Here is a 57671-nt window from a genome sequence, read left to right as displayed (position 1 = left end):
CGTCGCCCGCGTCAAGCCGGGCCAGCGGTTCGCCTTCGACGGTGCGCACGGCTCCGCCGACGCACTCGCCATCGCCCGCTATCTCGCCGACAACCGCGACGCGGTCCCGCTCCTTGCGGTGATCTGCGCGAACGCGGTCGACGCGCAGCGGCTGTCGCAGGAACTCCGCTACTTCTCGCCGGAGGCGCGCGTGCGCCTGCTACCGGACTGGGAAACGCTGCCGTACGACACGTTCTCGCCGCACCAGGATCTCGTCTCCGAGCGGCTCGCGACGCTGCACGACCTCGGCGAGGGCCGCTGCGACATCCTGCTGGTGCCCGCGACCACCGCGCTGTACCGGATGCCGCCCGCGTCGTTCATGGCCGCGTACACATTCGCGTTCGCGCAGGGCGAGCGGCTCGACGAGGCGAAGCTGAAGGCGCAGCTCACGCTGGCCGGCTACGAGCACGTGAGCCAGGTCGTGCGGCCCGGCGAATACTGCGTGCGCGGCTCGCTGATCGACCTGTACCCGATGGGCTCGCCGCTGCCGTACCGGATCGACCTGTTCGACGACCAGGTCGACTCGATCCGCGCGTTCGATCCCGATACGCAGCGCAGCCTCTATCCGGTGCGCGACGTGCGCCTCCTGCCCGGCCGCGAGTTTCCGTTCGACGAAGCGGCGCGCACGGCCTTCCGCAGCCGCTGGCGCGAGACCTTCGAAGGCGACCCGAGCCGCGCGCCGATCTACAAGGACATCGGCAACGGCGTGCCGTCGGCCGGCATCGAGTACTACCTGCCGCTGTTCTTCGACGAGACGGCCACGCTGTTTCACTACCTGCCGCAGGATGCGCACCTCGTGTTCGCCGGCGACCTCGAAGCGTCGATCCGCCGTTTCACGGCCGATACGAAGCAGCGTCACGCGTTCCTCGCGCACGACCGCGAGCGGCCGATCCTGGAGCCGCAGCGGCTGTTCCTGTCCGACGAGGATTTCTTCGCGTTCGCGAAGCCGTTCGCGCGCGTCGTGCTGCCCGCGCAGCCGGCCGGCGGCTGGGCGACGGCCTTGCCCGAGCTCACCGTCGACCGCCACGCGGACGATCCGCTCGCCGCGCTGCGCACCTTCGTCGAAGCGTCGGGCAAGCGCGTGCTGCTGACGGTCGAATCGGCCGGCCGCCGCGAGACGATCCTGCAACTGCTCGCCGAGCATCGCCTGCGTCCGGCGTCGAACGACCACTTCGCGGGCTGGCTCGAAAGCGACGCGCCCTTCGCGCTCGGCGTCGCGCCGCTCGCGAGCGGCTTCGCGGTGCCCGGCGAAGGCTACGCGATCGTCACCGAGACCGAGCTGTACGGCGCGCTCGGCCGCCGCGCCGGGCGCCGCCGCCAGGAACAGGCGAGCAACGTCGACGCGATGGTGCGCGACCTGTCGGAGCTGAAGGTCGGCGATCCGGTCGTGCATGCGCAGCACGGCATCGGCCGCTACATGGGCCTCGTGTCGATGGATCTCGGCGAAGGCGAGACCGAATTCCTGCATCTCGAATACGCGGGCGACAGCAAGCTCTACGTGCCGGTCGCGCAGCTGCACGTGATCTCGCGCTACAGCGGTGCCGATCCCGACAGCGCGCCGCTGCACGCGCTCGGCTCGGGCCAGTGGGAGCGCGCGAAGCGCAAGGCCGCGCAGCAGATCCGCGATACGGCGGCCGAGCTGCTGAACCTGTACGCGCGCCGCGCGGCCCGCGAAGGCCATGCGTTCGCGCTCGAGCCGCGCGACTACGTGAAGTTCGCGGAAAGCTTCGGGTTCGAGGAAACGCCCGACCAGGCCGCGGCGATCGCAGCCGTGATCGGCGACATGACGAGCGGCAAGCCGATGGACCGCCTCGTGTGCGGCGACGTCGGCTTCGGCAAGACCGAGGTCGCGCTGCGCGCCGCATTCATCGCGGCGATGGGCGGCAAGCAGGTCGCGCTGCTGTCGCCGACCACGCTGCTCGCCGAGCAGCACACGCAGACCTTCGCCGACCGCTTCGCCGACTGGCCGGTGCGCATCGTCGAGCTGTCGCGCTTCAAGACCGCGAAGGAAGTGAACGCGGCGATCGCGCAGATCAACGAAGGCAGCGTCGACATCGTGATCGGCACGCACAAGCTGCTGTCGTCGGACGTGCAGTTCAAGCGCCTCGGCCTCGTGATCATCGACGAGGAACACCGCTTCGGCGTGCGCCAGAAGGAAGCGCTGAAGGCGCTGCGCGCGGAAGTCGACGTGCTGACGCTGACCGCGACGCCGATCCCGCGCACGCTCGGGATGGCGCTCGAGGGCTTGCGCGACTTCTCGGTGATCGCGACCGCGCCGCAGAAGCGGCTCGCGATCAAGACCTTCGTGCGCCGCGAGGAGGAAAGCGTGATCCGCGAGGCGATGCTGCGCGAGCTGAAGCGCGGCGGCCAGGTGTATTTCCTGCACAACGAGGTCGAGACGATCGAGAACCGCAAGGCGATGCTCGAGGAGCTCGTGCCCGAAGCGCGCATCGTGATCGCGCACGGCCAGATGCACGAGCGCGAGCTCGAACGCGTGATGCGCGATTTCGTCGCGCAGCGCGCGAACGTGCTGCTGTGCACGACGATCATCGAGACCGGCATCGACGTGCCGAGCGCGAACACGATCATCATGCACCGCGCCGACAAGTTCGGCCTCGCGCAGCTGCACCAGCTGCGCGGCCGCGTCGGCCGTTCGCACCACCAGGCGTACGCATACCTGCTGGTCCACGACCCGCAGTCGCTGACCAAGCAGGCGCAGCGCCGCCTCGAGGCGATCCAGCAGATGGAGGAACTCGGTTCGGGCTTCTATCTCGCGATGCACGACCTCGAGATCCGCGGCACCGGCGAGGTGCTCGGCGACAAGCAGTCGGGCGAGATCCACGAGATCGGCTTCCAGCTGTATACCGACATGCTGAACGACGCCGTGAAGGCGCTGAAGAACGGCAAGGAGCCCGATCTCACCGCCCCGCTCGCCGCGACGACGGAAATCAACCTGCACGCGCCCGCGATCCTGCCGGCCGACTACTGCGTGGACGTGCAGGAGCGGCTGTCGCTGTACAAGCGGCTCGCGAACTGCGAGCACGGCGACGCGATCGACGGCATCCAGGAAGAGCTGATCGACCGCTTCGGCAAGCTGCCGCCGCAGGCGCACGCGCTCGTCGAGACGCACCGGCTGCGGCTCGCCGCGAAGCCGCTCGGCATCGTCAAGATCGACGCGAGCGAGGCCGCGATCGGGCTGCAGTTCGAGCCGAACCCGCCAATCGATCCGATGCGGATCATCGAGATGGTGCAGAAGCACCGGCACATCAAGCTCGCGGGCCAGGACAAGCTGCGCATCGAGACGCGCTCGCCCGATCTCGCGATCCGCGTGTCGACGATCAAGGAAACGCTGCGCGCGCTCGCCCCGCGCGCCGATGCGACGAGCGCGGCACGCTGACGGCACGGCCGCGATGCTGCACCGCATCGCGGCCGGCGAAGGCGGGCCGGCGCGTTTTTGAGTATGATTTTCCCATTCCTCAGACGGAGTTTTGCCATGTCCACTCTCGACGCGCCGGCGCCGTCCGCCGCAACCCAAGGCGACGCCTCGCTCGTCAGCCTGCCCTGGATCAAGCAGCTGGTGTCGATGGACACGACGAGCCGCGTGCCGAACCTCGGCCTGATCGAAACGGTGCGCGACGCGCTCGCCGCGAAGGGCATCCAGTCGACGCTCACGCACGATCCGCGCGAAGGCTGGGCCAACCTGTTCGCGACCGTGCCCGCGCACGACGGCTCGACCGACGGCGGCATCGTGCTGTCGGGGCACACCGACGTCGTGCCGGTCGACGGCCAGCAGTGGGACAGCAACCCGTTCGAGCCGGAGCTGCGCGACGGCCGCCTGTACGGCCGCGGCACGTGCGACATGAAGGGCTTCATCGGCGCGGCGCTCGCGCTGCTGCCGGAGATGCAGGCGACGAAGCTCGCGAAGCCGATCCATTTCGCGCTCTCCTACGACGAGGAAATCGGCTGCGCGGGCGCCCCGCTGCTGATCGCCGATCTGGTCAAGCGCGGCGTGAAGCCGTCCGGCTGCATCGTCGGCGAGCCGACCAGCATGCGGCCGATCATCGCGCACAAGGGCATCAACGCGTACCGCTGCTGCGTGCGCGGCCACGCGGCGCACTCGTCGCTGACGCCGAAGGGCCTGAACGCGATCGAATATGCGGCGCGCCTCATCTGCCACATCCGCGACATCGCCGAGCGCTTTCGCGCCGAAGGCCCGTTCGACGAACTGTACGACGTGCCTTTCACGACCGCGCAGACGAGTACCATCCAGGGCGGCAACGCGATCAACACGGTGCCGGCCGAATGCCGGTTCGACTTCGAGTTCCGCAACCTGCCGACGCTCGATCCCGAGCAGATCTTCGCGCGCATCGAAGCGTATGCGCGGGAAACGCTGCTGCCGCAGATGCTTCGCGAGCATCCGAACGCGGCGATCGAGTTCTCGAAGATCGCCGCGGCGCCCGGGCTCGACGCGACCGAACAGGCCGCGATCACGCAGCTGGTGCGCGCGCTGACGGCCGACCAGGACAAGCGCAAGGTCGCCTACGGCACGGAAGCCGGCCTGTTCGAACGCGCGGGCATCCCGAGCATCGTCTGCGGGCCCGGCAACATCGAACAGGCGCACAAGCCGAACGAGTATGTGGAGCTCGCGCAGCTCGCCGCCTGCGAGCAGTTCCTGCGCAAGTTCATCCGCAGCATGTCGGTCGACGCACACTGACTGCCCCCGCCACGCCGGCCTGCGTGTGCGGGCCGGCCCCCTCCTGCCACCCGCCACGTCATGTCGACTGACCAACAGCGTACTGCCCATACGACGATCGACGGCGAACCGATTCCGACGCTCGACGAAATCGCCGCGCAGCATTTCGCGTTGTCGCCGTGGGTCGCGCGCACGCCGGTGTTCGAGCGCGCCGACCTGCCGTCCCTCGAGGGCACGCACGTCAACTTCAAGTTCGAGCTGCTGCAGGTGAGCGGCAGCTTCAAGGCGCGCGGTGCGTTCACGAACCTGCTGGCCCTCGACGAAGCGCGCAAGAACGCCGGCGTCACGTGCGTGTCGGCCGGCAATCACGCGGCGGCCGTCGCGTATGCGGCGATGCGGCTCGGCAGCAGCGCGAAGGTCGTGATGTTCCATACCGCGAGCCCGGCGCGCATCGCGCAGTGCAAGCAGTACCGCGCGGAAGTCGTGCTCGCCGGCAGCGCATCGCAGGCATTCGACGTCGTGCGGCGGATCGAGGCCGAGGAAGGCCGCTTCTTCATCCATCCGTTCAATGGCTATCACACGATTCTCGGCACCGCGACGCTCGGCTACGAATGGGCGACGCAGACGCCCGATCTCGACGCGGTGATCGTGCCGATCGGCGGCGGCGGGCTCGCGGCCGGCATGGCGACCGCGCTGCGGCTCGCGAATCCGCGCGTGCACGTGTACGGCGTCGAGCCGGAAGGCGCCGACGCGATGAGCCGCAGCTTCGCGGCGAATCACACGATCCAGATGAGCGCGATGCAGACCATCGCCGACTCGCTGATGGCGCCGCACACCGAGGAGTACAGCTACCAGCTGTGCCGGCGCCACGTCGACCGCATCGTCACGGTGTCCGACGACGCGCTGCGCGCGGCGATGCTGTTCCTGTTCTCGCAACTGAAGCTGTCGGTCGAGCCGGCGTGCGCGGCGGCGCTCGCGGCGCTGCTCGGCCCGCTGCGCGAAACGCTGCAGGGCAAGCGGGTCGGCGTGCTGCTGTCGGGCACGAACACCGATCCCGCGACGCTCGGCATGCATCTCGCGCACGCAAAACTGCAGCACTGAACCCGCGCACGATACTCAGGGTTATCCCCAGTTTATGTTGACAGCCCTGTTGATAACCCGCCGGACAAGCACGCAAGTGGTTGAGCGCGCAGCGTTTTACGCGCGCGAAGCGCGCCGGACGCGAAATAGGCAGATAGCGCCACCGAACGCATGGCCCGCGGCGTGGCAACGTCGTACGCGGCAGGTGATCGGCGCTGCAGCGGTCGCGCTGCTTGCCGGTTGCGCGGCCCCGCCCTCGCCCGTCGTCGACGCTTCCGTTGGCTGCCTGCAGCCGGACATGCACCGGATGCTGCAGGCCGACCTGCTGTTCGGGCGCGATATCGCGGGACGCGGGCCCGTCACAGATGCGGAACGCGCGGCCTTCCTCGCCGACGTCGTCACGCCGCGCTTTCCGGACGGTTTCACGGTCTGGGACACCCGCGGCCAATGGCGCGACCGCGCCACCGGCCGGATCATCGGCGAAGCGAGTTTCGTGGTCCGTATCGTCGCCGACGATACCGCCGATACGCACGCGCGGCTCGCGGCGATCCGGCACGCGTACCGCGAGCGCTTCCGGCAGGACTCGGTCGGCATCACGCTCGTACCGGCCTGCGCGTCGTTCTGATTCGTCCTTCCCGACTGACACGCGAACGCGACGACACATAAGAAAACGGGCGCCCGAAGGCGCCCGCCGCATGCGACACATCCGCGTATCGCTTACTTGTTCTCGAACATGTCCATGATCTGCTGCTTCTCCTGCTGCGTGACGGGCGGCGGCGCGAGCCCCTCCGAGCCGGCCGAGCCGAGCGCGTCGTTCGCGCTGATCGCATTCGCGGCCGGGTTGATGTCCACGCTGCCGACGAAGCCGTTGCCCGGCGTGCGATCGGCGTAGTACAGCTCGCCGTCGATCGAGGTCAGGCCGTCCGGCATCGGCATCTGCTGCTCGGGCACGCCGTTCAGCGCGGTGCGCATGTAGTTCACCCAGATCGGCAACGCGAGCTGCGCGCCGAATTCGCGGCTACCGAGGCTCTTCGGCTGGTCGAAGCCCATCCACGCGACCGCGACGAGCGACTGCTGGTAGCCGGCGAACCAGCCGTCCTTCGCATCGTTCGTCGTGCCCGTCTTGCCCTGCAGGTCGCTGCGGCCGAGCGCGTTGGTGCCCGCGCCCGTGCCGGCCGTCGCGACCGTGTGCAGCAGGCTGTTCATCACGTATGCGTTGCGGCCTTCGATCGTGCGCGGCGCGGTGCCGCCGGCGATCACCGGCTGCGATTTCTGCAGCGGCTGGCCGCGCGCGTCGTCGACTTCGGCGATCAGGTACGGATCGACCTTGTAGCCGCCGTTCGCGAACACCGCATAGCCGGTCGCGAGCTGCAGCGGCGTCACGAGGCCGGCGCCGAGCGCCATCGGCAGGTACGGCGGCGTCTTCGCCGGATCGAAGCCGAAGCGCTGCGTCACGTACTCCTGCGCGTACTGCGTGCCGATCGACGCGAGGATCCGGATCGACACCAGGTTCTTCGAACGCTGCAGGCCGGTGCGCATCGACATCGGGCCGTCGGGCTGGTCGTCGTCCTTCGGTTCCCATGCGGTGCCGCCCGGCACGCTCGGCGGGAAGTACAGCGGCGCATCGTTGATGATCGTCGCCGGCCCGAGGCCCTTGTCGAGCGACGCCGAATAAATGAACGGCTTGAACGACGAACCCGGCTGGCGCCACGCCTGCGTCACGTGGTTGAACTTGCTCTTGTTGAAGTCGAAGCCGCCGACGAGCGAACGAATCGCACCGTCCTGCGGCGCGATCGCGACGAGCGCGCCTTCGACCTGCGGCAGCTGCACGATCTGCCAGCCCGTCTTGCCGTCCTTCAGCACGCGCACGATCGAGCCCGGCTTGATGTGCAGCGTCGCGTTCGCGCGCGGACTCAGCGCGGCCGACACGAAGCGCAGCCCGGCCGGGCCGATCGTCGTCGTGGCGCCGCCGACGAACTGCACCTCGACCGCGTTCGGCGACGCCGACAGCACCACCGCCGACTGCAGGTCGCCGTTGTCCGGGTGATCGGCGAGCGCGTCGTCGATCGCCTCGTCGCGATCGTCGCCGGCCGCCGGCAGGTTGATCGAGCCTTCCGGCCCGCGATAGCCGTGGCGGCGCTCGTAATCGAGAATGCCGCGGCGCACGGCCTGGTACGCGGCTTCCTGGTCGGCCGAGTTGATCGTCGTCGTGACGGTCAGCCCGCGCGTATAGGTTTCGTCCTTGTACTGCTGGTACATCATCTGCCGCACCATCTCGGCGACGTATTCGCCGTGCACCGCGTACTGGTTGCCCGGCGTGCGCACGCGGATCTCTTCCTTCACCGCCTGGTCGTACTGCGGCTGCGTGATGTAGCCGATCTCGAGCATGCGCTTCAGGATGTACTCCTGGCGCACCTTCGCGCGCTTCGGATTGACGACCGGGTTGTACGCGGACGGCGCCTTCGGCAGCCCCGCGAGCATCGCCGCCTCGGCGAGCGTGATGTCCTTCAGGTCCTTGCCGAAATACACGCGCGCGGCGGCCGCGAAACCGTACGAGCGCTGGCCCAGGTAGATCTGGTTCATGTACAGCTCGAGGATCTGGTCCTTCGTCAGCGCCTTCTCGATCTTGTACGCGAGCAGCATCTCGTAGATCTTGCGCGTATACGTCTTCTCGCTCGACAGGAAGAAGTTGCGCGCGACCTGCATCGTGATCGTGCTCGCGCCCTGGCGCGCGCCACCGTGCATCAGGTCGGCCACGCCGGCGCGCAGGATGCCGAGGAAGTCCACGCCGCCGTGTTCGTAGAAGCGGTAGTCCTCGATCGCGAGCACCGCCTTCTTCATCACGTCGGGAATGTCCTGGAAGCGCACGAGGCTGCGGCGCTCCTCGCCGAACTCGCCGATCAGCACGTGATCGGCGCTGAACACGCGCAGCGGCACCTTCGGCTGGTAGTTGGTCAGCGCATCGAGCGACGGCAGTTGCGGCGCCATCACGACGAGCGCGTAGCCGACGATCAGCGCACCGACGATCGCGAGCGTCGCGATCAGGCCGACGAACCACAGCGCGACGCGCGAGCCGAACGAGCGGCGCGCGCCGTCCCCGCCGCCGCGGCGCTGCGCGCGCCGGTCGTCGCCGCGCTCGTCGTCATCGGGGTAATAGGCCCCCGACGGCGAACGGCGCAACGTGTAGTGAGGTTCGTTCCGGTCGGAAGGAGAAGACGGTCGTTTGATGATTGGCATGTCGGAATGGCGGGCGGCGTGGCGCCCTCGGACGCATGCGGAAAATGCAAGCGGATGAATCAGAGTGGGTGCATCGTGGCAACTGTCACGTCGACAGACCCCGCCGCGCGGCGATCCGTTCCCGCGACGTGACAGCGCATTTTAATGAAATCGACCGATCGGCTTCGCGATTTTTTGTAAAAATTCCCGCACAAGCATGAATTGCGGAACGTATTGGCGCCATGCTCCGCCTATCATGGACTCGCGACCCGGTGCGTACCGCGGCGTTTCTTTCAGATGCGAAAGGTGGAAACCTGCACACGCACGGCGCTTGAACTCCGGCGCTTAAGCCGTATTTAAGGGGCCGGCGGTGTAATATCCGCCGGCTCACGCGGGTCGGAACCGATTCGCGACGGGCATTGCCGCCGACGTGCGGCACCTTTCAACCACGGAGGATTTCATGTCGCTTTTCGACTCTGTTTCGCGCACGATCAAAGGCCTGCTGAACGATGCGGCCGACTCGGTACAGGATCCGTCGCGCGACGCACGGCAGATCGTGCGGGAGCTCGACGACAGCATCGGCCGTGCCGAGAATTCGCTGATCGAGATCGAGGCACAAGTCGCGACCCAGCGCAGCAAGCGCGATGCGGCCGACGACAAGGTGAAGAAGTACGAGGACGGCGCGAAGCGCGCGCTGCAGGCGGGCGACGAAGCGCTCGCACGCGAGGCGCTCGCCGCGCAGTCGAACGCCGAAGCCGAGCGCGATGCGCTCGCGGCCGAGCTGACGACGCTCGAGCCGTCGGTCGAGAAGCTGAAGGGGCAGATCGCCGACATGCGTCAGCGCCGCAACGACCTGAACGCACGCTCGAACATCCTGCAGGCCAAGCAGGAAATCGCGCAGGCGAAGGATGTCGCGGCAAGCGCGCTGGGCGGCATCGGCGGCAAGAACCTGTCCGAGGACTTCCAGAAGCTCGAGGACAAGGTCGCGCTGCAGAATGCGCGTTCGGACGCCCGCCTGAATTCGGCCGACACGTCGAGCGGCAAGGCGCTCGACGACAAGCTCGCCGCGTTGAACAAGGGCCCGTCGGTCGAGGACCGCCTCGCCGCGCTGAAGAAGCAGCTCGACACGCCCGCGCAGTAACGGCAGGCAACCGCGCCGCGGCCCGCCGGGCGCGCGGCGCGCACCGATCGTCAGGAGACGGGCGCCCGCGCCCGGTTCGACCATGAAGAAATCTCTCGCCGCACTCGGCTTCTCGCTGATGCTGCTGTCGTCCGCCGCCTTTGCGGTTCCGTCGCTGCAGCAAGTCGAGCAGTCGATCGCGCAACGTGACTGGCAGCGCGCCGACACGCAGCTGTCGCAAGTCATCGACGCCCATCCGAACAATGCGCATGCGCGCTATCTGTACGCACAGGTGCTGGATCGCGAAGGCCGCGCGTCCGACGCGCTCGCGCAACTGCAGCGGGCGAAGTCGCTCGATCCGCAACTGCGCTTCACCGACGCGTCGCATTTCGCGCAGACCGAATCGCGCATTCGCGCCGACGCCGCGCGCGTGAGCGGCGCGAGCGGCAACGCACCGTCGGCCACGCAGGCCGGTTCGTTGCAGTCGTCGCTCGCACCTGCCGCGCCGGTTGCGAAACACGGTCCGTCGACCGGCATGTGGATCGGCCTCGGGCTGCTCGTCGCGGTCATCGCGCTGGTGCTGCGCTGGACGTTGCGGCGCGCACGCTCGGCCGACGACAGCCGTGCCGGCGACGAACGCCGCGCGCAGTTGAAACGCGCGACCGACGTGCTGAACGACATCCGTCCGCTGAAACTCGACGCGAAACTGTCGACGGCGCCCGGTGCCGCGGCGCTCACCAGCGAACTCGAAGGCATCGAGACCGATGCACGCGCGCTCGTCGAAGCGCTGTCGAACGGCAAGAACCCGGTGCCGCCGTATCGCATCGACGAACTCGAACAGCGGCATGCGAGCGTGAAGGCGCGCGTCGAAGGCCGCCCCGATCCGAGCGCGCCGCCCGCTGCGCCCGCGAACGGCAGCGGCTCCGTGTATGCGCAGGAAGCCGATCGCGTGACCGGCATGCAAGGGCAGCCGTATCAGCAGCAACCGTACCCGCAACAGCCGTATCCGCCGCAACCGTATCCGCAACAGCAGCCGCCCGTCGTGGTTCAGCAAGGCGGCGGTTTCGGCAGCGGAATGGGCGGGCTGCTGACCGGCGTGCTGCTCGGCGAAGCGATGTCCGGCGGCCGCGAACGCGTGGTCGAACGCGACGTGATCGTCGACGACCCGCGCCGGCGCCAGGAGAACAACGATCCGGGCTTCGACCTCGGCCGCGGCGACGATTCGAACTGGAGCGACGGCAATGGCGGCGGCGGCGTCGATCTCGGCAGCAACGACGACGGCTGGACCGACGACAACACCTGAGCATGGCCCACGCGGGCGTCGACGCATCGCGCCGCGCCCGCCCCCGCGCTTTCTTTCATTTCCACTCGCGCCGGCCCGGTGATTTGTTAATCATTTCAAGATGGGCTACCGGCAATGGGGCACGTTCGCTATCATGCGGCCATCGGCGTGCCCCCGATCCGACCCATCAGACGCTTCGCAGCCCTGCGCGTCGCGGCACGCCTCCTCTCGCCCAACCAGGAGAAAGCCGCTCATGAGCATAATCAAGGAATTCAAGGAGTTCGCCGTCAAAGGCAACGTGATGGATCTCGCCGTCGGCGTGATCATCGGCGGCGCGTTCTCGAAGATCGTCGACTCGGTCGTGAAAGACCTCATCATGCCGGTCATCGGCGTGCTGACGGGCGGTCTGGATTTCTCGAACAAGTTCGTTCTGCTCGGCACCATCCCCCCGACGTTCAAGGGTAATCCCGATTCGTTCAAGGACCTGCAGGCCGCGGGCGTCGCCGCATTCGGCTACGGCTCGTTCATCACCGTGGCGATCAACTTCGTGATCCTCGCGTTCATCATCTTCCTGATGGTGAAATTCATCAACAAGCTGCGCAAGCCGGAAGAAGCGGCGCCGGCCGCGACGCCGGAAGACATCGTGCTGCTGCGCGAGATCCGCGATTCGCTCAAGCAACGCTGAGCACCGCGCCACGCTGCGACTGCCGGGCCCGCCATGTGCGGGCCTTTTTCATGGGCACGCATTGTGCACCGTCGTGCGAGCGCCTATCTCACTTTTTTGTGACGCGCGAATGCACGCGCGGGAAAAGCAGGTCTATGATGGAGACTAAACGACAGTACGGGCGCCAAGACGCTGGCTGTGTCGATCATCGTGGCATGCGGGTCGACGGGAGACATTGATCGTCGTACCGCACGAGTGCGGAGTGCAGCATTTTCGTGTGCTATAAAGGATCGACATGCGGCGTACATAGCCGGGAGTGGGTCGCATGAAAGTGCCGCATTTCTTGCAATTGTTTTTCAGGCGAGTGTTTATGTCCTTCCCGAAAAAACGTCGACGTGCGCAACAGGATGGCCAGGAGTCCTTCCTCGCGGTATTGCGCCATTCGAAACCGTTCGCGCAGCTCGACACCAAGATTGCCCGCGCCCGTGCGCAGGACGAACCCGTCCTCTATGCGCACGTGCTACCCGGCCTCGACGTGCTTCTGTGCAGCGTGCGCGGCGCACAGCCGCCCTATCCGGCCATCGCCGAACTGCGCAAGCGCTGCCTCGAATCGATCGCCAACGCACTCGAACAGCCGCTCGACGGCCTCGAGAACGGCGGGTACTGGTACGAGGCGAACGGCTTCGGCTTCCTCGTGTTCGCGAGCCGCGCCCGCGCGCGTATCCTGCCCGAATTTGGTGCAGGCACGAAAGCGAGCCTGCGCGGCGGGCTCGGACGCCAGAACGCCGGCGACACGACACCGCGCTCCCTCGGCTGAACCGACACCGACACGATGGGCCGCCTCCGGGCGGCCCATCGGTCATTCAGCTTCCCGCTTCAGCGTCGCGGCGCGCTCGCTGCGCCGTCCCGCGCCCGTTGCCGGGCCGGACGATGTCGATGAACGCGGCGAAATCGGCGCCGGCAAGCCCCTGCGCGGCGCCCAGGCGCAGCACCTGCTGCACCGTGGCCGATACGGGCATCACCGCGCCCGTATCGCGCGCGGCATCGGCGATCGCATCGACATCCTTCTGGAACGTGCTGAGCGCGCCGATCGGCGCGTGACCGCCTGACGTCATGCGCGGCACGAAGGTCTGCAGCAGCACCGAATCGGCCCAGCCGCCCGCCAGCGCGTCGGCCAGACGCGCGGCGTCGATGCCGCTCGCCTGGGCCAGGCCGACAGCTTCCGCGATCGCGGTCACCGTCGCGGTGACGATCGCCTGGTTGCACAGCTTCGCGGTCTGGCCCGCGCCAGCGTCGCCCATGTGCGTGACGCGCGACGCGTAGGTGTCGATCAGCGGTCGCACCGCAGCGAGGTCGGCCGCGCCGCCGCCCGCCATCACCGCAAGCGTGCCGGCCTGCGCGCCGGGCACGCCGCCCGACACCGGCGCATCGATCCAGCCGACGCCGAGCGCGGCGGCACGCGCCGCGTAGTCGCGCGTCGCGGCAGGCGGAATGCTCGAGTGATCGACGATGCGCTTCAGGCGGCGTGCATGCGCATCGCCGGCAAACAGCCCGTGCTCGCCGAACGCGACGTCGCCGACCGCACGGCCGTCGAGCACGCACACGAACACCGTGTCGACGCGCTCGGCCAGTTCGCGCGGCGTGTCGACCACCTGCGCACCGTCCTTTTCAAGCGCCTCGGCCTTGCCGCGCGTGCGGTTCCATACGCTGACCCGGTGGCCCGCCGCCAGCAAATGCCGAATCATCGGCGCGCCCATCAATCCCGGTCCGCAAAATCCGACTTCCACGATCTTCCTCGTCTCCAATTGAGGTTGCACTTGCCGCCCATCATACCTATCACTCAAGAAGCCGGACACGCGCGGCGCCGCTTCGGGCCCGCCGCTTGCGCCGGCCGCACACACACCGACATCCCAGGGAGCGCATCATGAGCGACCACGTCTACAAGCTGATCGAACTGACCGGTTCGTCGCGGCAATCGTGCGACGACGCCATCCGCAACGCGATCTCGAAAGCCGGCAAGACGCTGCACAACCTGCACTGGTTCCAGGTGACCGAAACGCGCGGCCACATCGAAGGCGACCAGGTCATCCACTGGCAGGTCACGCTGAAAGTCGGCATGCGCATCGACGACTGACGCACGCGTGTCACGCGCGGTGCCCTGACCACCGGATGCGTGCAATGCGCATCCGCGCGGTACCGCGCACGCCCGCATTCCGCCCCCTTCACCCGTTCCCGCTTCGGCCCTTTTCAGCCCGCTTCAGCCCGCTTGGCGAGGCCCGGCGACGGGTGTCTGCGGGTATCCATCTCTTGACGCTGACTTTCGTTCATATTAAAAACCATATACCCACCTCCCCCATCGATCAGCCCAGCCATATAAACCGGAGAAATCATGAGTCAGCAACGCGAGGCGATCGACACGTACCTCTTGCGCGTCTTGCACACCTTGTTGATGGAGCGCAGCGTCACGCGCGCGGCCGTCAAACTGAACCAGTCGCAACCGGCGATCAGCGCCGCGCTGCGGCGCCTGCGCGACATCACCGGCGACCCGCTGCTGGTGCGCGGCAAGTCCGGCATGGTCCCGACCGAATACGGGCTGCGCCTGCTCGAGCCGGTGCAGAACGCACTGCGTGAAATCGAGCGCATCAAGTTCCAGCAGCACAATTTCGACCCGGCCACGTCGATCCGCTGCTACCGGATCGGCTGCCCCGACTACCTGAACGTGCTGTTCGTGCCGACCGTCGTCGAACGCTTCCGCCAGGCGGCGCCGAATGCGACGCTCGAGTTCCATTCGCTCGGCCCCGCGTTCGATTACGAGCTCGCGCTGGAAGACGGCAAGCTCGACATCGTCGTCGGCAACTGGCCCGAGCCGCCCGAGCAGTTGCATCTGTCGAACCTGTTCGTCGACGAAATCGTCTGCCTGATGAGCAACACGCACCCGTTCGCGAAGCGCGGCGGGCTCACGCTCGACCAGTACCTGAACGCACCGCATCTCGCGCCGACGCCGTACTCGGTCGGCCAGCGCGGCGCGATCGACGTGCATCTCGCGCGCGAACGGCTCAAGCGTCACGTGGTCGTCACGCTGCCGTACTTCAACCTCGCGCCGTACGTGCTGGTGAAGTCCGACCTGATCTTCACGACGACGCGCCTGTTCGCCGATCATTATGCGAAGTTCCTGCCGCTGTCGGTCGTGCCGGCACCGCTCGACTTCCCGCCGATGCAGTATTACCAGCTGTGGCACGAACGCTGCCACTACTCCGACGAAGTGCGCTGGCTGCGCAGCCTCGTCGCCGAAGCGACCCGCACGCTGATCGAGGCGTAAGCGCATGCGACGCGCGCGCCGGCCACGCCGTTGCGGGTTGGCCCGGGGTGACGCGCGGCGCGGCGCTTGGCGGCATCAGCCTCAGCCTCAGCCTCAGCCGTAGCCACGGCCGCGCGCCCGATCCGCGGCGTGCGGGCGCGGCCTTCACCTCACGTCGACGCGGTCAGCGCGACGCCTCCACGAGTGCCTGTGCCAGCGCGTTGTGGCGCTCGATGACCGGCGGCAGGTCGAGCGTCGCGAGCCGCCCTTCCCGCACCACCACCTTCCCGTTCACCACCGTGTACGCCGTCTGCGACGGCGCGCAGAACACGAGCGCCGCGACCGGATCGTGCAGCGCGCCCGCGAACAGCGGCTGGCGCAGGTCGAACGCGGCGAAGTCCGCCGCCATGCCGGGCTTCAGCGCGCCGATGTCGTCGCGGTTCAGCACCTTCGCGCCGCCCAGCGTCGCGATCTCGAGCGCTTCGCGCGCGGTCATCGCATCAGGCCCGAAACCGACCCGCTGCAGCAGCAGCGCCTGCCGCACTTCCGCGACCATCTGCGCGCCGTCGTTCGACGCGGAGCCGTCGACGCCGAGGCCGACCGGCACGCCCGCCAGACGCATCTTCCGCACCGGCGCGATGCCCGACGCGAGCCGCATGTTCGAGCACGGACAGTGCGCGACGCCGGTGCCGGTGCGCGCGAACAGGCCGATCCCCGCATCGTCGAGCTGCACGCAGTGCGCGTGCCACACGTCGTGGCCGACCCAGCCGAGATCTTCCGCGTATTCGGCAGGCGTCATCCCGAACTTCTCGCGGCTGTACGCAATGTCGTTGACGTTCTCGGCCAGGTGCGTGTGGAGCGACACGCCGTAGTCGCGCGCCAGCACGGCCGCGTCGCGCATCAGGCCGCGGCTCACCGAGAACGGCGAGCACGGCGCGACGACCACCCGCAGCATCGCGTAGCGGCCTTCGTCGTGATAGGTCTCGATCAGGCGCTGCGCATCGCGCAGGATGTCGGGCTCGCGCTCGACGACCGAATCGGGCGGCAGCCCGCCGTCGCGCTGGCCGACGCTCATCGCGCCGCGGCTCGCGTGAAAGCGCATGCCGATCCGCTGCGCGGCGCCGATGCTGTCGTCGAGCCGGCTGCCGTTCGGATAGATGTACAGATGGTCGCTCGACGTCGTGCAGCCCGACTGCAGCAGCTCGGCCATCGCGGTCAGCGTCGACACCTCGATCATCTCGGGCGTCAGGTGCGCCCAGATCCGGTACAGGTTCGTGAGCCAGCCGAACAGCTCGGCGTTCTGCGCGGCCGGCACCGCGCGCGTGAGGCTCTGGTACATGTGATGGTGCGTGTTCACGAGCCCCGGGATCACGAGGTGGCCGCGCAGGTCGAGCACTTCGTCCGCAGTATCGGGCAGCTCGGCGCTCGGGCCGACCGCGACGATCCGGTTGTCTTCGATATAGAGCCCCGCGTCGCGCAGTTCGCGGCGCGTGTCGTCCATGGTCACGAGCACGTCGGCGTGCTTGACCAGCAGGGTTTTTGGGCGGGATGAGGATGGGTGCGGCGCGCGTGCGTGCGCGCCGGAGTGCTGCTCGGGATTCATGCGTTCTCCGCGTCGGTCAGCCCTTTCGGGCGGTCGCAAAGCCGTTCGAACGCTGATTCGCGGCACGCCCCGGTGCCTGCGTCCGTTCGAACGCCCTGGCCCGGTTACCCGGCGTGCTCGCCGTCTTCGGGGTGCACACCGGCCTCGGGCCGACGCGCACGGCGGGAGGATCGCCGATGCGCGCGCGCCGCACAATGCGCGACGCCGAATACTGCGCTTCACGGTTTCGATATGGTACGCGCGCGGGCCGTGCAGCGGCCCGCCGGGCGCGGCGCGGCGGGTTTTTTCCCGCCGTCGACAGCGGTTCATGCGCGGCGCATTATCTTTGATATCGCGCCCGTATTTGCGCGGGGAACCTTTTTACAATGCCTGCACGGCGCTCGCTTCAATCTCGCCGACGGGTATGTAGCCACGTGACGTGGAGCCTCGATCCGCCGCACAGTCATGGATCGAGTCGCCGCCGAACCTCGCATTCACACAAGGACAATTGCGAATGGGAAAGCTCACTACCCACGTACTCGATACGGCGCACGGTCGTCCCGGCGCCGCCATCAAGGTGGACCTCTACGCGCTGGACGGCGAATCGCGCCGCGCGATCAAGACCGTGCTGACCAATAGCGACGGCCGCTGCGACGAACCCCTGCTCGAAGGTGCCGCGCTCGCCGCCGGCGAATACGAACTCGTGTTCCATGCCGGCGACTACTTCGCGTCGCTCGGCGTGAAGGTGCCCGAACCGCGCTTCGTCGACCGCGTCGTGCTGCGCTTCGGCATCGCCGACACCGCATCGCACTACCACGTGCCGCTGCTCGTGTCGCCGTGGTCGTACAGCACCTATCGCGGCAGCTGACACACGCATCGGCGCCCGCATCAAAGACAACGATCTGAGTCTGGAGGAGTTTCATGGAAGGCTTCATCACCGACTGGCTGAACCTCGCGCTGCGATGGCTGCACGTCATCGTCGCCATTGCGTGGATCGGCGAGTCCTTCTATTTCGTCGCGCTCGACAACAGCCTGAAACCGCCGACCGACGCGAACCAGCGCAAGCGCGGCGTGTTCGGCGAACTGTGGCACGTCCACGGCGGCGGTTTCTACAACATGCAGAAGTACACGGTCGCCCCGCCGGAAATGCCGGATGACCTGCACTGGTCGAAGTGGCCGTCGTACACGACCTGGCTGTCGGGCTTCTCGCTGTTCTTCGTGCTGTACCTGCTCGCGCCGAACACCTACCTGATCGACAAGAGCGTGCTCGACATGGGCCCGGTGGTCGCCGTCGCGTCCGCGCTCGGCTTCCTCGCGGCCGGCTGGATCGTCTACGACTCGCTGTGCCGCATCCTCGGCACCAACGATCGCGTGCTGGGCATCTGCGTCGGCCTCTACGTCGTCGTCGCCGCGTACCTCGCGTGCCACATCTTCTCGGGCCGTGCGGCGTACCTGATCGTCGGCGCGATGCTCGCGACGATCATGTCGGCGAACGTGTTCTTCGTGATCATCCCCGGCCAGCGCAAAATGGTCGACAAGATGCTCAAGGGCGAGGAGCCGAACCCGATCTACGGCAAGCGCGGCAAGCAGCGCTCGGTGCACAACACGTACTTCACGCTGCCGGTCGTGTTCGCGATGCTGTCGAACCACTATGCGATGACGTACACGAACAAGTTCAACTGGGTCGTGCTCGTGCTCATCATGCTGGCCGGCGCGCTGATCCGTCAGTTCTTCGTGATGCGTCACCGCGGCAAGCAGCTGTGGTACCTGCCGATCGGCGGCGTCGCACTGCTGTCGGGCGCGCTGGTGTGGACGATGCCGAAGCCGGTCGCACCGGAAGCGCAAGCGGCGAACGCACCGAAGATCGTGATCAACGACATCATGCCGATCCTGCAGCAGCGCTGCGTCGAGTGCCACTCGGCCAAGCCAACGCTGATGGGCAGCGCACCCGCCGGCGTGATGTTCGACACGCCGGACGAAGTGTCGAAGAACGCGCAGCGCATCTACGAACAAGCCGTGCGCCTGAAGGCGATGCCGATCGGCAACGTCACGCACATGACCGACGACGAGCGCGTGAAGCTCGCCGCCTGGTTCGAGGGTGGCGCGGCCAAGTAAGCCGCGGTGTGCCGGCTATCAATTGCCGGCGCGATCCTCTCCGTTCGCGGGCCCGGAAACGGGCCCGTTTTTTTGCGGGTGCGAAATGCGCGTCGTACGCTAGCCGCGCATCGCGTCGCGCTGCAGCGCGACGAGCGCATCGACCGCGCGCGGGCCGTCGTCGAACGGCACGAAGATGTGATCGTGATACGCGGCGGCCATCACGTTGCAGCTGATGCCGGCCGCGCCGAGCGCCCGCGCGAATGCAGCCGTGAGGCCGACGGCCGCGAGGTCGGAGTGCACGGTCAGCGTGATCCATGCCGAGCGGAACAGCACTGGCCAGCCGCGACGTGCCGCTGTTTCTTCGTCGACGACGACCGTCAGCCCTTCCGCTTCGCGGAACGTCGCAATGACTTCGGACAACGATACATCTGCATCGGCCGGCAGCGACACAAAGGCGAACGCGCCCGGATGCAGTTCGGGTTGCATCGTGCGCAGCAGGACCATGAGGTCGTTTTCAGGTTGGCTCATCGGAGGGGCGCGCCCGGAACCGGACGTCGTGCGGTGGCGATGCGGGCACGATAGCATGCGTGCCGCCACCGCTACGCATGCGCGATCGCCACTTCGTCCGCGAGCCAGTCACGCAATGCAACGATACGTGAATCGTCCTGCGTGTGCGCCGGATACACGACGTGATACGCGAGCCCCGGCGCCACCTCGACGTTCACGTCGAACAACCGCACGAGGCGCCCGTCCGCCAGATCACGCGCGATCATGTGCGGCTCCGCCAGCCCGACCGTCGTACCGTCCATCACGGCCTGCACGACATGGCTCGAATCCGGAAACGCGACACACCGGCTGTCGTCGAAACCGTCGATGCCGGCCGCCGCCATCCAGGCCGACCAGCGCGGCCAGACCACGCCGTCGACTTCACAGTCGGCGTGGCACAGCGTGTGGCGCAGCAGGTCGCGCGGCTTGCGTAACGGCGGGCCGACCGACAACAGCGCGGGGCTGCCGATCGCGACGACCGACGTGCCGAACAGGCGCTGCGTATACGCGTCGCGATAACGCCCGGTGCCGAAGCGGATCGCGACATCCACATCGTCGCCGTCGAAATCGCGCAAGCGATCGGTGATGTCGAACGTCAGTTCGAGCGCCGGATGCGCGGCCTTGAATCGCGGCAGGCGCGGCAGCAGCCAGTGCGTCGCGAAGCGCGCGCCGACCGACACGCGCAGTTCCGTCTGTTCGCGCGCGAGGCGCCGCGCCCGTGCGGTCGCGTGCCGGAGGCCCGCCAGCGCATCCGCAGCGGCCGCGGCCAGCAACGCGCCGGCCTGCGTCAGCCGGATGCTGCGGCTCGTGCGGACGAACAGTTCCATGCCGAGTTGCGCCTCGATCTCCCTGATCTGGTGACTGACGGCTGCCGGCGTCAGTCCGACCTCGTCGGCCGCCCGCGAAAAATTCAGGTGCCGCGCCGCCGCATCGAACGTCCTCAGCGCGCGCGTACCGGGCCACATGCGTTCCATCGATCTTCAAAAAGAATTTGATGACGGTTCCAAAACTACTCGTTTTTCATGACGCCATCAATCGGCAAACAATAGGCTTTCTTGAAGATGCCGCGCGCCACCCCGTGCCCGCGGCCAACCTGGAGATTCGCCGATGTCCGCTGCACCGTTCCCGTCCGTAGTCCAGATCAACGGCGTAGCCGCTACACCCGATGCGCTCGCCGCGCTGGCATTCGCGGGTCACGCGCATTTCACCGCGATGCAGATCCGCGAAGGCCGCGTACGCGGGCTCGACCTGCACCTCACGCGCTTGCGCGACGCGTCCAACGCGTTGTTCAGTCATGCACTGCCCGACGAGCGGATACTCACGTTCCTGCGCGCCGCGCTCGATCGCGCACCGTCGGCACTGTCGCTGACCGCGACGATCCATGCGACGACGGGCGAATTCGTCGCGCCGCGCGACGACGAAGTGCTCGACGTGCTGGTACGCACCGCCCCGCCGTCGTCGGGGCCGGTCGGCCCGCTCGATTTCGCGCTGTTCGAACACGAGCGCGTGCTGCCTGGCATCAAGCACGTCGGCGAAGTCGCGAAGACACACTTCCTGCGCCGTGCGGTCGCGCAGGGTTTCGACGATGCGGCGTTCATCGATCGTCAGGGGCGCATCAGCGAAGGCTCGATCTGGAATCTGGTGTTCTGGACCGGCGATTCGGTCGTGTGGCCGGCGGCCGACATGCTCGGCGGCGTCACGATGGGCATCCTGCGCCGGCAACTGGCCCACCTCGGCATCGCACAGCACGACCGCGAAGTGACACCGGCCGACCTGCCGTCGATGGCCGGCGCCGTCGTGATGAATTCGTGGACGCCGGGTATCGCCGTGCGCAGGCTCGGCACGGCGACGCTGCCCGATTCGTCATCGCTCGCCGCGCTGCTGCATCGCGCCTATGAACAGGAGCCGCCCCTCGCGCCGTGACGCGCACGCCCGGCTTACCCGTCGACCGTCTCCGGCAGCCGCGCGATCACCTTGATCTCGAACTGGAAGCCGTACAGCCAGGTCACGCCGACGGCGGTCAGCGTCGGATGCGGCGCATCGCCCCAGTATTCGGGGACGATCTCCCAGATCCGCTCGAACGTCGCCTCCGGATCGACGAGGAACACCGTGACGTCGACGACATCGTCGAACGTGCAACCGGCCGCACGCAGCACCGCATTCAGGTTGTCGAACGCGCGGCGGACCTGCGCGGCCAGTTCCGGCTCGGGCGAACCGTCGTCGCGGCCGCCGACCTGCCCGGACACGAACAGGAAACCGTTCGAACGCACGGCCGGCGAATAGCGGTTGCGGTCGTACAGCGCCTGGCGACCCGGCGGAAAAACTACGCTACGCTTTGTCACTCAACACCTCCATCGGTCTGCGGGGCGAAACCGCCCCTGTATCAACGATGAAAGCACTTTAAGGACCGTTGCCGGGGGGATAAACCGGCAACCTTGTCCAACACTGTTTGCGCCCTCCAAACAATGTCCGAGCAACGCGGAGCCCTGACCCGATGGATCGATTCGACGCAATGAAGGCGTTCGCCCGCGTGGTGGAAGCCGGCAGCTTCACGAAAGCGGCCGACACGCTGCACATGAGCCGCACCACCGTCACGCAACTGGTGCAGCAGCTCGAAGCGCGACTGCGCGTGAAGCTGTTCAACCGCACGACGCGCAAGGTCGTCGTCACGGCCGACGGCGCCGCGTATTACGACCGCGTCGTGCGCCTGCTGGCCGACATGGACGATGCCGAAACGAGCCTGTCCGCCGCGTCGGCATCGCCACGGGGGCGGCTGCGCGTGGACGTGCCGAGCCCGTTCGCGCGCCTGATACTGATCCCCGCGCTGCCCGTGTTCCATGCGCGTTATCCGGACATCCAGCTCGACCTGAGTGTGAGCGACCGCGTGGTCGACGTGATCGGCGAGAACGTCGACTGCGTCGTGCGCGGTGGCGAGCCGACCGACCGCTCGCTGGTCGCGCGTCGCGTCGGCGACCTTCGGCTCGGCGTGTACGCGTCGCCGGCCTATCTCGCGCGCGCCGGCACACCGCTGCATCCGGGCGAACTCGAAGACACGCATCACCGCATCGTCGGCTTTCTGTGGGCACGCACCGGCAAGGCGTTGCCGTTTGCGATGGAGCGTGACGGCGAGCAGATCACCGTACGCGGACGCTACGTGCTCGCGGTCGACGACGGCAATGCGTATCTCGAAGCCGGTCTGGCGGGGCTCGGCATCCTGTGGCTGCCTGACTACATGGCCGCCGCGTATCGCGAACGAGGCGAACTGGTGCCGCTGTTCGAGCCATGGCAACTCGAACCGATGCCGATGTACGTCGCGTTCCCGCCGAACCGCCACGTCAGCGCGAAGCTGCGTGTCTTCGTCGACTGGGTCGACAGCCTGATGGCGCAGCATGCGCCGGTCTCGAACCGGCGTCGCGGCGGCGGTTCGCGCGACACGCGCAAAGCCGTCGCAACCTGAGTCGGGAGAAAGCGACCGCACGTAAAAAAACCCGCGCACGTTGCGCGGGTTTCGGCAGGTAGGCAAACCGCCTGTCAGTCGCGAGTACGCCGGCGACTCAGGCCGTCAGCGCGTGCAGCGCGTCCTCGGTGAGCCACAGCGATTCCAGCAGGTCCTGCTCGTTCAGGTTCAGCCCGTCGCCGCCGCGGTCGACGACGATGAAGTCGCTGACACCGCCCAGCGCGATCAGCGGGTGATGCCACACACCCTTCGCATAATTGACGCCCTGCCAGCCGCTCGTCACGAACGCGCGGATCTTCGACGGATCGAGATCGCCGGCCGGCGCGACGACGACGAGATACGGCTGGTCGTTCAGCGGCACGAACGCCTGGCTGCCGAGCGGATGGCGCTCGAGCATCTTCACCTCGAACGGCAGCGTGCGCGGCTGGCCGCGGAACAGGTTGACGAGCGTGCGGCCTTCTTCGTCGCTCACGTCGACCTTCGCAAGATCGTGAAAGCGGATCGTCGTGCCGAGATTGATCGGAATCTGCTTCGCGCCTTCGGTTTCGATCACGTCGCCGAACGCCGCGAAGGCTTCCTTGGTCAGCGGTTCGATTGCGAGCGTCTTCATTTGTCGAGCGTCCCCCACAGACGCAGGCGCGATACGCCGCCGTCCGGAATGATGTTCAGGCGCACGTGGGTCACCGGGCCCAGCGATGCGATCTCGTGTTCAAAATAGTGCTGCTTGTCCATCTGCAGCTTCTGTTCGCCGAGCAGCACCGGCCAGAACATCGACTGCGTGATCAGCGAGCTGTCGGTGCCGCCCGACACGTACGCGGCCTGGATCGAGCAGCGATCCGGATAGTTGCCCTTGAAGAACGCGGTGTCGACTTCGATCTTGCGGATCACGCCCGGCTGCGCGAGCGCGATGATCGCCCAGTCGTTGCCCGGCTCGCGGCGACGGCGGGTTTCCCAACCGTCGCCCATGTTCACGCCGCGGCCCGGCAGCAGCAGGTTCGACGCAACGCCGAAGTGCTGGTTGTTCGCTGCCACCACGTAACCGCCGTTCTCCATCGCCGCGAGGTCGAACTGCTCGGTCGCGCTGGCGCCGGCCCAATCGAGCTGCGGCTGGCCGTACACGCGCAGGCGCGCGATGCCGCCGTCCGGATAGATGTTCACGCGCAGGTGCGTGAACGCGCGCGCGTCGCTCGCCGCGACGTAGTGGTGGCTGTTGCCTTGCAGCGTCGTCGACGGCACGATTTCGACCCATTCGGTCGCGTGCGTCGGCGCGCCGTCGGCCACGTACGCGGCCTCGATCGACGCGGCCGGCGGGAAGTTGCCGGTGAAGTGGCTCGTGTCGATGTCGAAGCCCTTGATCACGCCCGGACGCGCGAGCTTGACGATGCACCAGTCGTAGCCCGTCGTGCGCTTGCGACGCGTCTCCCAGCCGTCCATCCACTTGCCGTGGTCGTCGTACTTGCCGGGGATGAACACCGCCGGCTCGGGGTTCAGCATCCGCTCCTTCGGCGCGAAGAAGTCGTCGCTGGCCTCGAGCGCCTGCGCACCGAGACGCGGGTCGGCGAGGTTCACGTAGCGCCGCGTGAAGTCGGGTGCGTCGGGATCGAGAAGCGGAACAGCCATGATGTTTCCTTGTTTCAGTGATGCGATCAGGCCGCTGCGACGCAGCAGGCCGTCGTGATGTGTCAGGCGTCGATCAGGTCGTCGAGGCGAAAGCGCGCGATCCGGTAGATCTGGTCGAGGCTCGCACGCAGCTCCTCGGTGCGCGAATGATTCACGCGCGACTCGAAGTTCGCGATGATGCCGTGCCGATCATAGCCGCGCACCGCGAGGATGAACGGGAAACCGAACTTCTCGCGATACGTGCGGTTCAGCGTCAGCAGCTTGTCGAACTCTTCCTGCGTGCACTGGTCGAGACCCGCGCCGCTCTGCTCGCGCGTCGACTCGGCCGTCAGCTCGCCGCGCACGGCAGCCTTGCCGGCCAGCTCCGGGTGGGCATTGATCAGTGCGAGCTGGCGGACTTCGCCGCCCGTCTCCACCGCGTTCGACATCGTCTCGTGCAGCGCGTCGATGCTCGCGAACGGCCGCTTGCCCGCGGCGACCTCGGCCACCCACGGCGAATGTTCGAAGATCCCCGACAGCGCCGCGACGAATGCGCTCGGCGCCATCGTGTTCAGTTGCTCCAACGTGTAACGCATCGCCTTCATGCTTTCCCTTCGTTTCGATGACTGGGCTGGTACGGATGATGTTCGCGCCAATGACGCGCGATATCGACACGCCGCGTCACCCATACGCGATCGTGCTTCTCGATGTGATCGAGGAAACGCTGCAGCCCGCGGAAACGCCCCGGCCGGCCGAGCAGCCGGCAGTGCATGCCGATCGACAGCATCTTCGGCGCGTCGTCGCCCTCCGCGTACAGCACGTCGAACGCGTCGCGCAGGTACTCGAAGAAGTGGTCGCCGGTGTTGAAGCCCTGCGGCGTCGCGAAGCGCATGTCGTTCGTATCGAGCGTGTACGGAACGATCAGCTGCGGCGACGTGCTGCCGCCCGACACCTCGACATCCATCCAGAACGGCAGGTCGTCGCCGTAGTTGTCGGAGTCGTACAGGAAGCCGCCGTATTCCGCGACGAGGCGGTGCGTGTTCGGGCTGTCGCGGCCGGTGTACCAGCCGAGCGGACGCTCGCCCGTCACGCGCTCGATCGCTTCCATCCCGAGGCGCATGTGCTCGGCCTCGAGCTCGGGCGTCATGCTCTGGTAGTGGATCCAGCGCCAGCCGTGGCACGCGATCTCATGGCCGAGCTCGACGAAGGCACGCGCGAGTTCCGGATGACGCTCGATCGCCATGCCGACACCGAACACCGTCAGCGGCAGCCCGCGCTTCTCGAATTCGCGCAGGATGCGCCACACGCCCGCACGCGAACCGTACTCGTAGATCGACTCCATGCTCATGTGGCGGTCCGGATAGGCGGCCGCGCCGACGATTTCGGACAGGAACTGCTCGGAGCCCGGATCGCCGTGCAGCACGCAATTCTCGCCGCCCTCCTCGTAGTTCAGGACGAATTGCACGGCGACGCGGGCGCGCCCGGGCCAGTTCGCCTGCACGGGATGGCGGCCGTAGCCGATCAGGTCGCGAGGATAGTTGGGATCGAGTGACATGGGTTCGAAGTGCCGCGAAAGCGTGCTGAAATAATGGGTTCGCATCGACCCGCGCGGGTGCCGGAGGCCGGCCGCACGGGCCGATGCGATGACGGCCCAGTGTAGCGAAAAGGTTCATACGCGCCCATACAGCGGCGCAGATAGTGCAGGTCAGACGGCGTGTATGTGCGGTTGCGGCAAAGCCGGGACCGGTTCCGGTGCGGCGCTCCCGCTGCGCGCCGTGGCGGCGGCCGGCGTGGCCGACGACGCATCCCCCGGCGGGCTGAAATGCGCGAATTCGCCGTCGTAGCGCTTCGGCAGCGGCCGCGCATAGTCGCCGCGCTTCGCAGTCGCGAGGCGCAGCGCGACGAGCGCCTCGGCCCACTTGACGGCTGCCGTGACACCTTCCACGACCGGCGCGCCGATCTGCTGCTCGATCTCGTGCGCGAATTCGGCCATCCCGGCACAGCCGAGGACGATCGCGTCGGCACCGTCCTCGTCGAGCGCGCGCCGGCATTCGTCGACGATGATCCGCCGCGCGGCCGAACCGGGCCGGTCGAGCTCGAGCACCGCGACGTCGGTCGCCCGCACGTTGCGGCAGAACCGCTTCATCCCGTAGCGCTCGGCGAGATGCCATGCCATCCCGCAAGTGCGCGCGAGCGTCGTGACGACCGAGAAGCCCGGCGCGAGCACGCTCGCCGCGTGCATCGCCGCCTCGGCGATCCCGATCACGGGCCCGCGCGCGAGTTCGCGCGCCGCATACAGGCCCGGGTCGCCGAAACACGCGATCACGTACGCATCGCAGCCGTCACGCTCGCCCTGCGCGATCTCGGCGAGCAGCCCGGGCGTCGCGAGCGCTTCGTCGTAATAGCCTTCGATCGACGGCGGCCCCATCGGCGGGCTCACCGCGACGATCTCGGTGCCTGCCGCCGCGACTTCGCGCGCGCAGCGGCCCATCGCATCGGTCATCCGCTGCGTCGTGTTCGGATTGATCAGCTTGATCTTCATCGCGCGCTCCTCAGGCCTTCGTGCTCGCGAGCAGCCGGTAGAACACGAAGCCGAGCCCCGCGCCGATGAACCACGAGAAGTTCGCGGCGGCCTGCCAGCCCGGCACCATCACGCAGACGACGGCGATCACCGCGGCCGGCAGCAGCGCGGCGAGCGCGCGGCGGTTCACGCCGCCGGTGTACCAGTAGGTGCCGCGCTCCGACATGGTGTACAGGTCGTCGCGCACGAGCCGGCCGCGCTTGACGAGGTAGAAGTCGGCGATCAGCACGCCGTACAGCGGGCCGATGAACGCGCCGAGCACGTCGAGCGTGTAGTGGATCACGGCCGGGTTGTTGAACAGGTTCCACGGCGTGATGAAGATCGACGCGACGGCCGCGAGCATCCCGCCCGCGCGCCAGCTGATCAGCCGCGGCGCGACGTTCGAGAAGTCGAACGCGGGCGACACGAAGTTCGCGACGATGTTGATGCCGATCGTCGCGATCGTGAAGGTCAGCGCGCCGAGGATCACCGCGGTCGGATGGTCGATGCGGCCGACCGTCTCGACGGGATCGGTGATCAGTTCACCGAACACCGGCAGCGTCGCGGCGGTGGTGATCACCGTGACGAGCGAGAACGCGAGGAAGTTGACCGGCAGCCCCCAGAAGTTGCCGCGCTTCACGTCACCGAACGAGCGGCAATAGCGCGAGAAGTCGCCGAAATTGAGCATCGGCCCGGAGAAGTACGACACGACGAGCGACACGGCCGTGATCATCACCGGAATCACTTCCGCGCCGTGATACTTGACGCCGCCGAGGTTGAGGCCGATGTTGCGCCAGCCCGCGCGCCACACCATGTAGCCGGCCAGGATGAACATCACGACGTAGACGGCCGGGCCCGCGAAGTCGATGAACTTCTTGATCGTCTCCATCCCGTTCCAGAACACGAGCGCCTGCAGCACCCACAGCAGCATGAAGCCGGCCCAGCCGACCGCCGACAGCCCGAGGAAGCCGTAGCGATGGACGTCCGCGTACGGCAGCCATTGCGGAAAGAACTTCAGCACGACGATCACGAGTGCGCTGGACGCGAGATAGGTCTGGATGCCGTACCACGCGATCGCGATCAGCCCGCGGATCACGGCCGGCACGTTCGCGCCGAGCACGCCGAAGGTCGCGCGGCACGCGACCGGATACGGCACGCCGATCTGCTGGCTCGGCCGCGCGATCAGGTTGCACAGCCGGTTCACGATCGTGATGCCGACGATCAGCGCGATCAGCACCTGCCAGCTCGTCAGCCCGAGCGCGAACAGGCTGCCCGCGAACACGTAGCCGCCGACGCTGTGCACGTCCGACATCCAGAACGCGAAGATGTTGTACGAGCCCCACGTCTGATTCTTTAGTGGTGCCAAATCTTCGTTGTACAAACGTTCGCTGTAGCCGTCCGGCAACACGGGGCCGCCGCCCTCGCCGCCTTCTTCCGCCGGATACGCACTGTCGTGCGCCACACTGAACTGAGCCATGACTTCTCCTTGACGCGGCCTGGCAGCCGCTCCACCGTCATCGATATCGCTCCGGATCGTCGTCCGGAGTCGGACTGGCGGCCGGCGGCGCGAACCGCCGGCCTGCATTGCTCTCGTCGTGTGGCGCGCGGCCGGGTTCGCGTCGCCGCTCAGGCGCCGCCGAACACTTCGCGCAAATCGACCTGCCCTTGCGCGGGCCGGTCCAGCATCTTCAGTTCGACATGCTGCAGGTGGCGCGCCATCAGCGTCACCGCCCGCTTCGAATCGCCCGCTTCCAGCGCGGTCAGGATCTCGTCATGGTCGTCGCACGAGCACGGGCTGCGCCCGTGCGATTCGTACAGCGCCGACATCAGCGTCGAGCGTGCGACGAGCCCGTCGAGGCACTCGCAGAGCGTCGCGTTGCCCGTCAGCGCCGCGAGCGCCGTATGGAATTCGCCCGACAGGCGGATCCACGCCGCGAAGTCGTGCCGCTCGAACGCCTTGCGTTCCCTGTCGATCAGCGCGGCGACGCCCTTCAACCGCTTCGCGCCCGGCCCCGTCGCGAGCCGCTCGACGACGGCCAGCTCGATGATCCGGCGCATCTCGAACACCTCGTGCACGTCCTGCAGCGTCGGGCTCGCGACGAACGCACCGCGGTTCGGCTCGAGATCGACCAGCTTGTCGGCCGCGAGCTGCGAAAGCGCCTGGCGGATCGTCCCGCGCTTCACGCCGAACACGTCGCAGAGCTGCGCCTCCGTCAGCTTCGCGCCGGGCGCGAGCCGATGCTCGAGGATCGCGGTGCGGATCCGCTCGGCGATCGCTTCGGGACCGGCGGCGCCGGACGGATGGGTAGCGGAGTCGTTCATGTTCTGCATCGTGTGATGGTCCTCATCCTAGGACGGACATAAAGATTGTCAACAATTCTTTTCGGATAATGCGCACAATCGGTGTGCATCGGCCTGTGCCAGAGCGGTGCGCTGCGCCCGATATCCAGGCACGACAAGGCTCTCGTGCTTATCCACGGCGGCTCACGGTGTATACCCTCCCAGCCATTTTGTTGACAAAAATGGTGCGTGCCACGACACCAACCGGATCGGCGGCGATTAAAATTTCCGACCGTTAGTTGCGCATTTACTTAAAGAAAAAGGCGGGAAGCCCCGCCTTTCGATGGTCCGCGCCCGCCTCAGCCGAGATGCGGATAGTCCGACAGCGTGAGGCGGAAACCGTGCGCATTCGCGACGAGCTGCGCCTGCGCGCCGAACGGCAGCGTCAGCAGGTCGGGCACGTGACCGAACTGCAGCCCCGTGACGACCGGAATGCCGACCACCGAGCGCACCTGGTCGATCATCGCCTGCATGTCGTAGCCGTTGTCGTACTCGAACGGCCGCGCGCCCGTGAACTGGCCGAGCACGAGCGCCTGCTGGCGCGCGAGCAGCCCCGACAGATGCAGCTGGTAGATCATCCGTTCGATCCGGAACGGCTGCTCGTTCACGTCCTCGATGAACAGGATGCCGCCCTCGATGTCGGGCATGTACGGCGTGCCGACGAGCGACGTGAGGATCGCGAGGTTGCCGCCCCACAGCGTGCCCGTCACATTCACGGTCTGCACTTGCGGCGCCTCGGTGACGATCGTCGTGGTCGGCTGCGACAGCGTCCGCCAGAAGTGCTGCATCGTGAAATCGCTCGGCGTTTCCGCGCCGAAGTCGGCCGATAGCATCGGGCCGCCGAAGGTCTTGATGCGCGCCTTCGCGTACAGTGCGAGCTGGATCGCGGTGAAGTCGCTGTGGCCCACGAGCGCGATCGGCTGGTCGCGCAGCCGACGCTCGAGCCCGCGATAGTCGAGCCCGTGCAGGATGCGCGCGGCGCCGTAGCCGCCGCGCACCGCGAGCGCGATATCCGGCAGCGCGCGCTCCGGATCCGCGAGACGGTTCAGGTCGCCGGCCCGCTCGCCGTCGGTGCCGCCGAAGCGCTGAAAGCGACGCTGCGTCGCCTCGATGTTCTCGATGCGCTGCTGTGCGCCGCTCAGGCGCTCGAGCGCGCGGTTGATCGCATCGGGGTCGTGCGGATAACCGGACGGCGCCAGCAGGCGGATGGTGTAGGACGCGGCGGGCTGGAAGGACATGGCGAAAGATTTCGGGATCGTCAAACCTGCTTAGAGGGTCCGAACCGTCTCCGGTTCACGGAACCGCGCGGCCCGCCCCGCTCCGGGCGACAGGCACGGCGGGCGCGCTACGACGCGCCGGATGCGGCGTCGCGGGCGAGCCGTGCTTCCCGCAGCGCGCGACGGCGCTCCGCGAAGAACGATTTCAGCGCGGCGCCGCACTCGTCGGCGAGCACGCCGCCGGTCACGTCGGTATGGTGATTGAGCTGCGGATTCGCGAACGCGTCGATCACGCTGCCGCACGCGCCCGTCTTCGGGTCGGCGGCGCCGTAGACGACCCGCGCGATGCGCGCGTGCATGATCGCGCCCGCGCACATCAGGCACGGCTCGAGCGTCACGTACAGCTCGCAGCCGGGCATCCGGTAATTCTGCAGATGCTGCGCGGCCATGCGCAGCGCGGCCATTTCCGCGTGGGCCGACGGATCGTGCCCGCCGATCGGATGGTTGAAGCCGCGTGCGATCACTTCGTCGCCGCGCACGAGCACCGCGCCGACCGGCACTTCGCCGGCCGCGCGCGCCTCTTCGGCGGCAGCCTGCGCGAGCCGCATGAAATGCAGGTCGCGCGCCGACACCGGCGCGGCTTCGGGAACAGGAGCATCGGGAACGACAGCCGGTCCGGCTGCCGCGTCGGGCAACGCGTCGGCGCTCACATCGGCCCCGCTTCGGCGGGCGCGTCGTCGAGCCCGCGCTCGCACAGACGTTCCGCGATGCGCCGGCAATAGTCGCGCGGCATCACCATCGGGCCGCCGCGCAGCGATTCGAGCGCCATGTCGAGGGCGAGGATCTTCGCCTGCAGCCGGCAGCGCGCGGCGCGGTCGCTGACCGCCTGCAGTTCGTCCTGCAGGTTGCGCAGCGCGCGCAATTGCTCGACGGCCGGCGGCACGAAGCCCGCATTCTTCAGGATACGGTTGGCCACCCGCACCTCCTCGGGTACGAGCAGGTCGTCATCCAGCGCCTGCGGCGCGCCGGTACCCGGCAAATCGTCGAACTCGCCCCGCGCGGCGGCGGCGGCAATGCGTTGTTCGACCAGTGCGTCAAGCAATCTCATCAGTCAATCGGAACAAATGCGGCAGCCGAATTCTAGCAGGGTGACGTGCGTATGACAGGCCCTTCGAACGCATGCTCGATATTGTGTTTTTAGGGGCCGAATCGGCGCGCATGCGTGCCGATCGCCGCGACTTGCCGCTGTGCTGCGCCGCAGCAGGCTCCGCGCGGATTCGACGCCGTCTGCGCGGGTCATGCCGGGCCCCGTTTTTTTATTTTCGCGCGGGTCGCCGCCGCCCCGCTTTTCCGGAATCGGAAAGTCGAAATCAGAAATAGTTGGTTGGGGCGCGCGAGCGCGCTCACTACACTCGAGCCATCTTGTCATAACAAGTTGACCGATGACGCCACCCAACGTCGTGCCGCTGTCGGCGGCGCCGCTCTACGTGCAGATCAAGGACACGCTGCGCACGCGCATCCTCGACGGCACCTATGCACCACACAGCCGGATGCCGTCCGAGCACGAACTCTGCGCGATGTTCGACGTGAGCCGCATCACGGTGCGCCAGGCACTCGGCGACCTGCAGAAGGAAGGCCTGCTGTTCAAGCTGCACGGCAAGGGCACGTTCGTGTCGAAGCCGAAGGCGTTCCAGAACGTGACGTCGCTGCAGGGCTTCGCCGAGGCGATGTCGTCGATGGGCTACGAGATCGTCAACCAGCTGCGCAGCTTTCGCACCGTGAAGGCCGATCGGCACCTCGCGACGAAGCTGAACGTGCCGGAAGGCGCGCCGCTCATCGAGATCCACCGCGTGCGGCTGCTGAACCGCGAGCCGGTGTCGCTCGAGCAGACGTGGGTGCCCGAGGCGCTCGGCAAGCGGCTCGCCGGCGCCGATCTCGCGACCCGCGACATCTTCCTGATCCTCGAGAACGACTGCGGCGTACCGCTCGGCCACGCCGACGTATCGATCGACGCGATCCTCGCCGACGATGAAATCGTCGACGCGCTGCGCGTCGAGGAAAGCAGCCCCGTGCTGCGGATCGAGCGCCTGACGCACGACGCGTCGGGCACGCCGATCGACTACGAACACCTGTACTTCCGCGGCGACGCCTTCCAGTACCGGCTGCGCATCGACCGGCAGAAGACCCGCCAACCTGCAAGGAATCCTCAATGAATACCCATGTACTCGAATACGACATCGTCGTGGTCGGCGGCGGCACGGCCGGCCCGATGGCGGCGATCAAGGCGAAGGAGCGCGACCCGTCGCTGCGCGTGCTGCTGCTGGAGAAGGCCAACGTGAAGCGCAGCGGCGCGATCTCGATGGGGATGGACGGGCTCAACAACGCGGTGATCCCGGGCCACGCGACACCCGAGCAGTACACGCGCGAGATCACGATCGCCAACGACGGGATCGTCGATCAGGAAGCCGTGTACGCGTATGCGACGCACAGCTTTGCGACGATCGAGCAGCTCGACCGCTGGGGCGTGAAGTTCGAGAAGGACGGCACCGGTGACTACGCGGTGAAGAAGGTCCACCACATGGGTTCGTACGTGCTGCCGATGCCGGAAGGCCACGACATCAAGAAGGTGCTGTACCGGCAGCTGAAGCGCGCGCGCATCGCGATCACGAACCGGATCGTCGCGACGCGCGTGCTGACCGATGCGCAGGGCCGCGCGAGCGGCGTGCTCGGCTTCGACTGCCGCACGGCCGAGTTCCACGTGATCCGCGCGAAGGCCGTGATCCTGTGCTGCGGCGCGGCCGGCCGGCTCGGGCTGCCGGCGTCCGGTTACCTGATGGGCACGTACGAGAACCCGACCAATGCGGGCGACGGCTACGCGATGGCGTACCACGCGGGCGCGGCGCTCGCGAACCTCGAGTGCTTTCAGATCAATCCGCTGATCAAGGACTACAACGGCCCGGCCTGCGCATACGTGACGGGCCCGCTCGGCGGCTTCACCGCGAACGGCAAGGGCGAGCGATTCATCGAGTGCGACTACTGGAGCGGCCAGATGATGTGGGAGTTCTACCAGGAACTGCAAAGCGGCAACGGCCCGGTGTTCCTGAAGCTCGACCATCTCGCGGAGGAAACGATCCAGACCATCGAGCAGATCCTGCACACCAACGAGCGGCCGAGCCGCGGCCGCTTTCACGCGGGGCGCGGCACCGACTACCGGCGCCAGATGGTCGAGATGCACATCTCCGAGATCGGCTTCTGCAGCGGCCACAGCGCATCCGGCGTATACGTGAACGCCCGCGCGGAAACGACCGTGCCGGGGCTCTACGCGGCCGGCGACATGGCGGCGGTCCCGCACAACTACATGCTCGGCGCATTCACCTACGGCTGGTTCGCCGGACAGAACGCGGCCGACTACGTGGCCGGCCGCGCTCACGCGCCGGTGGACGACGAACAGGTCGCCGCCGAACGCGCCCGCGTGCTTGCGCCGCTCACGCGCGAGCGCGGCCTCGCGCCGGCGCAGGTCGAATACAAGCTGCGCCGCATGGTGAACGATTACCTGCAACCGCCGAAGGTGACGCGCAAGATGGAAATCGGGCTGCAACGTTTTGACGGCATTATTGAGGATATCGAAGAAATCAAGGCGGGCCACCCGCATGAACTGATGCGCGCGGCCGAAGTGCGCGCGATCCGCGACTGCGCCGAAATGGCCGCGCGCGCGTCGCTGTTCCGCACCGAGAGCCGCTGGGGGCTGTACCACCATCGCGTCGACTTTCCGCATCGCAACGATGCCGAGTGGTTCTGCCACACGTGGCTGCGCAAGGGTGCCGACGGCACGATGCGCAGCGAGAAACGACCGGTCGAACCCTACGTCGTGCCGCTCGCCGACGACGAACGCAGCGCCTACGCGCACCTGCGCATCCGCGAACCGGCCGCACACGCGGCCGCCCTCTGACTCCGAGGAGCCTTACCGTGCCCCATACCCCGCACGACATCTTCCTGCGCAGCAGCGCGCCCGTGACGATCGACGAGGACCGCTGCATCGCCGACAAGGGCTGCACCGTCTGCGTCGACGTGTGCCCGCTCGACCTGCTCGCGATCGACGTGACCAAGGGCAAGGCCTACATGCAGTTCGACGAATGCTGGTACTGCATGCCGTGCGAACGCGACTGCCCGACCGGCGCGGTCAAGGTCGACATCCCGTACCTGTTGCGCTGACCCGGCGCGCCGCTTCCCCACTACCGGACTCACGACACATGAAACCTGCTTCCGACCATGCCGCGCTCGTCGCGCGCGTTGCCGCACCCGATGCATCGGTGCGCCGGATCGCGCTGCTCGAACTCGCCGATCTCGAGGATCCCGATCTCGTGCCGATCTTCGTTGCGGCGCTGCGCGACGATCCGTCCGCCGACGTGCGCGGCGAAGCCGCGCGTGTGCTCGCCGCCTCGGAGCAGCCCGACGTCGTCGACGCGCTGTGCCGCGCGCTGCTCGATCCGGACGACGACGTGCGCGCGACCGCCGCACACAGCCTGTCCGAACTGAAGGACGTCGCATCCGGCGCCGCGCTGTGCCGCTGGGTCGAGCACGCCGAACCGTTCGTGCGCGGCGCCGTGCTGCGCGCGCTGCGTGAACTGCGCGACCCCGACGCGTTCGCGCCGGCGCTGCGCGCACTCGACGCGCCGGCGTCGGCCGTGCGCGCCGAGGCCGTCGCCGTGCTCGGCTGGCTCAAGGACGCCCGCGCGCTGGCGCCGCTCGCACGCATCGCCACGACCGACACTCATGCGGACGTACGGCGTATCGCGGTCGGCGCGGTCGGATTCGCGGCGTCCGCCGACACGGCCGTCGTCACCGCCTTGCTCGCGGCGCTGCGCGACGCCGAATGGCAGGTCCGCGAGGAAGCGGCCGCGACGCTCGGCAAACTGCGTGTCGCGGCCGCTCGCCCACCGCTCGTCGCCGCGCTCGACGACGATTACTGGCAGGTGCGCTTGCGTGCGGTGCGCGCACTCGGGCAATTGCGCGACGCCGCCGCGGCGCAGGCCGTCGCCGCGCTGCTGTCGCACGCGATCAGCAACCTGCGCAAGGAGGCCGCGCTCGCGCTCGGCGAACTGCGCGATCCTGCGACGCTGCCCGCGCTGCACGACGCGCTCGACGATCGCGATCCCGAAGTACGCAAGGCCGTGCGGATCGCGATCGCGCAGATCGGGGAAGATGCACGATGACGCCGCCGACCGAGATCATGCTCGATCATGCGGCCCGCGCATTGACGCTGTGCTGGCCGGACGGCGACACGCAGCGCATCGGCTATGCGCGCTTGCGCAGCGCTTGCCCGTGCGCCGCATGCCGGAAGATCCGACTCGATGGCGGGCAGGTCGACGCGCCACCCGACCTGACGCTGGACGGCGTGGAAGCGGCCGGCTACGGCATCCGCCTGCTGTTCGGCGACGGTCACGCGCGCGGCATCTATCCGTGGGCGTTTCTGGCGGAACTCGGCGCAGACGAGACGGATGCGGGCGCCGCAGCGCCCGACGTGCCCGCATCCGGCCATCCCGCGAACTGACCGTCGGCGAAGCTCGATCTGGCCGTCGACGAGCACGATCGTCCGGTCGGCTTCATGCTGCTCGACGGCAGTCACATGGAAGCACTGTTCGTCGATCCCGCTCACCATGGCGCGGGCGTCGGGCGGCGGCTGGTCGAAGCGGCCCTCGGACGCCATCCCGACCTGTCGACCGACGTCAACGAGCAGAACGAAGCGGCGGCGGGATTCTACGAACGGCTCGGATTCGAGCGCTGCGGGCGATCGGCGCTCGATGGACAAGGGCGGCCTTATCCGCTGATTCATCTTCGTTATCGTAGTGGCGGACAAGACTGAGCAGGATCGGGACAGCGCGTGACGTCGCCTTGCGCTGCATCGAAAGCCGCGCTTTCCACCGACGCTACAACGGAGCACCCGCCCGCCTTCTGCTCTGCGATACGCGAGCCATCCGTGCAGCACGGGCATCGCGGGCATCGCACCGCTACGCGCGTCGGCGTGGCAGCATGCGCTCGGCGAACGCGAACGCACGCTGCATGAAGTGGTTGAACCGCTCGGCATCGCGCCGCAATCCGGCCTGCTGGCCGCCGATCAGACACAGGTGCGCGATCTGCCCGACGATCTCGGCTTCGCCCGGCATGGGGACCCACCGACGGGACGTCTCGAGCGCGAATGCGAGACGCGTGGCATCGACGCGCTGCTGGAATTCCGCGACCAGCGCGTCCTGCATTGCCCAGGCGCGGATCGCCACTTCGCGCCCCGGTCGCTTCTCCGCCGCGATGCGCAGGTAGCGCGTCAGCGTGTCGCCCGCGCCGCGGCCGTCCGCCGCGTAGGCGAGCATGCGTGCGGTGTAATCGTCCTCCCACGCGGTCAGCAACGTCCTGACGAAGTCCTCCCGATTCCGGAAGTGGTGATGGAACGAGCCGCGGGTCACGTTCAGCCGTCGTGCGAGACGCTCGGCCGAAATCCCCGCATACCCTTCCCCGTCGAGGGCGTCGAAGCCCGCGGCGATCCAGTCGTTTCGAGTCAATGTGCGCATCGGTATCGCCATACAGGCTGTGTATGGCGCGGCATGGGCAGATAGGCTGCGAACTCTATCACGGCCGCCACCGCTTCCGGCAAGGCGCCACGACTCACGGAGTTCACGTTGAAAGACATCGCTCTCGTCGCATTCGACCAGTTCACCGACATCGACCTGTTCCTGATGTGGGACATCCTCGGCCGCAACACCGCGGACTGGCGTGTCCGGATTCTCGGCGCGCAGCCGCTGCTGCGTTCCGCGCATGGTCTGGCCATCCCCGTGCACGGCCCGCTCGAGGAAGCCAATCGCGCCGACGCCGTGCTGTTCTCGAGCGGCAGGCTGGGCATCCCGGCCGCGCTCGCGAGCCCGGATTTCCTGCCGTCGTTCGATCTCGATCCGGCGCGCCAATACATCGGATCGATCTGCGCGGGCGCTTTCGTCCTGGAGCGGCTCGGGCTTTTGCCGGACCGTCGCGCAACGACGCACCCCGACGCGCGACACGGGCTGACGGATCGCGGGCTGCATGTGCCGGACCAGCCGCTCGTGTGCCACGGCAATGTTGCGACGGCGGGCGGCTGCGTGGCGGCGCTCTATCTGACGGGATGGCTCGTGGAATCGATGTTCGATGCGGACAAGCGGCGCGAGACGTTGCTGCCGGTCCTGCCCGCCGGACAACAGGAACTCTACGAGGACATCATCGAATTCAGCATTCGACAAGGAGAGGGGCAGACTTCGGGCTCGATCAGGATGATCGATGCCGGCGGTCGTCGGCTGCCCTAGCGCGCGACATGCAGGCGCGTCGCTTGTAGCGGCCGGGCCTGTCCTGCACCTCCGCGCCCGGACCCGGCATGCAGGCAAGGAAAACGCTGCGCACCGGCGACCATCGAATCACGGCCGCCAACCGCACAAACGACAACGCCCGGCAGGTTCCCCTGCCGGGCGTTGCGCATCATCCGATGCCGCTATCGGTCATCGAGGCACGCCTCGACGCCGACGCTCACTCCCACTCGATCGTCAACAGATCTCGCAAACCCGCATGGTTAAAGGGTTTCGCTGTGATCGACATGACCCTTTACCGTCGCTTTTACCGTCATACGCGCACATCTTTTGCTGGCGCGGGAGATGGAGCGATTTGCGGGGCGACGACTCTGGCAACACAATCATCAATCACCTCACAAGGATACAGGAGGCAGTGAGCCTTGTCCCCTCCCTCGATCCTCGATCGGTTCGCCTACGCTGGCCTTAACAGCTTCTCGACGGCTGCGAACGATTTAAGCGACTCGCAACTTCCAGGTGTGGCCGCCCTGCTGTCCGACACGGTCGCCCGAAATCGGACCCAATGCAGCCGTTCGGCTTCGTTGAAAAATGTTTGCTTTCAGCGATCGCGGTTCATTCGTAATAACGGACGTCATCCCGATGGATGCAACCAAGCAGTCGTACGACTGGGTGATTTGACTGCGCGTGACTGGGGGCGTTCGAAGTACAACTATCGTGGATCGCGCGCGGATTGGCAGTTCGTGGTGCCGGCGACAGCTTTCATACGTCTCAAATTGTCAAACCGGCAGCGCAAACTTCAGGCTTCTCCAAGTGACGGTAAGGACTGAGGCGCGCGGGTCAGCAGGACGTTACCGTACACGCGCATTGCAAGGGAATACTGAGGGACGTCTCCAAAGTGTCGGGCAACAGCATCGTTCGCTTTTCTCGTAGCGTCAAGAACGGTGTCGCCCTCCTCCCAAGCTCTCAAGAACGGATCGAGCCAGTTGTAAGTAACCAGCACGTTGAGCGGCCAAGGTGACGCGATTACCGCCTGGCTGCCCCCGTTCAAAAGTTGCTTCGGCAGGCTTGTGGTTGAGTTATCCCACGGATTCTTGTCAATGCGCCCACCACTGCACACAAAGAGAATGACCAGTTCGACTCCCGCTAGCGCGCCAGCCAGTGCAGAAGGTGTCTCCACAAGCCCTTCGTCGTCACGGATGCTATGCAGGTAACGTCCGTCACTGCCGAGCCCCCCGTGCGCAGTCACCACGGCGAGCCCGGCATCTTTCATGTCACGTGGAAGCCGTTGGCCGGTGTCTACGGCGAAACCGAACGCATCAAAGCTTCCGCTGAGACGGCGTAGTGCCACGTCGAGCGTCTTTGCAGAGGCAGGCTCGTGTGCCTCGACGCCGTTACGGCCGTCCGGTTCAAGGGCATCTTCAAGCTCAGAGTCCAGCCGGGCTGAAATCCAAGCCTTGTATCCGGTCTTCCGGGAACGCTGCGCCGCTCGAGCCGTGGCAAGCCAGGTCAGCGAAGGCACGGCACCGATGGAACTCTGCGTTCCTGCGAGGAAGCTGAAGCCACCATCGTCAGGCTGCATGACGACTAGATTGGCCGTCAATTTTTGGAGCATCGGTTCCGCGACAACGACTAACCTTCGAGTTCGCGGAAGACGAATGTCCAGTCTTTCCATCGTGAGGTAGAAGATGTTGTTGCCGTCGCGGCGGTCGATCGTTCCGTACTGCCTCGGAAACTCAGCCGACCACGCATCAAAGCGCCGCCGGAAGGCTAGGTCGTGGCGCGGCTGGTCTATGACGCGAACTGTGCGGTCGGCGACGTAGATGACCACGAGTTCGCCTTCGTCGTCCAAGGCCATGAACACAACGTCGCAGCCGACGTCATTTAGTTCACAGGCGTACTGCGTCGCCCAGTCCACCGTTATCACAGGGGCGTCGGATGGGCGCTTTACTGTTTGGTCTGCAAGCAACTCGATCGCGAACACCAACGCGGAAGCGGCAGCAACGCCTTGAGCACCGGCGCCCAAGAGGCGTCTCGCAGCCAGCCCGATGTACGCATAGTCGCGAGCAACATCCGCGGCAAAGGCCGCGCGTTGCACTTCGTTGAACATAGCCAGAACATCGTCGGCGGAGGGCTGCTCTGCAGACATGGTCTTGATTGTGCTGGCGGCCTTGCCCCCAACTTCTAGAAGCGCAGTATCAAGAGTCGCCCGTGTAGCCGACGGCACCACACCGCCCGCAGCTTCGACCTTGGCGGCAGCTTGGCCAAGTAACACTGCAAGGGGAATGAGGCGATTCCTATCGCCGAGCGCATTCTCAGTTGCCGCGGCGACTTTCGCGAGAAGCTCTTGCAGTCCTTCCAAGGAGGCCTTGTGAGCCTGCATGAGCTGCAAGCCAAGGTCGGCGGCAACAACACGGGAATCGGTGACCGGGTCAAACCCGAGGTCTCCGAGAAGTTTCTTCATCGCGGGAAGAAAGTGCCGAGAGAGCTCGACGAGACCAAGATCACGCAGGATGCGGTGGATGGTGTACACCTCTTGCCACAGGTCCGCCTTCGGGACGGCGACGTCAGTCGCGAGGGCGCAGGCCATGCCAACAAGCGCAGTGATGTGATTGCGGCAACGATGGTAGACATCGGCAAAAGCAGCCCACGCCAGCCGTTGGCGAAGCAATGAGGTCTGCCCCATCAGCAAAATTTGTTCTGCGAAATCCCGTGCACGCTGGAATTGACCTGCCATCGCAAACTGCGACGCAAGCAATCGCATCAAGCGAATATCGTCGTCGCGCTCCCGCGTCGTGTGAGGACACATCGCGCATGCGATAAAGACAAGCTTCTCCATAAACTCTAGGTCAGCGTCCTCTCCCTGCTGTCCACTCGCTCGTTGTGCCAACTGCCCGAGTGCCTGCACAACGTCGTCCGGGGATGCGATGATCAGCTCTCGAGGAATGACGGTGACCCCGGGCTCACCACCACCGATCTCGCCCATCCAGCGGATTGCATTGGCTATTGAAGCTTTCACCTCCTCGTTGGGCAAGTCGGCTTTGGACTCAGCTGGCATTGCCTCCGCGTGTTGCAGCGCGACCCTGCGTTCTGCTAAGTCAAGCATGGTCAACGCAATGAGAGGTACGCCTTGATCTCCACAGGACTCAACGGACAAGAGAGACGTAAGGTTCGACCTGATGCCATCGTCGGCCGGATGGCGACCCAAGAACTCGAATGCGGACTGAAACAGCCCCCGGTAATAGTCGAACTCTTCCTTTGGCACCAACTCCCTGAGCATCATCGACCGAATACAGTAAAGCAGCACCTGGGTGGCTTGTCTTCCATAGACCTCTGACGAAGTTATGGCGCCGGCTGCGTAGGCCGCCTCCCGGAACCGGCCGGCGCTTCTGGCGTGTACTGCACAGCAAACGACCGCGAGCTCCGGCCATTTTTGCCCCCAAGCATGTGCTACCTCGATGGCCGCGTCGTAGTCGGGCTGGATTTCCGACAGTCGTTTCTGCAACTCTAGGTGGTTTGCAGTGAAGCCCGCAGTGGTGAAGCGCTGGTCGTCCTCAGACTTGGCTTCTTGGCAGTTCATTAGAAGACGACGATCACGGTTCTCCTGGAGTCGCTCGGACCCCGGCACAAGGGCTTCCAAACGAGCATCGAACCTCGCGATGCGGCCGTTGTCTTCGAGCTGAGTGGCAACCTCCAGCGCCTCCTCGAGCCACATGTGGTCGCCAATACCATCAGGGCCGCCAGGCAAGATTTCCTGCGCCAAGTCCTCGTCGCCGGCATGCACCGCGAATTGGGCGACTTGGATAGCGACTTCGGCCGGAAGTGACGGCAGGTGCGGCTGGAGTCGACGGACAATCTCAAGCGTGTCACCTTTTCGACCCGTTCGGTTCACGAGCTGGACGAGCATGTGCAGCTTGGTCCCCTCGGAAAGGTCTAATCCATCCAGTTCCGCGACTACCTCTTCAAGCCGACCTTGAACTGCCATGGATGTCCAGACCTCGCTGCGGATGGCGAGGACCGCCTCCATGTCGCCTTCATAAGTCAACTCAAGGACGTAGCATTCGTCCACCGAGAGAAGCAGTTGCCTATTTGCTGACTTTCGCGCGGGGATTTCCCGCACGTGCACGAGGGCATAACTGTCCATACGTTGGACAGCGGAGACCAGTTGACTGCACAGCGAGGTCACGTGTGGCGTCCACCGGTCCTCAGGAAGCCGCGTGGCAGTTGCTCCGAACGCAACCGGCAAGCTAACCGTGGAGTCTCGAAAGCGGCTTGCCTCGGTCACTGCGATGAGCCTGCGCTCGCCCTGTTCCTCTACCATGCGAACCAAGTCTGCGATAACGAGCGAGGGAGCGTGCTGCACCCGGACAATGCGCCCCAGTACCTCCTTCTCTTCGTCGTCGACAGGAAAGCCGCGCAGTTCCTCAGTTGCTCTCAGTAAAGCAGAGAACACTGCTTCCTCAGTGACCGTCGTCGCTTCCGCAGGCGGCAGCAGGATGGTGGCGCCTCTGAATATCTGACGCCCCTCTTTGTCGGCTGCGCCCATGAGTAGGGTGGCAATGATGCGGCCAACGACCTCTCGCAAGGAGCCACCTATTACCAGGTCAGCGCAGCCCAGATGGAACCCTTTGCCGAATAGCTCCGCTGGGTCAAAGCCTTGCAACGCACGCTCTCGGGCTTTTTTTTCAATCACCTGGGTTTCCTTATCCTTTTGTTTATGTCTGGATTGTTGTGGGCTCCCCTCAGGCGCGGCGTCTTGGCGAGCCCTTTGCACTATTGGGAGCAATAAACCGGCTCTAGACACTGGCCGTAGCGCTTTCAACAATCCGTTGCATCGACCGGTTGAATCCGGCACCGACTGCCGACCGATGCCGCAGACCGAGATCCGTCCCGAGCAGTTATTCGGTCTGGAGATGAGCGAGCGTCCGGTTGGCAAAACCAACCAACTGCTAACATTTCCAAGCTTGATGTACAAGGTTTTAACCAGCCAGATCGTTTCCCCAGCCCGGTCTGCCTGAACTGGTGGCCATCACGTCACCTAAGGCCGTACTAGTTCCCCCATTGCTTGGAAGTCGAACGCGCTATTGGACGATAGAGAAGCGAGTTGGGTGCGCCCGACGGAGGCAAGGTGTCGCTTTGGGGTCAATCTTTGCGGTAACCCATTCCTGCGAGGATATACATAACGAGCGCTGCCAATATGCACACGTGGACGACCGCCTCTCCATACCGCTCAGGATGCCCCACAACCAACAGGACAGCAGTCGCTGCGGAGCAATGCCCCAAACAGGAAGACACCTCATTCCCCATCTTTCTGGAGAAACGTGCCAGTGTCCTCTCCAACTTCGCGGGACGGTCTTTGCCTCGACGGAAGCAGATCTTGATGCAACCGGCCAAGAGAATAGCTACGACGGTTGTCCAAAGAAGGGCTCCAATACCGACCAAAAAGAATGGCGTCAGGTCCACCGGTTGACCAGCACCAACACTCGTCAAAGTAAAGAGCGGCGAATCGAAATGGCGCCTAAACCAATCGAAGAATTCGATGAACGCCGGGATCTCCAGCAGCACAGCGATGCTCATCCAAATTATGAAAATCTGCGGCGCACATGCTTTTGTAAACTGCCATATACCGGAAGGAGAAAACGTCATTCGAGCAACGTTACGCCAATTCACGATCTTCTTGCCTTCTTGCTCCAATCCAGCCTGCTCCATAGTAAGCAGCCCCTTCTCGTCATTATTGTAAAGTGGCGGAAAAAACGGTGAACTCAAGAAGGTCACTTCATGTAGAACTCGAACTCCGGCTCGTGAGTGAGGATGCTCACGTCAATCCTCCCGCCATCTAGTTGAACCCGCAAATTTTCCTTGGTAACCGGTAGCCGTGTCCACTTGCTGCGACAGCGAATAGGCGCCCCCCTCGTTTCGATGAAGACCCAATCGGCCGCAACCCCACTCACGACCGCGTGATTATCGCGCAAATCCAGGAAACACTAACCTCGCACCGGCGCTCAAACGGCAGCGGCTCGGCAGTTCAGGACAGCGCGCCCTTCCGTTCGCATTGGGTTGGTCGCTTCGAGTCGGGCGCATTCCGCTAAAATGAGCCAGCCCATAACGCAGGCACCGCCTCGCCGAGAAGAGGGAACGTGCATGGAACGACAAAGCCCGAAGCGCTATTTGATTGTCGAGGCGACGCCCGACGGGGGCGTGCAAGTGCACGAAATGAAGAAGTGGTGCCGGCTGCACCCCGAGCAAACGCCGCCCGGGATGTCTGCGGCGGCCAGCGGCGGTGACAATTCGCAGCGGCTACGCCGGGGTTTCGAGAAACTGGGGTGGAGCGTAGTCGAAACGCCGACGGAGGTGCGCATCCAGCGCCCGGGCGAAGCGGGCCAGGCTGAAGAGCTCCTGGGCGACATGACCGGCGACGCCGAGGCGCTGCCCGAATCCAGTGACGACTCCGAGTCACTCGCCGACACCGTCTTTCACGTGGAACGGCAGTTGCAAGAGTTCATCGCCGATAACCTCGAATCGATCCCTGTAAACGGCAAGCGCCTGCACCTCTATTCAGACGGCGTGTCGGGTGGCCGCGAATACCCCACGAGCAGTGGCCGGCGGATCGACATCCTCGCCGTCGACGACGACGGCAATTTCGTCGTCTTCGTCGTCTTCGAGTTGAAGCGCGGCCAGGTGCCGCGCGTCAAACAAGATGAGAGTCTCTCATCCGGATTGTCGCGCCACAGCCAGGCCCCGGACAAAGCCATTGGCCAGATCGCGAGCTATATGGGCTGGGTGTCGCTGAACCTCGCGCGCGGTAAGGCGGTGAGCGGCGTCATCGTCGCGCGCTCGATCAACGAGAGCTTGCGCGAAGCGATCGCCGTCGTGCCGAATGTCTCGCTCTTCGAATATCGACTCCGATTCGACCTCAACGTGATTGGTGCGGCCGAGGCTACCCTGCCCAAGGAATCCGCCGCTCCGGCCGCGCACTGAACGGTGCCCCCGTCGCCTGGCCATTTATTGGCCGAATTGCTCGTGGTCCAATCGGGTTACTCTCGTGCTTCCCGCCCGGTGCCGTCCGTGATCGGGGTTCGCATGGCAATGGTGGGGCCTACTGTGTCCACTTTGGCGTCATCGGTCTAGACGGCGCTCGAGCAACGCTTACACACAAGCGCAAGGGAGGGTGGGAACAGTTGCAGAGGGTTGACCGGTACCGGCAGCACCTAGAGCGAGTACGCGTCCCGACAGATGCTATTCGGGTGTCGCTCGCCGACGCAACCGATGGAGACTGATTGGCGGACGTTGTAAGTTGATTGGTTTTCGATGAAAAATCGCATCCCGCAAGCAACTTTTCGACCGGCGCCTAGATAGGAAAGTAATCTCTGGCCTATAGCAGAAATAGCTAATGCCGTCAGTATATCATCTGCAAAGTCGACCACGAGTCCAGCAATTCCGGCGTTATCTGCGCCTATCCTATAGCGGGGTAGCGAGTAGGTTCGATATGAGACTAGTGGTCAGCACTACATTTTTATATCGTAAAAGTGCAGAGTCGTTATTTATCACAATTTCATCATGATACGTCCCAACGACAAATAGGCGTGATACGCCATCCTGATCAGTCTGATAAATGGCAAAAGGTGTTGTGGCCTGCACGATACCGTCCGCACAAGAATCCACATGGCCGCAACCAATGATGTGGAGATCCGCGTGGAGGTTATAGAGATTCGCATTACGCAGCGCTACTACACGGTCCCTAATCATTGCACGTCCCTCCAACGAAAGCACTGGCATAGGTAGACCGAGGAGTTCGTTCTCACGCGTTGTGATTCGATAGATGCCCTTCTCTGTGAAAAAATCGGGCCATCCTTCGATTTCGTTGTCATCGATACAGCGAGCGTAAGCTGCATTTAGGTCGTTCACTATAGCCACAACCTGATGGGTGACGATTGGCGTGAGTTGCATATTATGACCCACACATAAGTTCGCGATAATATTGCCAATAGCCTCGCATCGGGACCTCCGTCACAAGATTGTTCTGGTTTACAATATCCCCTCGCCCACCAATTTCGACAAATGAAGTATCATCGCAAGCCGTTGAAGTGGCGCGATGCGTTAGTGCAATTGCCTCTCCGTCCTCCATCGAAATATAGCCGGCTGGGCCGGTGAGGTTGCCCTGGACAATTCGATGATTGCTCATTTCCGCAGAGTCATCTGCATAACCAAAATACGTCCAGATGAGATCAAAGCGATCGACAGCAACCAAACGAATCTGACGTACCGCTAGACTATTGTAGACTTGGTGAACGACGAGATTGGGAAACACTGCCAAGGTGGTAACCTGATAATTGTCCGAAAATTCTGGGATAAAGCGCATAAATTCAGAACGTTCCAACGACGGAATAACCTCTCCGCGGGGGCTGTTTTTATAGTGAGACGTGCCGTCTGGATGATCCAAGCCATCGTTGAAAGCCAGATTGTGAATTTTTCGCCGGTCCATTACTGTACCGCCGTTGGCGCTCAATCTAGCAAGTCCAAAAGAAATTTGAAACATGTGGAGTAATCCACCATGATTCATGTCACGAAGATTGTCGCAATACAATTTCCAGTTACCGAAGAATCGTTGGCGCTGGTATCCCAATATCCGAATCGGTCGGCACATAGTTCGTGCTATGTGAGAGAGGATGCTATCACCAAGATATTCCTCCAGTGCCTCGAAATCCCACGAGAATGTGCCAAAAATTAGACCGTGGACGGATGCAACCCGCAGCCGCCGCATCGAATGGTCGGTGCAATCAAAATCCGACGGCAAACCGCCCCGCCCGCCGACTCCATGGCGAAAAGGTACCGATAGTAGCTTTCCATTCTCTCCATATCGCCATTGGTGATAGCAGCACGTATGGAAACGTGAATTCCCTCGTTCCTCGCGTCTAACTTCAGCACCGCGATGGGCACACCGATTAACAAACGCGTTAATTTCCCCGGCACTTGAACGCTGTATGATAATGCAAACTGTGCCCACATATTTTCGAATAAAGTCTCCCGCGGCCGGCACTTCCGCTTCGAGGCCTAGGAACGACCACGTATTGCCTTCAAAAATCCTATTCTGCTCGAGACCGAAAATATCAGGGTCGTGGTAAGCCCAATAGGGAATTCGTTCGTTGGTTGGGGACGGCCACTGCTCGGCTAATCGGGTTATGGCATCCATCGATTCGTCCCCGGCACGTTTCTATAAGTGAAAGAGGTCGTCGTGATACCGTTCCACGGACGCATGGCCGCCATTGGCAGCCAACGACTTTGTGGCTATATGTTGTGCAAACTCGGCAGCATTGCCTGGTGATGCGCCACGCATAATAGCGCAAATCAGACCAGCGATTAAGGCATCACCCGCACCAGTTGGTTCAACAGAATTTGCGGGAGGGCTACGTTGCCAATGTTCCAGGCCGAGCCAAGGGGTGGCGTCATACCCTAACCTCAGAGCCATCGTCTGCATCCGGGCCTTGTCCGAGGACCCCGCGATGTAGATGCCTCTTGCTCCGAGCTTGATGCAAACTAACGCGGCTCCCCCAGACAGAAACTGATCAGCTACCCAACGGATGTCATTGTCGCTCGGGTATCGCGTACGGTGTACGTCGCTCGAAAACACGCCGTGGATATCGAGTAAGTCGCCAATACTAGGCGCAAATAGATCCACGAAAGGCAATTGCAGGCGAAGTTGCTTGTAAAAGCCTTCGGAGGAGAATCCTACCGGCATACGCGACAGGTCGAGCGATGTAAGTGCGCCTTGGCTCCTCGCCTTTTGGAAAATACACCGCAACCCTCGCATTCCGTCGTCCATAATACTGCGCATTAACGCTGGGTAGCCAAAATGGAGCCAATTTACGCCGGACAGGTCGACTTGATCGACGTGTTCAAACGAGAAGGCATTGTTGACACCTGGACAATGAATGTTGAAGCGGCAGCCCGTTGCGGCATCCTTCAGAAGCAACGTTGTCGAGGTGGCATGCCCATCAAGAGCTCGAACATTAACAGTGACATATCGAGACGCTTTACGGGCAAGCATCGACGCAAGGAGTTCGCCTAAGGGATCCCGGCCGACCAAGCCTACTAAAATGGTTTCCACACCCAAAGCTGCGAGGGTCAGTCCAACGTTAGCGACAGCCCCTCCAGCTTGCACATCAAGGCCCGAATCTATGGGAAGAATCTCTTCGGTAAGCGCCGTCAGCGCTCCTGACAACGCTGTCTCGGGAACGAATATATCTAGGCACAAATGCCCGACAACTGCGACTCGTGTCCGGCGGATCGCCGACGCAATGCTCGGATTACGGTTGGTCACAATTTCACTATGTTGGGATGGTAGCGTTAGCCATCAGACGAGAGCAGGCGAGGTGAAGAAATACCCATCCGCCAGTTTGCTTCCTTAGTGAAGCGGATAAGCGCCAAGGTCCACTTTCTGTCGTTCCGTCGGGGTTGACTACAGAGCCTTCGATCGTCGAAGTAACAATGGCAAACGCGCCGTCAAATGTGCGGACGGTAATGTCGGTAGCTGAGATTGCCGCTTTGTAGCCATTTTGGTATCGCGATCGACGTTCGTCTTTACCCTGCACTGGGCGAAGTGGCGCCCCGTTTCGGTAGAAGCAAGTCGCGCCGCTATCAAAGCAGTCAGCGAACGAATCTACGTCGCCGGAGTTTCGGGCACGAATATACCTTTCGAATAGATCCCGCACGTCTTGTTCGTCATCAATCTGCGTAACCATGGTTCCTCCAACTGGTTAGTGGCGACGCTCACTACGAGACGATGTCCCAACTGAGCGGCTGATCAACACTAATGTCTTCGAGTGCTGCCCTCCCTATAAAGGAGTCGATTAAGTATGGCGGCAGTCCATCATTCGGCGCCTTCGCAGCGATATCATCGCGGCCAAGGATCGCCCCCCGGTGGATAAAGCGTGCCGCTACTAGTTTCTTCCCCTCTTTATACAGTAGCCCCGCTTCCGAAGTTAGGGGGACTTTATCGCCACTGCCGAGTGCCGTATGGCCCTCGCGCAATTGCTGAACGAGGGTGCGTAGCTCGTCTGGAAGGAGCGAGAAGCAATGATCGGTTCCCTTCCAGCTACGATCCAAGGTGAAATGCTTTTCGACTATTCGCGCACCTAAGCCGAACGCAACCAATTCCATGGCAATTCCTTCGTGGTGCGAAGACAGACCAACGACCGCCTGTGGAAACGCCGAGCTGTAGGTCTTGATGACATTTAGGCAAAGGTCCTTAGCGAGCGTCGGATACGCCGCTGTGCACTGCAAAATCCCGATGTCATTCAGCCGTGGCGAGCATTCGGCGTAAGCTCGAAGAACATCTTGCAAACTTGCTCCACCTGTAGAAAGCAGGATTGGTCTTGCCATGGTTGCGACGTGCCGCAGAAGGGGGGTATTGACAAGATCCGCCGATGCAATTTTGAAGGCACTAATACCGACTTCGTACAGGAAATCCGCTGTCTTGATATCGAACGCCGTGCACAGAAATTCCACTCCGTTCTTCTCGGCGAACTCCTTGGCGACCACGAATTCATGATCGGTCAGCTCTAGAGCGTCGCGGTGCTCGCCATAGGTTCGCCCAAACGCGTGAGGACTGTCGTATCGGCTCTCTAAGAAGCTCTTTGTGTAAAAGCTAGGGTTATGCCGCTTCTGCAGTTTGACGGCGTCTACACCGCAATTTGCTGCGGTGCGGATCATCTCCACACACCTTTCGAGGCTACCTTGATGGTTATGTCCAATCTCAGCAACGATAAAGCACGGATAGTCAGGGCCAAGGAGGCGATTTCCTATTTGCATGGTCTTCAATTTATTGCCTCGAAGGAGAAAACTGATCGTCACCGATATTTAAGAAGAAAAAGCCTGCTCGTGTTACACGACAGAGTGCCAAGTACCACGCAGTCGCTTCAGCACACGAGAGGTTTTGGGGCGCAAATTGCCATCCGGTCGACAGGTTGCGCGATGGGATGTCTACGGCGACCGAGAACGCTTGGTCCAGCAATTGGTAATCGTTGCCGGGCCAAGCGCCCTGATCGGCGATCGAAAGGATTGGCACATCGCCGCAGATTCTCGAAAGATAGGGAAATATATTTCCTTTCCCGCCTCGATGACTCAAAATATCGACAGAGTGCCTGCCATGCACGACACGGGTTGGAGAGATACGATGGCGGCGTGCTACGTCAGCGACGATGGCCCACATCGCAATAGGCGAAGCCGACTCCTGAAGTCGTACACTGACTTGATAGGGACCTCGGACCGTGACGCGGGTGATTGGCAAGCCTAATTCTTTTAATTCGTTCAGTGCCACGCACGCCGCATTGAACTTTGGATCTTGCGCGCGATCCCTCGATGCGAAGACGCCGTCTGCTTCCGCTAGCGACGCTATAAGTTGTGCATTGAGCAACCCAATATGGATGCGCGACCACAACGATTGTGGTATCGAAGTCCGAAGCTGCTCCACGACTGATTCGCCCCGCCCTGTCGCGATGCCAATTTGCACGCCGTCCGTAGCCAAGCGACATATTTGGTGAATCACTTCAGTTGAGGGAGGCTGCGTCCGCTGGCCGGGATTACAGAGCGTGCCGTCATAGTCCAAGACGAGCGCACCGAACTCGACACCGCTGACTTTGCAGCGAGAGGCAGCATATGCGCGATAGAGTTGCAGTTGTCCGGCTTCGCTTTCCTCACATACAACGCCGAATTTCTCAGACGCACGCATGCGTGGCCCCTTTTGATCGATCGTTAGCTTCGCTTTTTATTACGTTCGCCGACCAAGCCTGACGTCACTCAGCATATCGACTGCGCATCGAGCATTTGAATACAAGGTCTCTCGATTTCGCGTCGCAACACGACCAGGCTGTCCCGGAAGCATAGGTAAACGTGGGACCCCTATGCAACCCACAATTGCACCTTTGAGATGTTGTCTATGACTAAAAGGTTCGCTCGAAAGCGCTCAGATTAAAGTGCCACTCAGCTTCTAGGGGCGACGCTTTCGGCAATGACTACCTTGCCATCCTCCCGACAGGTCGCTGATTAAGACAGGCTTGTAGCTGGATAACCTTCCAGAGCCGAAATATTCTCTTTAGTTATATACATAATATTCAGACCAATGGACCGCTCTCACGTCAAAAGCGGACGCCTAAATGTCTCCCTCTGCCTGTCACCGAGCGCCCCATGTTGGCCGACCACCGCCCCGCGCCCTCCGACGGGTGGGCAGTCCAGCGCAGGACCTCCTGGAAATGCGACGGCTTGTCGTCAACCGTCGCCAATGCTGGGTTTCGCAGCGGGCGATTTGCTAGTCCGCCGAAACCCTCGATCCCTCGCCATGAACGCCTCCAGCATGTGCGGAATCAGCGTCGTCGCATCGACCGCCTCGCCATAGGTCTGCGCATGCAGTGCCGCGTAGCGATCGAGGTCTGCCTTCAGGCTGACGGGACATGAGAACGTCAGCTTAACGCTCTCGATCCTGGGTAGAGGCCCCAGCCGCAGCGTCGTGCTCATCGTGAAGTCCCCCGGTTGAAGAACAGCGGCTGGTACGGCCTCAGCAACAGGTCGCGGTTGACAATGATGCGCACCGGCAGGCCCGGTCGCTCAGTCAGTGTCGGCTGAATGTTGAGGTTACGCCGGGTCATCTCCTGACCGACCTGGTTCACGCTGTCCTGCAAGCTATCGCGCCCGGCCACTATTACGCGATCCCCATTGCGGTTCTCTGGCGCGGCCAGCTCGGCGCCGACGCCCAGCAGCGTCGTCAGCGCCGCGCCGGCAACGATGCGATCCCAGTGCCAGTCGACGCCATCCTCCAGGCCGGCGTAGCCGGCCGGGTCGGTGCCAGCCAGGTTGTCCAGCGTGATTGAGGACGTGTCCGGCAGGATAATGCGGTTCCAGACGACCTGGACTCTGCTCTGCCCGTAGGCGACCTGGCTGTTGTATTTGCCGAAGATGCGAGAACCCTGCGGGATCAGCAGACAGGTACCGGTCGCGGTGTCGTACACCGGCTCCGTCACGGTGCCGATCACGTCGCCGGGCAAGTCCGACTTGATGCCCGTCACCAGCGCTGCTGCGATCACCGTCCCGGCCATCACCTGATACGGCGAGGACGGCATTTGCAGATTGCCGGAATTACGGGTTTGCGCGGTTCCGGCTTTCTGGAACGCCTCCTTCTGGTCCTGGCGATTCTGCACGGCGGTCGGATCTGCCGGCTGGGCCGCAGTCGAGGCCGGTCCGGCGCTCTGCGGATCGAAGCCCACGAGACCGGAAGGCGGCGCGGCCGACGCAGTCTGCGACGGCGCAGCCGCGGCGTGCTGGTTGCTGGAACGGAAGAACACCGACGAACCCGCCGCCGCTTCGGCCTCCTTGCGCCATGCGTCCCGCTCCGCCTCCTCCATATCCTGGCCCGGTGGCGTGTAGCTGGCTGCCGCCGACGGCTGCGACCTGACAATGGCGGGCCCCAGGTCGCCCGGCAAAGGCGGCCCCAGTTCCGGCACCTTTGGCGGCAGCCTGGAATAGTCGGCGGGAAGCTGGTTGAGTTCCTCCGAACGCGATACGCGATCCACGTTGTAAAGCTCGGTCGGTTCGTTGTCGCTGCGCCGGTGTCTTGGCTGCAACGACCAAAGTGTGGCGCCCAGGACGGCCACGCCAAGGCCGCCGGTGAGCAGCGCCAGCGTACGCCGGTTGAGGCGAGTCACCGCGCGCGGCTGCGCCCGCAGCGTCACGTTCTCTGGCGCGACCTTCGGCGCAACATCGGGAATCGGTTCGTCCGGGGTTTCGTCCTGGCTCATGGTCAGTTCCCCCGCGTGCCATCCGTGCGCTCGATGCGTACCACGTCGCCCTTGTCACCACCCAGGCGCAACTCCGCAGCGCCGAACAGCCGATCCACGATGTAGTACGGCGTACGGAAGCGGTAATTCACCAGTTCCCCGTCGCCCTGCGCGCCGATGACGAACAACGGCGGCAGCTCCCCCTGAGCGATGCCCGGCGGAAACTGGATATAGACCTTCTCGCCGTCGTCGAAGGCGCGCAATGGTTTCCACGACGGATTGCTGCCGCTGACCGCGTAACGGAAGCGGATCTTCTCCAGCGACAGGCCTCCACTGACCGGCGCAGAAGCCTGCGCAGCTCGATCCTGACGCTGCAATGCGAGCATCCGGTCTTTCGGGTACTCCCACGACACCGACGCCATCCACGCCTTATCCGTCGAGGTCAGTTCGATCAGGTAGGTGCGCCGGCTGGTGGTGATGACCAGGTTGGTCTTGAGGCCCGAGCGGATTGGCTTCACCATCACGTTGACGCGCAGATCGTTGCCGGCACCGCTGGACGTGTCGCCGACGATCCAGCGCACGGTGTCGCCAGCAGCAACCGTCACCAGTTCCTCGCCCGACTGGAGCGTGATCACGGTGACGCGCCCCGGCGCGGCATAGACCTGATACAGCGCGCCATCGGTGAAAGGCCACACCTGGATCGCGTTGACGTAGCCCTCTCGCGTGGGCGCAATGCGTGCCTCGGCGTTGGCGCGCGACACGCGCACGGTTTCGTCGGCCGGTTCCGGCACGCTGGCCTGCGAACCTGTCCACGGCTCGCAAGCGTGAACGCCTTGAGAGTGCTGATTAGCGTGGGCACAAAAAAACCGACGCCGGCATGAACCAATCGATGCATTCATTTTTCATTGCTGCGGGCGATTCTGGCGTGTCATGGCGTACAAGAATTTCATTTCCGTCCCGGATTATTTTTGTGCAATCATTTATTTCGATTCAGATGTGACAGTATTCGCTGCGGGCGCAACCGGTAAAAAGCGCACCGCCCGAAAGACGACGCGCTTGCCCCGCCGTCAGGGGTCGCAGACAGCCGCCGGGACGCAGGCACCATCGGCGCACTGCCCTTGACGGCAAGAACGCCGTAGTACGGTGAAGGGAACAGCAAGCCAGCCCCTGGCAAGCGGAGCACGCAGACCCGCATGGGCCGAAGGTGTCAGGGGTCAAATGCAGAAAACCGCGACTCGACACGCGGCGCGGAGCGTATGGACGGAAGCGCCGACCACCAGCGGGCATGGCACTTCCTACTCAGACGATTGATTTGCATTGCTGAATAACCTGTTTGTTCGATTTCCTGACAGGTTGACAATACCCACCCATTTCTCCGCCGCCAAGCCAGCACTGGCGCAGGTTCAGCCTGCGACAACGCGACGCCCTCTCCGCTCCGGACCCGCATGCCGCTTCGTTTATCGCAATAGTTCGTCGTGCGGAAAAACAACCTTTGCATGAACTCCAGCCCTCGCGCCCGGACTAACTGAAGCCCGCCGCATCCGGTACCAGGCGCGCGCATTCAAACCAATAATTTCTCAAGGGGAAGCCAATGACTATTGAACACAGCAGCAAACTGACCTTGCGCCCGCTCGAGCGCACCGATCTACGCTTCGTCCATGAAGTGAACAACAACGCGAAGATTATGCGGTACTGGTTCGAAGAGCCGTACGAAACCTTCTCGGAACTTACCCAGCTTTATGACCGGCACGTGCACGACTTGCGCGAGCGGCGCTTCGTGGCGATCGACAACGAGGGGGAAACCGTTGGCGTGGTCGAATTGATCGAGCTGAACTATATCCACCGGCGCGGCGAATTCCAGATCATCATCGCGCCGCACGCGCAAGGGCGCGGCTACGCGACCGTCGCCACCCGGCTCGCGATCGATTATGCCTTTTCAGTACTGAACCTGCGCAAGGTCTATCTGATTGTCGATACGTCGAATACCGCTGCCATCCACGTTTATGAAAAATGTGGCTTCAGGCGCGAGGCCGAACTAATCGAGGAGTTTTTCAGCAGCGGTCGCTATCACAACGCGTTGCGCATGTGCATGTTTCAGGCCGAGTTTCTCAAGGCCAACCAGCGCACCGCCGACTGAGCCCCACCACACCAAGCACGTTGAAATAGCGCAAGCTGGTCGAGCGGAAGCAGTAGGTACGCGAACGATGCCACAGAAGGTCTCCGCCATCCAGAATAGCTACTACCTTTCTACGGTGTACCGTGAGGTACTCACGTCGCCACGATTCACTTTGACGATATTCGGTTGGGGACTCGGCGAACATGACAGACATCTGTTGCGACGGATGCGCGGAACCGGCATCCAACGGGTGGCAGTCTCCGTTTTTCGTGGCAACCAGGCCTATTGCAACTATGCTTACCAAGTTATTCAGGATGATCTAGGGCCTGTCCATGTGAACTTCTTTGATAGTGAAAGTCAAGGGTGCTGGATTCATGCAGTGCCACCAGCGCTACCAGGACCAGGTTAACTCTATGCTCGAGCGGTTAAAATCTTCAGCGATCAAATAAGGCGAGGAGCCTAGCTATGTCTTCAAAGCGGGACAGGTTCTACGAGCAATCGGCTTATCTGAATACCTTGCTGAATAGCGATCCTGCTGCGGCAGTGAAACAGGCCAGGGAGATGAATCTTGATATCCCGGAACCGGAGCGCTTCAATCTGATGGCCCTACGGGCTGCGGCCCTGGTAGATGGCGGTGTGTTGACTCAGCAGCAGGACGCGATTGAGGAAGGACTCGCGCTATATCGTGTACTACACAGTCGATTCCCTACGGCGGATATCACCTACAACCTGGCGAACGGGTTAGTCGCTTCGACAGGCAATCCACCTCGTGGTCCGAACTGGTTGGATCATCAGGAACGCACGAGAGAGCTTCGAATCGAAGCACGACAATGCTTCTGGAAAGTAGCGCAGGATGCAGATGCCGAATCAGCGCTGAGAACCCAAGCCTGGACGAACCTCGCCAACCAGTTCAGCAACAGCTTTCGACTCGGCGAAGCTCATGATGGGTGGCTTACCGCGCTGGAGATTGATCCGGAGAACGGTGTTGCGGCAAGTTCCGCAGCCCATAATTTGCTTTGGCTTTATGAACAAGGCGGATGTTCAGACCTGACCCGTGTCGAAGCAGTCATGCTGGCCAAGATTGCACATCGGCATCAGGATCGCGTTATCCAATACTCTGGCGCGCAGGCCGCAGAGCAGATCGCCGCATTCGCCAGCGAATTCGAGGATCCGCCACCGCGATCAACCCACACAGATCCATTCATTGAATGGGTGGAGCGCGAACGCCTGACGCTTGCACCAGCTGTCGAACTCATCGACCCCACCTTGGGCAAGCTGGACTGGCTCGTGCTTCCCGGGATTCTGGAGCGTGAACCCGGCGCGATCGCGATGCCGCCCCCCGTGTTCTCCATGTTCAATGTGCTCAAGAGCGACTTCATCCTCGCGCGTGATCTTGCATGGCGTGCGCTCGATGAGGACGTCTGGCCAGCGACGGGGCGATTTGGCGATACGCTTGATTACGCCACCTACGGCCCGGATGTGTCTGCGCTTATCTTGGCGCACCGTACCGCCCTCGACCTGCTCGACAAGATCGCTGTAACGGCGAACCACTATTTCGAGCTTGGACAACCGCCGGAGAAGGTCTACTTTGGCAAGCTATGGCGAGGAAGCCCCGATAAGGCGACCTGCATGCGCCCCCTTGCCGAAAAAGTTGAAGCAGCAATTCGCGGGGGTGCCCGTGCGCTCTATGGCCTCGTCGAGCTTGCTGAGGACTACGACAGCAGCGCGGGTATCCTGCGTTCTCAAAAGAACCTCCGCAATGCGGGCACACACCGATTTGTGGTGCTGCATGATTTCGGGGATCCAGCACAGAGCAGACAGGCGCCTGAAATCGAACGTCACCACCGGGAGCTGTTCACGCAGGAAGCCATGCGCGCTTTACGTGTTGCCAGATCGGCGATCCAAATGCTTGCCCTTTCGATTTCACAGCATGAACAAGATTTGGCGCGACGGAAACCCGGCATTGTTGGGTCACTGGTCGTCCCCGATCACGACTGGATTCGAGGGCGCAATGACGAAGCTTAAGTGCCCCGCGCCTGTTTGACAGGAAGTCGGGGGGTAAAGCCAGATGACCGCAACTCGGCTCGACGTACGGAGCGCAGCCCGCAAGCCCAACGGCGCTACGCCTAGACCTGCATCTGAGCGAAGAAGCCTCTGGCGAACAACCAACCAGCGCCCCTTTAGGCTAATGCTTCGAGCGGGACGAAGATCAATCCATTTCGGCCGGGATAGCTGACCACCGCGTGCTCCCTCCATACTAAAACAGCCCGCGGACCGTTGGGCGCGTCACCAAGAAATAGGCTGTTCTTTGCCTGCAGCGAGCTTCGATCCAGCGCCACAAGTTCGCGATTGTTTCTGTTCACCGACAGCAACGAGTTACCCGTGATGGCCTGTGACAAAGGATCTGCCCACTGAAACGAATTATTCCAACGGCTCGGTACAAAGCGAATGTCTTGGATCAGCTCACCGGAGTCGGCCTCCAGTGCGCAGATACCTCGCATGGACTGAAACATGCCAACATAGAGGCGATTGTAACGATCGTCATAGGTCAGGCACGCGGGGGTAGCATCATCAGCTCTGCCATTACTAATCTCGGCAAGCTGCGAATTTGCGACGTATGCGTTCTGACTGAGATCGTAAATGGTCAGGTAACAATTAGCGTGCGGATACCCTCGTCCTTC

General features: G+C 64.1%; 53 protein-coding genes and 2 pseudogenes (1 of these 55 running past the window's edge). 26 read left to right on the top strand and 29 right to left on the bottom strand.

Features of this window, described 5'->3' with window-relative positions; genetic code table 11:
• The 4 genes from mfd to U4012_RS19540 all read left to right on the top strand — a co-directional run.
• Positions 1–3436: the 3' portion of a transcription-repair coupling factor gene (mfd, locus tag U4012_RS19555; protein WP_321800848.1), read on the top strand. The gene continues 35 nt to the left of window position 1, outside the view; the window shows 3436 of its 3471 coding nt (coding positions 36–3471); its start codon lies beyond the left edge, outside the window; it ends in the stop codon at positions 3434–3436.
• A gap of 96 nt (positions 3437–3532) precedes the next feature.
• Positions 3533–4753 carry an acetylornithine deacetylase gene (gene argE, locus U4012_RS19550; protein WP_257771503.1) on the top strand — a complete coding sequence of 407 codons (1221 nt, stop codon included), beginning with the start codon at positions 3533–3535 and terminating at the stop codon, positions 4751–4753.
• A 60-nt stretch (positions 4754–4813) separates the two neighbouring features.
• Positions 4814–5833, top strand: a complete 1020-nt coding sequence (locus U4012_RS19545) for a threonine/serine dehydratase (protein ID WP_044843727.1) — start codon at positions 4814–4816, stop codon at positions 5831–5833.
• A 76-nt stretch (positions 5834–5909) separates the two neighbouring features.
• Entirely contained in the window at positions 5910–6437 is a 528-nt protein-coding gene (locus U4012_RS19540) for a DUF3574 domain-containing protein (protein WP_321801040.1), read from the top strand.
• A gap of 92 nt (positions 6438–6529) precedes the next feature.
• On the opposite strand, the gene U4012_RS19535 is transcribed toward U4012_RS19540, so the two are convergent.
• Positions 6530–9049, bottom strand: coding sequence for a penicillin-binding protein 1A (locus tag U4012_RS19535; protein ID WP_124486218.1), 2520 nt, complete (start codon positions 9047–9049; stop codon positions 6530–6532).
• Between the two features lie 439 nt (positions 9050–9488).
• Here U4012_RS19535 and U4012_RS19530 point away from each other — a divergent pair, with 439 nt between their 5' ends.
• From U4012_RS19530 to U4012_RS19515, 4 genes are all read left to right on the top strand, one after another.
• Positions 9489–10169, top strand: a complete 681-nt coding sequence (locus tag U4012_RS19530; protein WP_321800842.1) for a PspA/IM30 family protein — start codon at positions 9489–9491, stop codon at positions 10167–10169.
• A gap of 82 nt (positions 10170–10251) precedes the next feature.
• Positions 10252–11451: a tetratricopeptide repeat protein gene (locus U4012_RS19525; RefSeq protein WP_321800840.1), complete on the top strand. Its 1200-nt coding sequence runs from the start codon at positions 10252–10254 to the stop codon at positions 11449–11451.
• A gap of 232 nt (positions 11452–11683) precedes the next feature.
• Entirely contained in the window at positions 11684–12115 is a 432-nt protein-coding gene (gene mscL / locus U4012_RS19520) for a large conductance mechanosensitive channel protein MscL (RefSeq protein ID WP_006760677.1), read from the top strand.
• 349 nt (positions 12116–12464) lie between these two features.
• Complete coding sequence (locus U4012_RS19515; protein WP_185500383.1) at positions 12465–12911, top strand: hypothetical protein; 447 nt, start codon at positions 12465–12467, stop codon at positions 12909–12911.
• A gap of 46 nt (positions 12912–12957) precedes the next feature.
• On the opposite strand, the gene U4012_RS19510 is transcribed toward U4012_RS19515, so the two are convergent.
• Entirely contained in the window at positions 12958–13881 is a 924-nt protein-coding gene (locus tag U4012_RS19510) for an NAD(P)-dependent oxidoreductase (RefSeq protein WP_321801038.1), read from the bottom strand.
• A gap of 137 nt (positions 13882–14018) precedes the next feature.
• Here U4012_RS19510 and U4012_RS19505 point away from each other — a divergent pair, with 137 nt between their 5' ends.
• A complete protein-coding gene (locus U4012_RS19505; RefSeq protein ID WP_006755984.1) occupies positions 14019–14228 on the top strand; it encodes a dodecin in 210 nt (69 codons plus the stop codon).
• Positions 14229–14483: 255 nt separating this feature from the next.
• Positions 14484–15413, top strand: a complete 930-nt coding sequence (locus tag U4012_RS19500) for a LysR substrate-binding domain-containing protein (protein ID WP_006762467.1) — start codon at positions 14484–14486, stop codon at positions 15411–15413.
• 163 nt (positions 15414–15576) lie between these two features.
• Here U4012_RS19500 and U4012_RS19495 read toward each other — a convergent pair whose 3' ends face one another.
• A complete protein-coding gene (locus tag U4012_RS19495) occupies positions 15577–16995 on the bottom strand; it encodes an 8-oxoguanine deaminase (protein WP_044843733.1) in 1419 nt (472 codons plus the stop codon).
• Positions 16996–17488: 493 nt separating this feature from the next.
• On the opposite strand from U4012_RS19495, the gene uraH reads away from it, so the two are divergent.
• Both uraH and U4012_RS19485 read left to right on the top strand, forming a co-directional pair.
• Entirely contained in the window at positions 17489–17842 is a 354-nt protein-coding gene (uraH, locus tag U4012_RS19490) for a hydroxyisourate hydrolase (RefSeq protein ID WP_011657188.1), read from the top strand.
• A 53-nt stretch (positions 17843–17895) separates the two neighbouring features.
• Entirely contained in the window at positions 17896–19089 is a 1194-nt protein-coding gene (locus tag U4012_RS19485) for a urate hydroxylase PuuD (protein ID WP_044843734.1), read from the top strand.
• Between the two features lie 99 nt (positions 19090–19188).
• Here U4012_RS19485 and U4012_RS19480 read toward each other — a convergent pair whose 3' ends face one another.
• Together U4012_RS19480 and U4012_RS19475 are read right to left on the bottom strand one after the other, a co-directional pair.
• On the bottom strand, positions 19189–19599 hold the full coding sequence (locus tag U4012_RS19480) for an ACT domain-containing protein (protein ID WP_321800837.1): 411 nt from the start codon (positions 19597–19599) through the stop codon (positions 19189–19191).
• 71 nt (positions 19600–19670) lie between these two features.
• Positions 19671–20591, bottom strand: a complete 921-nt coding sequence (locus U4012_RS19475; protein ID WP_321800835.1) for a LysR substrate-binding domain-containing protein — start codon at positions 20589–20591, stop codon at positions 19671–19673.
• Positions 20592–20724: 133 nt separating this feature from the next.
• On the opposite strand from U4012_RS19475, the gene U4012_RS19470 reads away from it, so the two are divergent.
• Positions 20725–21540 (top strand): aminotransferase class IV family protein, encoded by an 816-nt coding sequence (locus U4012_RS19470; protein WP_321800833.1) that lies wholly within the window; start codon positions 20725–20727, stop codon positions 21538–21540.
• A 14-nt stretch (positions 21541–21554) separates the two neighbouring features.
• Here the strand turns inward: U4012_RS19470 and U4012_RS19465 are convergent, their stop codons facing one another.
• Positions 21555–21959 carry a RidA family protein gene (locus U4012_RS19465; RefSeq protein WP_321800831.1) on the bottom strand — a complete coding sequence of 135 codons (405 nt, stop codon included), beginning with the start codon at positions 21957–21959 and terminating at the stop codon, positions 21555–21557.
• A gap of 152 nt (positions 21960–22111) precedes the next feature.
• On the opposite strand from U4012_RS19465, the gene U4012_RS19460 reads away from it, so the two are divergent.
• Positions 22112–23074 carry a LysR substrate-binding domain-containing protein gene (locus U4012_RS19460; RefSeq protein WP_321800830.1) on the top strand — a complete coding sequence of 321 codons (963 nt, stop codon included), beginning with the start codon at positions 22112–22114 and terminating at the stop codon, positions 23072–23074.
• Positions 23075–23171: 97 nt separating this feature from the next.
• Here the strand turns inward: U4012_RS19460 and U4012_RS19455 are convergent, their stop codons facing one another.
• From U4012_RS19455 to U4012_RS19410, 10 genes are all read right to left on the bottom strand, one after another.
• Positions 23172–23684, bottom strand: coding sequence for an ureidoglycolate lyase (locus U4012_RS19455; protein WP_321800829.1), 513 nt, complete (start codon positions 23682–23684; stop codon positions 23172–23174).
• Positions 23681–24694: an allantoicase gene (gene alc / locus U4012_RS19450; protein ID WP_044843737.1), complete on the bottom strand. Its 1014-nt coding sequence runs from the start codon at positions 24692–24694 to the stop codon at positions 23681–23683. The genes U4012_RS19455 and alc overlap by 4 nt, the downstream gene beginning before the upstream one ends.
• A 62-nt stretch (positions 24695–24756) precedes the next feature.
• The gene (uraD, locus tag U4012_RS19445) at positions 24757–25278 is read right to left on the bottom strand and encodes a 2-oxo-4-hydroxy-4-carboxy-5-ureidoimidazoline decarboxylase (protein WP_044843738.1); all 522 of its coding nucleotides are present in this window, start codon (positions 25276–25278) and stop codon (positions 24757–24759) included.
• Complete coding sequence (gene puuE / locus U4012_RS19440; protein WP_124520036.1) at positions 25275–26228, bottom strand: allantoinase PuuE; 954 nt, start codon at positions 26226–26228, stop codon at positions 25275–25277. The genes uraD and puuE overlap by 4 nt, the downstream gene beginning before the upstream one ends.
• A gap of 150 nt (positions 26229–26378) precedes the next feature.
• A complete protein-coding gene (locus tag U4012_RS19435) occupies positions 26379–27215 on the bottom strand; it encodes an aspartate/glutamate racemase family protein (protein ID WP_321800827.1) in 837 nt (278 codons plus the stop codon).
• 10 nt (positions 27216–27225) lie between these two features.
• The gene (locus U4012_RS19430) at positions 27226–28710 is read right to left on the bottom strand and encodes an NCS1 family nucleobase:cation symporter-1 (RefSeq protein WP_124486209.1); all 1485 of its coding nucleotides are present in this window, start codon (positions 28708–28710) and stop codon (positions 27226–27228) included.
• A gap of 149 nt (positions 28711–28859) precedes the next feature.
• Positions 28860–29564 carry a GntR family transcriptional regulator gene (locus tag U4012_RS19425; protein ID WP_321800823.1) on the bottom strand — a complete coding sequence of 235 codons (705 nt, stop codon included), beginning with the start codon at positions 29562–29564 and terminating at the stop codon, positions 28860–28862.
• Between the two features lie 308 nt (positions 29565–29872).
• Positions 29873–30811, bottom strand: coding sequence for a muramoyltetrapeptide carboxypeptidase (ldcA, locus tag U4012_RS19420; protein WP_044843743.1), 939 nt, complete (start codon positions 30809–30811; stop codon positions 29873–29875).
• A 107-nt stretch (positions 30812–30918) separates the two neighbouring features.
• Positions 30919–31500, bottom strand: coding sequence for a tRNA adenosine(34) deaminase TadA (gene tadA / locus U4012_RS19415; RefSeq protein WP_052664610.1), 582 nt, complete (start codon positions 31498–31500; stop codon positions 30919–30921).
• Positions 31497–31898 carry a DnaJ family domain-containing protein gene (locus U4012_RS19410; RefSeq protein ID WP_044843744.1) on the bottom strand — a complete coding sequence of 134 codons (402 nt, stop codon included), beginning with the start codon at positions 31896–31898 and terminating at the stop codon, positions 31497–31499. Before U4012_RS19410 ends, tadA begins: the two co-directional genes overlap by 4 nt.
• A gap of 334 nt (positions 31899–32232) precedes the next feature.
• Here U4012_RS19410 and U4012_RS19405 point away from each other — a divergent pair, with 334 nt between their 5' ends.
• The 6 genes and pseudogenes from U4012_RS19405 to U4012_RS19380 form a co-directional block, all read left to right on the top strand.
• A complete protein-coding gene (locus U4012_RS19405; RefSeq protein ID WP_124486207.1) occupies positions 32233–33003 on the top strand; it encodes a GntR family transcriptional regulator in 771 nt (256 codons plus the stop codon).
• The gene (locus U4012_RS19400; RefSeq protein WP_321800818.1) at positions 33000–34739 is read left to right on the top strand and encodes a fumarate reductase/succinate dehydrogenase flavoprotein subunit; all 1740 of its coding nucleotides are present in this window, start codon (positions 33000–33002) and stop codon (positions 34737–34739) included. The genes U4012_RS19405 and U4012_RS19400 overlap by 4 nt, the downstream gene beginning before the upstream one ends.
• A gap of 17 nt (positions 34740–34756) precedes the next feature.
• The gene (locus U4012_RS19395) at positions 34757–35002 is read left to right on the top strand and encodes a ferredoxin family protein (protein WP_006755644.1); all 246 of its coding nucleotides are present in this window, start codon (positions 34757–34759) and stop codon (positions 35000–35002) included.
• A gap of 38 nt (positions 35003–35040) precedes the next feature.
• The gene (locus tag U4012_RS19390; RefSeq protein WP_321800816.1) at positions 35041–36003 is read left to right on the top strand and encodes a HEAT repeat domain-containing protein; all 963 of its coding nucleotides are present in this window, start codon (positions 35041–35043) and stop codon (positions 36001–36003) included.
• Complete coding sequence (locus U4012_RS19385; protein WP_321800814.1) at positions 36000–36341, top strand: gamma-butyrobetaine hydroxylase-like domain-containing protein; 342 nt, start codon at positions 36000–36002, stop codon at positions 36339–36341. Before U4012_RS19390 ends, U4012_RS19385 begins: the two co-directional genes overlap by 4 nt.
• Positions 36342–36653: pseudogene (locus U4012_RS19380) on the top strand (acetyltransferase); the annotation flags it as partial.
• Between the two features lie 145 nt (positions 36654–36798).
• On the opposite strand, the gene U4012_RS19375 reads toward U4012_RS19380, so the two are convergent.
• Complete coding sequence (locus U4012_RS19375) at positions 36799–37353, bottom strand: TetR/AcrR family transcriptional regulator (RefSeq protein WP_044843798.1); 555 nt, start codon at positions 37351–37353, stop codon at positions 36799–36801.
• 108 nt (positions 37354–37461) lie between these two features.
• Here U4012_RS19375 and U4012_RS19370 point away from each other — a divergent pair, with 108 nt between their 5' ends.
• On the top strand, positions 37462–38115 hold the full coding sequence (locus U4012_RS19370) for a DJ-1/PfpI family protein (RefSeq protein WP_321800811.1): 654 nt from the start codon (positions 37462–37464) through the stop codon (positions 38113–38115).
• Positions 38116–38183: 68 nt separating this feature from the next.
• Entirely contained in the window at positions 38184–38531 is a 348-nt protein-coding gene (locus U4012_RS19365; RefSeq protein WP_321800809.1) for a hypothetical protein, read from the top strand.
• A gap of 377 nt (positions 38532–38908) precedes the next feature.
• Here the strand turns inward: U4012_RS19365 and U4012_RS19360 are convergent, their stop codons facing one another.
• Together U4012_RS19360 and U4012_RS19355 are read right to left on the bottom strand one after the other, a co-directional pair.
• Positions 38909–42802, bottom strand: coding sequence for a CHAT domain-containing protein (locus U4012_RS19360; RefSeq protein ID WP_321800807.1), 3894 nt, complete (start codon positions 42800–42802; stop codon positions 38909–38911).
• A 449-nt stretch (positions 42803–43251) separates the two neighbouring features.
• Positions 43252–43875, bottom strand: coding sequence for a hypothetical protein (locus tag U4012_RS19355; protein ID WP_321800805.1), 624 nt, complete (start codon positions 43873–43875; stop codon positions 43252–43254).
• Between the two features lie 375 nt (positions 43876–44250).
• On the opposite strand from U4012_RS19355, the gene U4012_RS19350 reads away from it, so the two are divergent.
• Positions 44251–45087 carry a DUF91 domain-containing protein gene (locus tag U4012_RS19350; protein WP_321800803.1) on the top strand — a complete coding sequence of 279 codons (837 nt, stop codon included), beginning with the start codon at positions 44251–44253 and terminating at the stop codon, positions 45085–45087.
• A 480-nt stretch (positions 45088–45567) separates the two neighbouring features.
• Here the strand turns inward: U4012_RS19350 and U4012_RS35970 are convergent, their stop codons facing one another.
• The 9 genes from U4012_RS35970 to trbG form a co-directional block, all read right to left on the bottom strand.
• Positions 45568–46056, bottom strand: coding sequence for an aromatic-ring-hydroxylating dioxygenase subunit beta (locus U4012_RS35970; RefSeq protein WP_415750390.1), 489 nt, complete (start codon positions 46054–46056; stop codon positions 45568–45570).
• A gap of 1 nt (position 46057) precedes the next feature.
• The gene (locus U4012_RS19345; protein WP_321800801.1) at positions 46058–47299 is read right to left on the bottom strand and encodes a Rieske 2Fe-2S domain-containing protein; all 1242 of its coding nucleotides are present in this window, start codon (positions 47297–47299) and stop codon (positions 46058–46060) included.
• Between the two features lie 21 nt (positions 47300–47320).
• The gene (locus U4012_RS19340; RefSeq protein ID WP_321800798.1) at positions 47321–48427 is read right to left on the bottom strand and encodes a carbohydrate kinase family protein; all 1107 of its coding nucleotides are present in this window, start codon (positions 48425–48427) and stop codon (positions 47321–47323) included.
• 7 nt (positions 48428–48434) lie between these two features.
• A complete protein-coding gene (locus U4012_RS35965) occupies positions 48435–48848 on the bottom strand; it encodes a YybH family protein (protein ID WP_415750389.1) in 414 nt (137 codons plus the stop codon).
• Between the two features lie 31 nt (positions 48849–48879).
• Complete coding sequence (locus U4012_RS19335; RefSeq protein ID WP_321801036.1) at positions 48880–49917, bottom strand: N-acetylneuraminate synthase family protein; 1038 nt, start codon at positions 49915–49917, stop codon at positions 48880–48882.
• Between the two features lie 10 nt (positions 49918–49927).
• Positions 49928–50836 (bottom strand): HAD hydrolase family protein, encoded by a 909-nt coding sequence (locus U4012_RS19330; protein ID WP_321800796.1) that lies wholly within the window; start codon positions 50834–50836, stop codon positions 49928–49930.
• 536 nt (positions 50837–51372) lie between these two features.
• Positions 51373–51618, bottom strand: a complete 246-nt coding sequence (locus U4012_RS19325; RefSeq protein WP_321800794.1) for a DUF2274 domain-containing protein — start codon at positions 51616–51618, stop codon at positions 51373–51375.
• Positions 51615–52895: a TrbI/VirB10 family protein gene (locus tag U4012_RS19320; protein WP_321800792.1), complete on the bottom strand. Its 1281-nt coding sequence runs from the start codon at positions 52893–52895 to the stop codon at positions 51615–51617. Before U4012_RS19320 ends, U4012_RS19325 begins: the two co-directional genes overlap by 4 nt.
• 2 nt (positions 52896–52897) lie before the next feature.
• A complete protein-coding gene (gene trbG, locus U4012_RS19315; RefSeq protein ID WP_415750388.1) occupies positions 52898–53773 on the bottom strand; it encodes a P-type conjugative transfer protein TrbG in 876 nt (291 codons plus the stop codon).
• Between the two features lie 692 nt (positions 53774–54465).
• On the opposite strand from trbG, the gene speG reads away from it, so the two are divergent.
• The 3 genes and pseudogenes from speG to U4012_RS19300 all read left to right on the top strand — a co-directional run bounded on the left by speG (position 54466) and on the right by U4012_RS19300 (position 57015).
• On the top strand, positions 54466–55011 hold the full coding sequence (gene speG / locus U4012_RS19310; RefSeq protein WP_321800790.1) for a spermidine N1-acetyltransferase: 546 nt from the start codon (positions 54466–54468) through the stop codon (positions 55009–55011).
• 52 nt (positions 55012–55063) lie between these two features.
• A pseudogene (locus tag U4012_RS19305) lies at positions 55064–55399 on the top strand (DUF4917 family protein); the annotation flags it as partial.
• A 56-nt stretch (positions 55400–55455) separates the two neighbouring features.
• Positions 55456–57015: an LA2681 family HEPN domain-containing protein gene (locus U4012_RS19300; protein WP_321800786.1), complete on the top strand. Its 1560-nt coding sequence runs from the start codon at positions 55456–55458 to the stop codon at positions 57013–57015.
• Positions 57016–57170: 155 nt separating this feature from the next.
• Here U4012_RS19300 and U4012_RS19295 read toward each other — a convergent pair.
• The coding region (locus U4012_RS19295) for a hypothetical protein (RefSeq protein WP_321800784.1) at positions 57171–57671 on the bottom strand (501 nt) is incomplete at its 5' end.

The organism is Burkholderia sp. BCC1988, assembly GCF_905339895.1.
Classification (GTDB): Bacteria; Pseudomonadota; Gammaproteobacteria; order Burkholderiales; family Burkholderiaceae; genus Burkholderia.
Note: the sequence above shows the minus strand (reverse complement) of the source record. Positions and strands in the feature narration are given on the sequence as shown.

Coding starts and splice junctions, on each gene's coding strand:
- U4012_RS19470 (WP_321800833.1), top strand. CDS start 20,725: ATGTCCGCTGCACCGTTCCCGTCCGTAGTCCAGATCAACGGCGTAGCC.
- argE (WP_257771503.1), top strand. CDS start 3,533: ATGTCCACTCTCGACGCGCCGGCGCCGTCCGCCGCAACCCAAGGCGAC.
- alc (WP_044843737.1), bottom strand. CDS start 24,694: ATGGCTGTTCCGCTTCTCGATCCCGACGCACCCGACTTCACGCGGCGC.
- U4012_RS19365 (WP_321800809.1), top strand. CDS start 38,184: ATGCAGGCAAGGAAAACGCTGCGCACCGGCGACCATCGAATCACGGCC.
- U4012_RS19455 (WP_321800829.1), bottom strand. CDS start 23,684: ATGAAGACGCTCGCAATCGAACCGCTGACCAAGGAAGCCTTCGCGGCG.
- U4012_RS19485 (WP_044843734.1), top strand. CDS start 17,896: ATGGAAGGCTTCATCACCGACTGGCTGAACCTCGCGCTGCGATGGCTG.
- U4012_RS19330 (WP_321800796.1), bottom strand. CDS start 50,836: ATGCGTGCGTCTGAGAAATTCGGCGTTGTATGTGAGGAAAGCGAAGCC.
- ldcA (WP_044843743.1), bottom strand. CDS start 30,811: ATGTCCTTCCAGCCCGCCGCGTCCTACACCATCCGCCTGCTGGCGCCG.
- speG (WP_321800790.1), top strand. CDS start 54,466: ATGACTATTGAACACAGCAGCAAACTGACCTTGCGCCCGCTCGAGCGC.
- U4012_RS19325 (WP_321800794.1), bottom strand. CDS start 51,618: ATGAGCACGACGCTGCGGCTGGGGCCTCTACCCAGGATCGAGAGCGTT.
- U4012_RS19345 (WP_321800801.1), bottom strand. CDS start 47,299: ATGGATGCCATAACCCGATTAGCCGAGCAGTGGCCGTCCCCAACCAAC.
- U4012_RS19350 (WP_321800803.1), top strand. CDS start 44,251: ATGGAACGACAAAGCCCGAAGCGCTATTTGATTGTCGAGGCGACGCCC.
- U4012_RS19435 (WP_321800827.1), bottom strand. CDS start 27,215: ATGAAGATCAAGCTGATCAATCCGAACACGACGCAGCGGATGACCGAT.
- U4012_RS19385 (WP_321800814.1), top strand. CDS start 36,000: ATGACGCCGCCGACCGAGATCATGCTCGATCATGCGGCCCGCGCATTG.
- U4012_RS19430 (WP_124486209.1), bottom strand. CDS start 28,710: ATGGCTCAGTTCAGTGTGGCGCACGACAGTGCGTATCCGGCGGAAGAA.
- U4012_RS19390 (WP_321800816.1), top strand. CDS start 35,041: ATGAAACCTGCTTCCGACCATGCCGCGCTCGTCGCGCGCGTTGCCGCA.
- U4012_RS19375 (WP_044843798.1), bottom strand. CDS start 37,353: ATGCGCACATTGACTCGAAACGACTGGATCGCCGCGGGCTTCGACGCC.
- uraD (WP_044843738.1), bottom strand. CDS start 25,278: ATGAAGGCGATGCGTTACACGTTGGAGCAACTGAACACGATGGCGCCG.
- U4012_RS19535 (WP_124486218.1), bottom strand. CDS start 9,049: ATGCCAATCATCAAACGACCGTCTTCTCCTTCCGACCGGAACGAACCT.
- U4012_RS19530 (WP_321800842.1), top strand. CDS start 9,489: ATGTCGCTTTTCGACTCTGTTTCGCGCACGATCAAAGGCCTGCTGAAC.
- U4012_RS19480 (WP_321800837.1), bottom strand. CDS start 19,599: ATGAGCCAACCTGAAAACGACCTCATGGTCCTGCTGCGCACGATGCAA.
- U4012_RS19545 (WP_044843727.1), top strand. CDS start 4,814: ATGTCGACTGACCAACAGCGTACTGCCCATACGACGATCGACGGCGAA.
- U4012_RS19525 (WP_321800840.1), top strand. CDS start 10,252: ATGAAGAAATCTCTCGCCGCACTCGGCTTCTCGCTGATGCTGCTGTCG.
- U4012_RS35970 (WP_415750390.1), bottom strand. CDS start 46,056: ATGCAACTCACGCCAATCGTCACCCATCAGGTTGTGGCTATAGTGAAC.
- puuE (WP_124520036.1), bottom strand. CDS start 26,228: ATGTCACTCGATCCCAACTATCCTCGCGACCTGATCGGCTACGGCCGC.
- U4012_RS19335 (WP_321801036.1), bottom strand. CDS start 49,917: ATGCAAATAGGAAATCGCCTCCTTGGCCCTGACTATCCGTGCTTTATC.
- mscL (WP_006760677.1), top strand. CDS start 11,684: ATGAGCATAATCAAGGAATTCAAGGAGTTCGCCGTCAAAGGCAACGTG.
- U4012_RS19475 (WP_321800835.1), bottom strand. CDS start 20,591: ATGGAACGCATGTGGCCCGGTACGCGCGCGCTGAGGACGTTCGATGCG.
- U4012_RS19400 (WP_321800818.1), top strand. CDS start 33,000: ATGAATACCCATGTACTCGAATACGACATCGTCGTGGTCGGCGGCGGC.
- U4012_RS19460 (WP_321800830.1), top strand. CDS start 22,112: ATGGATCGATTCGACGCAATGAAGGCGTTCGCCCGCGTGGTGGAAGCC.
- uraH (WP_011657188.1), top strand. CDS start 17,489: ATGGGAAAGCTCACTACCCACGTACTCGATACGGCGCACGGTCGTCCC.
- U4012_RS19515 (WP_185500383.1), top strand. CDS start 12,465: ATGTCCTTCCCGAAAAAACGTCGACGTGCGCAACAGGATGGCCAGGAG.
- U4012_RS19410 (WP_044843744.1), bottom strand. CDS start 31,898: ATGAGATTGCTTGACGCACTGGTCGAACAACGCATTGCCGCCGCCGCC.
- U4012_RS19300 (WP_321800786.1), top strand. CDS start 55,456: ATGTCTTCAAAGCGGGACAGGTTCTACGAGCAATCGGCTTATCTGAAT.
- U4012_RS19495 (WP_044843733.1), bottom strand. CDS start 16,995: ATGAATCCCGAGCAGCACTCCGGCGCGCACGCACGCGCGCCGCACCCA.
- U4012_RS19320 (WP_321800792.1), bottom strand. CDS start 52,895: ATGAGCCAGGACGAAACCCCGGACGAACCGATTCCCGATGTTGCGCCG.
- U4012_RS35965 (WP_415750389.1), bottom strand. CDS start 48,848: ATGGTTACGCAGATTGATGACGAACAAGACGTGCGGGATCTATTCGAA.
- U4012_RS19425 (WP_321800823.1), bottom strand. CDS start 29,564: ATGCAGAACATGAACGACTCCGCTACCCATCCGTCCGGCGCCGCCGGT.
- trbG (WP_415750388.1), bottom strand. CDS start 53,773: ATGAATGCATCGATTGGTTCATGCCGGCGTCGGTTTTTTTGTGCCCAC.
- U4012_RS19500 (WP_006762467.1), top strand. CDS start 14,484: ATGAGTCAGCAACGCGAGGCGATCGACACGTACCTCTTGCGCGTCTTG.
- U4012_RS19405 (WP_124486207.1), top strand. CDS start 32,233: ATGACGCCACCCAACGTCGTGCCGCTGTCGGCGGCGCCGCTCTACGTG.
- U4012_RS19505 (WP_006755984.1), top strand. CDS start 14,019: ATGAGCGACCACGTCTACAAGCTGATCGAACTGACCGGTTCGTCGCGG.